Below are 57,671 nucleotides of genomic sequence, written 5' to 3' on the forward strand. Positions count from 1 at the left end.
CGACGCGGTCCTCACGCCGACCCTCGCCCAGCTTCCGCGGCCCATCGGCTGGTACGACGCCGTCGATGCAGAACGCAATTTCTCGCAGCAGGTGGAGTATTCGCCGTTCACGTCGTTCGTGAACGCCTCCGGCCTACCCGCGATCACCCTGCCGGTGGCCATGAGCGAGAGCGGCCTGCCCATCGGCATGCAGCTCATCGGTCGTCCGGGAGGCGAGGGAACGCTGCTCTCGATCGGCCGCCAGTTGGAGCGAAGACTCCGGTGGGAGCGGCGGCATCCGCCGATCTGGACATGACCGTTTTCATCGGAGGTTAGGTATGCCTATACTAAGTTCGATGAGAGTCCTGATGACCGAGGCGGGAGCCATGCCCACGACCGCCGGGCGCGTACTGCTGGCCGGCGATTCGTCGATCATTCCCGTGATCCGCGGCCTCATCGAGACGCTGCCCGACACGGCTCGCGGCCAGATCTTCGTCGAGGTGGCCTCGGCTGAAGACATCACTCCGCTCGAGACGCCGGAGCGCATCACGGTCAGCTGGCTGGCGCGTGACGTGCGCGGCGCGGCGCCCGGCGAGGTGCTCGACCAGGCCGTGCGCGCCTGGGTCAGCGAGATGACCACGGGCGACGTGCTCGTCGACGGAGCCGACCTCTGCGTGTGGCTCGGCGGCGAGGCAGCTCGTATCGACACCCTTCGCTCGGAGCTCGCCGAACGACTCGGCTCGAGCCGCGAGACGTTGGCCCGCTAGAGGCCCGCCCGCTAGCAAAGCCCCCCCCGCCGCTAAAAATACGTGTTGGCGTAGACCGGCGCGGCCGGTGCGAGCAGGCGCTGGAGCGTCATGGCGGCGGAGGGTGTGAATTCCCGCAGCGCGCCGGCCCCTGCAGCGACCCTGGCGTCCGCGCCTCCCAGATAGAGGGCGCCGAGAACCCACGCGTGCATCTCGAGGTCGACGTGCTCGTCGTCGATGCGCTCGAGCGTGCCCGAGCCCGCTCCCGTCGTCAGTCTGAACGAGCCCGAGGCGAATCCGAGCTCGTCGACGACTCGGAACGAGACGCTCCCCGAGTCGGTGTAGCCCCGCGCGGCGAAGGCGGCGATGGGGTCGAGGATGCGCAGCCAGATGCGGTCCTCGATATCGGTGACGCTCAGCACGCGGGGGTCGACGAGCGCCCAGCGCAGAGCGTCGTCGGGGGAGCCGCCCGAATACGTGACCCGACTGCTCAGGTCGATCGACGCCAGATACTGCCAGAGCGCGAGAGAGGCGGACGGCACCGCCGCCACGAGGTCGGTGACCTCGATCGTGTGCGGCTTCGACTCCCAGCCGCTGAAGCGGTACGTCACGAAGCCGTCGACGGTTCCGTTCTCGTCGTAGTGAACGGCGGCCCGCCTGGCCCGGTCCTCGTCGCCCTCCTCGGTGACCCTGCCCGAGATGCGGTCGCCGTACTGGGCGTGCCTGTCGATGGAGCCCGGCTGCCCGGCGTGGAACGCGGCGAACACGGCTGGTGCGAGGGCAGGAATGTCACGGGGATCGACGACCGCGCAGTGGCCGGTCGGCGTCGTCGTCAGCTCGAAGCGGGAGTCGGTCTGCACGGCGATGTCGTGGACCCATGTCGCCGTGCCGAATCCGAAGCGTCGGTAGATCGACGCCTCACTCGCGGTGAGCGCGGCGACGGCGTAGCCCGCCTGGGCGGCACGGTTCAGGTCGTCTGTCATCATGCGGCGCAGGATGCCGCGGCGCCGGTGCGTGGCCCGAACGGTCACCGACGAGATGAGGTGGGCGGGAAGCTGCACCCCGGGGCTGACCGTCAGCGACTTCTCGAAGGAGGCGAACGTGGCGACGGGGATGTCCCGGTGAAGCGAATGGGCGGGGGAGGCGGTGTCGTAGACCCCCGTGAGCGACTGCCCGTCCTCGACGAGATACGACGCCATGGCGGCGGCGTGCGCGCTCGTCGGGCGTCGCGCAAGAAAGCCGAGCATGTCGGCTTCGAGCCAGCCGGCGGTCGCCGCATCCGGTGCATCGCCGTCGAGGGCGGCGGGGAACGTGCGGAATTCGAGGGACTGTGTCGAGGTGCTCACCCGTCCACGCTAGCGGACGGCGCTCGGGTTCTCAGTCGACGGGTTCTCAGTCGATCGGTTCGAGAAGGCCCGCCTCCGACGTGTCGAGCGAGATGGTCGGAAGCGACGAGGTGATGACGCTGCCGTCTGCGCGCAGGTTGCCCTCGACGTCGGCCGCACGGGGAGCGCCGGGCAGCCGCGGCCCGTGGTGGTCGAGTCCGATGAGCACGGGCTCGCCGGCCTGCACGGTGACGTTCTCGCCGCGCACGAAGACGGTGGCCCTGTCGCCCTCCTCGACCGTGAGCTCGATGTCGCCCTGGCGGAGGTCGACGCGGACCCGCGTGTCGCGCAGGGTGATGCGGTAGCTGAGCCCCTCCCACTCCTCGGGCAGGCGGGGATCGATCGTGATGCGGCCTCCGTGGTCGCGGAAACCGCCGAATCCGTAGACCAGGGCGCTCCACACGCCGCCGGTCGACGCGACGTGCACGCCGTCTGCTGTGTTGTTGTGCAGGTCGGCCAGGTCGACGAACAGGCCCGACGTGAAGTACTTCAGAGCCAGGCTCGAGTATCCGACCTCTGCAGCGATGATCGACTGAACGACGGCGGAGAGCGTCGAGTCGCCGGTGGTGATCGGGTCGTAGTAGTCGAAGTCGGCCCGCTTCTCGGCGGCCGTGAACTGGTCTCCCTGCAGCAGCAGGGCCAGCACCACGTCGGCCTGCTTCAGCACCTGGAAGCGGTAGATCACCAAGGGGTGGAAGTGCAGCAGCAGGGGGCGCTTCTCTGGAGGCGTGTGCGAGAGATCCCAACGCTCCTTCTCGAGGAACTGGGCGTCTTGCGGGTGGATGCGCAGGTTGTCGTCGAAGGGGATGTGCATCGCCTCTGCGGCGCGCGACCATTCGTCGATCTCGGCTTCGTCGAACGAGACCCGGGCGACCATGCGGTCGTACGCCTGGGGGTTCTCCTCGCGGATGCGGGTGACCGCGGCCGCGGCCGAACGCAGGTTCGACCTGGCCATGACGTTGGTGTAGAGGTTGTCGTTGACCACGGTGGTGTACTCGTCGGGTCCGGTGACGCCGTGGATGTGGAAGATGTCGCCCCCGTTGGCGCGCCAGAACCCCAGGTCGGCCCACATGCGCGCGGTCTCGACCAGGATGTCGATGGCCTCTCGTGCCAGGAAGTCTTCGTCGCCCGTGGCGGAGACGTACTGGGTGAGGGCATGCGAGATGTCGGCGTCGATGTGGTACTGCGCCGTGCCGGCCGCGTAGTAGGCCGACGATTCGAGGCCGTTGATCGTGCGCCACGGGAAGAGGGCGCCCAGTTGATTGAGCTCTGTTGCCCGCATGCGCGCATGATCGAGCATGGCGTGCCGGAATCGCAGCGCGTTGCGGGCGGCGATGGGCGAGGTGTAGGTGAGGAACGGGAGAACGTAGACCTCGGTGTCCCAGAAGTAGTGTCCGCCGTAGCCCGACCCGCTGACGCCCTTGGCCGATACTCCCTGGCCGTCGGCGCGCATGGATGCCTGGGCGAGCTGGAAGAGGTTCCAGCGGGTGGCCTGCTGCAGCACGGGCTGCCCGGGGAGCACGACGTCGGTGCGGGCCCAGAACGCTGAGAGCCACTCGCGCTGGCGCTCGACGAACGAGTCCATGCCCTCGTCGTGCGCCCGGTCGAGCGTGCGATCGCAGCGGTCCGCGAGCTCGCGGGTGGGCACCCCTGACGACGTGTGATAGCTCACGGTCTTGGTGATGCGGATGCGCTGGCCCCGCTTGGCACGGATGCGATAGACGTGCTTGGCGAGATCGTCACCGATCTGCGACGACTCCTCGAACTCGTTCTCGGTCTCGATCGTGTGGTCAGCGCCGCAGGCGATGGTCATGCCCGAGTTGGTGCACCGGTAGCCCAGCACGTATCGGCCGTCGAGGGCGCGCTTGTAGCGCGGCTGCAGCACGCGATCGGTGAATGCCTCGGCCTTGCGCGGGTCGAAGTCCTTCGAGGCCGCGGTAGGGGCGTGGTATTCGTCTATGCCGTCTTGACGGTTGAGGATCTGGCTCGAGATCACGACCGACGCGTCTGCGTCGAGCAACGTGACCTCATAGTCCATGAAGGCGAGGTGACGATCGGTGAACGACACCATCCTGCGCGAGTCGATGAGCACGCGCTTGCCCGATGGCGTGCGCCACTCGAGAGAGCGGCGCAGGACACCGTCGGCGAAGTCGAGCCTGCGCTCGTACATCGGCAGGTCGGCCTCGGTGAGCACCAGCGGCTCGTCGTCGACGTAGAGCCGGATGATCTTCGCGTCGGGCGCGTTGACGATGGTCTGGCCGACGCGGGCGAAGCCGAATGCCTCTTCGGCGTGCCTGATGGGCCAGGTCTCGTGGAAACCGTTGATGTAGGTGCCGTGCTCGTGGCCGTCGCGCCCCTCATCGACGTTCCCGCGCATGCCGAGGTAGCCGTTGCCGATCGCGAAGAGCGTCTCGGTTCGGCCCATGTCCTTCGAGCTGAAGTCGTTCTCGACGAGAGCCCACTCGTCGAGCGGGAAACGGTTGCGATCGAGCGGATCACGAGAGATGAGGTTCATGCGGGTTCCCCAGGGGTCGGAGTCGAGGATGAGCGGGAGGAGAGGGGAAGCAGCACGTCGAGGTCGTCGACGACGATGTCGGCTCCGCTTTCGAGGAGCTCTGCAACGCCGGCGCCGCGGTCGACCCCGAGGACGAGACCGAATTTACCATCGCGCCCGGCCTGCACACCCGAGTGCGCGTCCTCGACCACGACGCACTGCTCGGGCCGAAGCCCGAGGAGGTGCGCGCCGTAGGCGTAGGTCTCGGGGGAGGGCTTGCCCGCCAGACCCTTTTCGGCTGCGACGAGGCCGTCGACGACCACGTCGAAGCGGTCTCGGATGCCTGCTGCGCGCAGCACAGGATCGGCATTGCGCGAACTCGATACGACGGCCACGAGGAGTCCTGCGTCGACCACGGCGTCGAGGAAGCGGAGTGAGCCGGGGTACGGCGCGACCCCGTCAGCCTCGAGGGACTCCGTGAAAGCGGAGTTCTTGCGGTTTCCGAGCCCGCAGACGGTCTCGAGCTGCGGAGAGTCGTCGGGCGTGCCCTCTGGCAACGCGATCGATCGCGATGCGAGGAACGATCGCACGCCGTCGTAGCGCGGCTTGCCGTCGATGTAGGCGAAGTAATCGGCGTCGGTGTAGGGCCGGGCGATGCCCTTCGAGGCGAGATACGGCGAGAAGAGTCGCGCCCACGCCGACATGTGCACGTCGGCGGTGGGGGTGAGCACACCGTCGAGGTCGAAGAGCACGGCCTTGAGCGACAGCAGTCGCTCGCGGGCGTCAGACGGAGAAAGCACCGGAATCGGGGTAGAAGTCACAGGAGTCCTTGTGGGTACCGAGGGGGGATCGGGTGGAGAAAGTCATGGGGCGGAGCGATGTATTTCCGCAATCGTAGCGGCTGCATGGAAACGTTTCCGCAACCGCGTGTCAGGGTGTGGAAAGCCACGGACGGACGAGGGATTCCGAGACCTCCCAGAGGCGGGCTGCGAGCGCGTCATCCCGGGCGGCCCGGCTCGCTCTTCCGTCTGGACGCAGCCCGTCGAAGTAGGTGCCGCTGGGCGCGCCTGATCCGACATTCGACACCAGTTCGACCAGCGGCACGGCACCGGCCTGTGGGGTGACGCCGAGTCCGCCGTTGCCGAGCGCGTTGCCGACCCGGAGCATCCACGACGATGCACCGAACGAGGTCGCGACGTACCCGGGATGGAACGCATAGGCCGTGATCGGGCTGTCACGCGTTCTGCGTGCCAGCTCCCTCGTCGTGAGCAGCACTGCGGTCTTGGCCGACCCGTAGGCCTGCCATCCGCCGAGCCAGGGCCACGTGCGGCTGTCGAGGTCGTCGAGTCTAAGCCGTCCCCAGCGGTTGGCCACGCTGCCGGTCGAGACGACCGTGACCGGATGCCCCGCGGAGGCGGTCTGCCGCAGCCTGGGCAGCAGAAGTTCGGTCAGCAGGAAGGGCGCGAGGTGATTCACCTGGAACGTCGACTCGTGTCCGTCGACCGTGACGGTTCGACGAGAGAACAGGCCGCCGGCGTTGTTGGCGAGCGCGTCGATGCGGCCGTAGCGGCCGAGCAGGTCGTCTGCCAGGCGGCGCACCTCCGAGAGCGACGCGAAGTCGGCCACGAACGCCTCCGCGTCGTCGATCGATGCGGCGACGTCGTGCGTGCGGCCCGGATCGCGCCCGACGACCGCCACGCGGGCGCCGCGTCTGCCGAGCTCGAGGGCGGCGGATCGGCCGATTCCCGAGCTGGCACCGGTGATGACGACGGTCGTGCCGGCCAGGGAGCGACCGGGGTCGGTCACCGGTAGTTGCCCTTCTCGAGCCCGGCCTCGATCTCGAAGCGGTTCGTCAGGGCGTTGCGGCCGGCGAGCATGTAGAGCACGGGGAAGACCATGCCGTACTTCTTCCATTGCTCGCGATGCACGGCCTCGTGCTCGAGCACGGCAGGTTTGGCGTTGTCGTCGGTGAGGTAGACGCCGCCCACGCACGAACCGCCGCGCGAGAAGGCCCACGTGGGCAGACCGCGGAAGACGAAGAGGCCGTCGACCCGGCGAACCTTTCCGGTGCTCAGCGCGAACCCCCAGACCAGAGCGACCGTGGTGGCGTACAGATAGCCGGCGCGGGCCAGCGGGGGAGCGAGCAGCACCGATTTCGCCGCCCTGGTGAGCGCCGTATCGGGAATGGTGATCGGCTTCACGCGCCGACGGGCCGACCGTAGGTCTCGAGCAGGCGCAGCCAGACCTCGTTGATGGTGGGATACGCGGGAACCGCGTGCCAGAGCCGATCGAGAGGAACCTGGCCCGTCACGGCGATCGTGGCCGCGTGCAGCAGCTCGCCGACGTCGGGGCCCACGAAGGTGACCCCGAGCACGACCTTGCGATCCTCGTCGACGACCATGCGTGCGGTGCCCTTGTACCCGTCGGCGTGAACGCTCGCGCCGGCGACGTTGCCGATCTCGTAATCGACGACTCGTGTGCGGTAGCCGGCCTTTTCTGCGGCAGCGGCCGTCAGGCCGACCGACGCGACCTCGGGGTCGCTGAACGTGACCTGGGGCACGGCCTGGTGATCGGCCGTGGCGACGTGAGCGCCCCACGGCTGGTCGAAGACCTCGCGACCGGCCGCGCGGGCGGCGATGACGTCTCCGGCGGCACGCGCCTGGTACTTGCCCTGGTGCGTGAGCAGCGCCCGGTGGTTCACGTCTCCCGTGGCGTAGAGCCAGCCCCCATCGAACGGCTCGCCGTCGGCATCGACGACGCGCAGGGTGTCGTCGACCGTGAGCCAGTCGCCGGGTGTGAGCCCGATGGTCTCGAGCCCGAGGTCGTCGGTGCGCGGCGTGCGACCTGTGGCGACGAGCAGTTCGTCTGCGATGACGGTCGAGCCGTCGTCGAGGTGCACGACCACGTCGCCTCCGCCCAGCCTCTCGACGCCGGTCGGGGAGGTGTCGAGGTGCAGCGACACCCCGAGGTCTTTCAGGGAGGCGCCGACGATCTCGCCCGCGAAGGGCTCCATCGTCGAGAGGATGCCACCGCGCGAGACGAGTGTCACCACGGAGCCGAGGCTGGCATAGGCCGTGGCCATCTCGACGGCGACGACGCCGCCGCCGATGATCGCGAGTCGAGGCGGTATCGACTGTGCGCTCGTCGCCTCACGGCTCGTCCACGGGCGCGCCTCCTTCAGCCCGGGAACGTCGGGAAGCAGGGCAGCCGACCCCGTCGACACGGTGATCGCGTGTGTCGCCGAGTACCGGGTGGTCTGCCCGTCGGTGCCGGTCACCTCGATCTCTCTCGGGCCGACGAACCGGGCGTATCCGCGGATCAGGTCGATGCCCGCGCCCTCGACCCACTCCGCCTGGCTGGCGTCCTTCCAGTCGTTCGTGAACGAGTTGCGGCGCTCGAGCACGGCGGCCACGTCGATCTCGCCGGTCACGGCCTGCTTGGCGCCACCGACCGCGCGGGCGGCGCGCAGCACGGTTCCGCTGCGGAGAAGGGCCTTCGACGGCATGCACGCCCAGTAGCTGCATTCGCCCCCCACGAGTTCGCTCTCGACGAGGGCCGTTCGCAGGCCGCCTCGCACGGCCCGGTCGGCGACGTTCTCGCCGATGGCACCTGCTCCGATGACGATGAGGTCGTATTCGGTCGTTGTCATGTTGGTGTCCTGGGGTCAGTGGCCGGTGAACCGGGCCGTGGTGCGGGAGGCGAATGCCTCGAGGCCGATGCGGGCATCGTCGCTCGAGGCGAGTCGTACGAGGGCGGGCTGCAGCTCCGCCTCGGCAGCCTCGTCGCCGGAGCGCACCGCGAGCCGTGCGTTGGCGAGGGCCGCCTGAACGGCCAGCGGGGCCTGGGCGGCGATGCGTTCCGCGAGTTCGAGGGCACGGTCGAACTGGATGCCGTCGGGCACGACCTCCTGCACGAGGCCGATTCGCAGGGCCTCGGCCGCGTCGAACATGTCGCCGGTCAGAATCCAGCGCATGGCGTTGCCCCAGCCGACTGCGCGAGGGAAGCGCAGCGTGGCGCCGCCGAACGGAAGGATTCCCCGGCTGACCTCGAGCTGCCCGAATCGGGTCGACTCGGCCGCGACGACCACGTCGCTGGCCAGCATCAGCTCGATGCCGAGGGTCAGGCAGATTCCCTGCACGGCCATAACGACCGGCTTCGACAGGGCCCGCCCCGAGACCTGCCACGGGTTGATGCCGTCGGCGTCGACGTAGTCGATTCCGTCGGCCGTGATGCGCGGGCCGATGTCGGCGAGGTCGAGCCCGGCGGTGAAGTGGTCGCCCGCGGCGTGCACGAGGCCCACGCGCAGCTCGGGATCGGAGTCGAGCTCGCCGTAGGCGGCCGAGAGCTGTTGCAGCATGGAGAAGTCGGCCGCGTTGCGCTTCTCGGGCCTGTCGAGCCGGATGAGGAGCACATGCCCCCGGCGCTCGGTCGTGACGCGCATGGGTTCTGCTGGTGTTCCGGTGTCTGTCACAGGGTGGCCTCCTCTGGTCGCTGGACCGGCCGGGTGAGGGCCGAGATGATGCGGAGGATGCTGGGCAGGTCGTCGGAGGAGGCCTCCGGCGTCGACGGGGCGAACTCCGTGATTCCGGCACCCACGAGCGGATACGACGCACGGATCTGCGAGATCGCCTGCACCAACTGCTGCACGGAGAGGCCGAAGGGCTCGGGGTAGCCCACGCCGTCGATCTCGGCGGGATCGAGCACATCGAGGTCGACGTGGATGTAGACCCGGCTCGCGCCCGTCTGTGCGATCGCCTCGACCACGGAGCCGGGATGCTCCATCTCGGACGAGGTGACCATGCGAATACCCGCGGCATCGATGAAGGCGGCCTCGTCGTCGTCGAGCGAACGCGTTCCGGCGAGCACGACCTGCGCCGGCGACAACGGGGAGCCGGGCACGAGCGCCTCCGGGCCGTCTCCGAGCAGGGTGCGCAGCACCATGCCGTGAAAGGCGTGAGAGGGCGACGTCTCGGGCGAGTTGAGGTCTCCGTGCGCGTCGAACCACACGACCGCGATGGTCGACTCTGCGGAGCCCGCAAGCGCGTGCGGGATGGCGCCCAGCTCGACGGCGCAGTCTCCGCCGATTGTGATCACCGGTCCTGTCGTGCTCGCGAGCACGCGCTGCTGGTTCGCGAGCACCGACTGCAGAGCCGTGAGACGAAGAACGCCGGTTCCCTGCGACTCGCCCGCGCCCACGGGCACGTCGACGACGCGGGTCGCGGCGGCCGGAAGGTCGCCCTGGATCGCGGCGGCCCCGTCGACGAGACGCATGGCGCGCGACGAACCGGACCCCTGCCACTGCGGCACGATCACGAAGGTTGCTGGCACGTACTCAGTCTTCCACGGACTTCGAAAGCGGGGGAGCGGATGCTATTCGACCGGGGCGTCGATGGGGCGGGGAGGCTGGCTCTTCGCCTTCAACTGCGCGAGGCGCGCGTCGACCTCCGTGAGCTCGCCGATGTCGTCGAGGCTCTCGAACTGGGCGTCGAGGCTCGACGCCGCCAGCTCCTCCTGGCCGCGAACCTTGGCCTCCTCGCGGCGGATCTTGTCTTCGAACCTGCCGAGGTCGCTCGTGGGGTCGAGAACATCGATGCTCTTCAACGCGTCGTGAACGGCACTCTGCGCCTCGACGGTCTTGGCGCGGGCGGCCAATTCGTCGCGCTTGCGGGTGAGCTGCCCGAGCTTCTCTTTCATCGAGTTGAGACCGGCCTTGAGCTTCTCGACGATCTCGGTCTGCGACGCGATCGACGGCTCGGCGTCGCGGGCCTCGTTCTCGCTCTGCAGCTGGCGAGTCAGGGCCACCTTGGCGAGCGCGTCGAACTTGTCCGCGTCGACGGTGTTGCCCTGCACGCGCAGCTCATCACCCTTCCGGCTCGCGGCGAGCGCCTTGCGGCCCCAGTCCTCCGCCGTCTGCACGTCCTCCCGGTGGTCTTCCTCGAGCAGCCGCAGGTTGCCGATGGTCTGCGCGATCGCGTTCTCGGCGTCGGCGATGTTGTCGCTGTAGTCGCGCACGAGCTGGTCGAGCATCAACTGGGGATCTTCGGCCTGGTCGATGAGCGCGTTGATGTTCGCCTTGGCGAGCTGGGTGATGCGGCCGATGATGGACTGCTTTGCCATTTCCTTCTCCTTGGGTTGTAGCCGTGGATTGTGCGTCTTCTAGAAGCGTCCGCCGCCGCCGCGACGCCCGCCTGAGCGTCCTGACGAGGAGCTCCTGCGTGAACCCGACGACCGCGACGAGCCTGAGGAGCGAGAGGATCCGGACGAGCGTCCGCCCCCGCCCCAGCTCGACGAGCCGCCGAACATGCCGCCGGAGTAGGAGCGGCGAGACGAGCCGCCGCCGCCGGAGAACAGCCCGCCGAGGAGTCCGCCCAGCATCGCGGAGCCGTCCACCCCCTGCTCGCCCTGCCCGTAGTACCCCTGTCCGGCGCCGCCCTGCCCGGAGTAGCCGCTGTAGGCATCCACGTCGATGCGCGCGGCCTGATCGGCGGCCTGCGCGAACTGGTACGCCTGGGTGGCCGACGACAGCGCGCGTTCCGGATCGGTGGACTGCAGTCCGTAGGCCTCGTTCAGCAGCCGCTCGGCCTCGGCGATGCGAGTGCGGGCGTCGACGCTCACCGCTCCCCGTCGGGTGACCACGTACTCCTTGACGGCGGTGATGGTGCTGGATGCCGCGGTGAGGGTCCTCGACAGCTGCTCCTGGGTGCGGGCCACACGTTGGGCCTCGTCGCGCACGCCCGCGAGAGCGGCGTCGAGCGGAGCGTTCGCGCCCTGGAGGGCCTGAAGGGCGGCGACGGGATCGGACGCCCCCGACTTTCGTGCCTGAGCGATCGCGGACTCGAGAGCAATGACCAGGGGAGAGAGCTCGGCGGCTCGGGGAGCCCCCTGCGGAGTGGCGGTGAGGGCCCTGGCTTCGGCGATGTCGTTCGTCGCCTCCGTGACGGCGCTCGCCAGCGCGGCGGCGGCGTTCTGGAGAGCCGCCCCGAGCGTTCCGACGGCAGTGATCAGCGTCTCGGACTGGGCCACGGCTGCCTGGGCTCGTTGGATGCTCACGGCGGCCTCGCTGGCGCGCCCGCCCGCGATCAGGCCGGGAACGGCCGTCGCCGTCGTGTCGGCGTAGGCGAGGAGCTTCTCGGCCTGGGCCGGGTTCTCGAGGACGGTGGCGAGGGCATCCGCCGAGTATGTCGCTCTCAGCGACTGCACCGTCTGCGTGGCAGCCGGGATGCGCTGCCGGACGGATGCGACGCCGGACGCGATGGCGTCGAGCGACGGCTGGGGGTTCTTCTCGAGTTCGCGCAGCGCGGCGAAGGCGTCGGCCTGGGCATCGAGCTCGGCGTCGGCGCTGGTGCAGAGTTCGATGATCTTGAGCGACCAGGCGCGCCTGTCTTCGGCGCTGTCCGGCGTGCTGTCGTCGAGGTTCTGCTTGAGGGCGAAGCTCTGGCGTACCTTCTCTTTCGCGCTGTCGAGGGCCTGCACGAACGAAGCTGTGGCGTCGTCGCCGAACTGCGCGATCGCGAAGCCCAGCTCCTGCTCGCTGCTCTTCACGGCGTCGTCGAGCTGAACCAGGAGCCTTCCGACCTCCCTGTCGAGTTCGAGCTGGCTCGGGCCGTCTGCGCCCTGGCGTGCCTCGGCCGCCTTCGCCTTCGATCGCTTGCGCAGGTAGACGGCGCCGACGGCCCCGGCCACCACGACGACCGTGCCGCCCAGCGCCCACGTCAGAATGGATGATCCGCTGCCGGCCGCCTCTGCCGCTTCACCCGGAGTGACCACGGGCGGAGACAGGCTCTCACCGCCGAGCAGTTCGGACAGCCCCGATGCGGTGTTGATGGCGGCTCCGGCCCAGTCGTTCTGGCGAAGAGACGGCTGGATGGATGTGGTCTCCAGCTCGCTGAGCTGCGCATCGGTGAGCGCGAAGTCGGGATCGACGGAGAGCTGGTAGAGCCTGTCGTCGGTCGCGACCGCCAGCAGAACGTCGTTCACGCCGAGATCGTTCTTCATCGCGGTGTCGTCGGCCCACGCCTCCCGGTCTGCCACGCCCGTGAAGCTGTCGACGTAGACGACGAACAGGTTCGTGCCCTCGGTCTGCGACAGCTCGTCGAGCGCATCCTGCACCTCGGCCGCGCGAGTGCCGAGCACCCCCACTCGATCGACCACATAGGAACCGCCGAGGTTCACCGGGTCGGTCGCCTGGGCGGCCTGCGGCGCCTGCAGCGCAAGCAGGGCGAGAACGAGTCCGACACCGGCGACGAGGCCGGATCGGAGGGTGGAATATCGTCGTCGATCGGTTCTGGACATCGCAGGCAGTCTAGAACAAGGGCCTGCGCCGGGCCTATGACCGAGTATGTGTCGTCTCGTTACGACAGGGCTGGGGAGGAGCGCGTGAACTCAGCATGATGGGTTCATGGCCACCCGTGCAGAGAAACGACTCAGCGTCGTCGAAGTGACCCGGTATCGCCCTCGCGACGTCGAGTACCACGCCTACGTCGAGGTGCTCAACTCCCGCGCTGTTCGCGCCGCCGAGGACGCCGGGTGGACCGTGAACCGGGTCGCCGCCGCCGATGTCGGCACAGCCTCGCTGCTCGCCCTCACCGACGCGAGCGAGGCCATCATGCTGATGGGCGGGGAGGACATCTCCCCGCGTTTCTACGGCGGCGACGAGGACTACCCCTTCGAGAGCCAGCATTTCGAGACGGCCGACGAGGGGCAGATCGCCCTCGTGCACCGGGCTCTGCGCCGGGGAACCCCGCTGCTGGGCGTGTGTCGTGGACTGCAGATCATCACCGTCGCCCTCGGGGGCGACATCGTTCAGGATCTGGGTACCGACACGATCCACAAGAACCTCGGCGCCCCGATTCGCGACATCATGGCGGCGCACCCGGTGGCCCTCGAGCACTCGTCGAGGCTCGCCGCAGACCTCGGCACACGTGAACTCGTCGTGCAGAGCGCGCATCACCAGGCCGTCGGTCGTCTCGGCGATGGACTCGTGGCTGTGGGCACGGCGCCCGACGGCGTCGTGGAGGCAGTCGAGCATGTCGATTCTCCGATCACCGGAGTGCAGTTCCACCCCGAGGACCCGGGTGCGCCGGCCGGCCAGCTGGCCTCCCTCGTCGCCAGGCTGAGCGCGCGCGAGGCAGCCCTCGTCTGAGCCGAACGCCGGCCGTCGACAGATCAGTCGGTCGAGCGGGTCGCGGCCGCGATGATCGCTGTGAGCGACGCCTGCATGGCCTGAAGCTCGGAGACGGGCATGCCCAGCTGCTCGATCATCGTCTGCGGGATGGACTCGGCGCGCGAGCGCAGCTCCCGTCCCTTCGGCGTGAGCGTGACGTCGAGACGCCTCTCGTCGGTGGCGCTGCGTCGACGATCGATGAGGCCGGATGCTTCGAGCCGCTTGAGCAGGGGAGACAGGGTCGCGGGTTCGAGTTGCAGGGCTGCGCCGAGGTCCTTCACCGATCTCGGATCCTGCTGCCACAGAGCGAGCATCACCAGGTACTGCGGATGGGTCAGCCCGAGCGGCTCGAGAACGGGCCGGTAGAGAGCGATGACACTCCGAGATGCGACAGCGAGCGCGAAGCACACCTGATTCTCGAGTGCGAGCACATCGACATCGTCGGTCACGCCCGCCCCTCCTGTTCGTGCCGTTCGCACGAATCAATAGGGCACTAAGTATATGGCGCCTACAGCCCCGGAACGTGTCGGATGTTCGACCGCGCGAGCTTGACGGCCTCTCCGACGCCGCCGTTCAACACGAGCTTCGACATGGCCAGACCGAAACCGCTGACCTGCTTCGCCGTGATCGTGGGCGGCAGCGACAGCGCCAGCGGGTCGGTGCTGATGTCGACCAGCGCGGGGCCGTCATGGGCGAAAGCCTCGCTGAGCGCGTCCTTCAACAGCCGCGGGTCGTCGACCCGTCGCGCGAAGAAGCCGAGCGCCGTCGCGACCGCGGCGTAGTCCACACCGGGCACATCCACGCCGAAGTCGGGATAGCCGTCGACGAACATCTCGAGCTTCACGAGGCCGAGGGTCGAGTTGTTGAAGACGACGACCTTGATCGGCAGCCTGTAGGCGGCGATGGTGACGAGTTCTCCGAGCAGCATCGACAGGCCGCCGTCTCCCGAGATCGTGACGACCTGCCTGCCGGGATACGCCGACTGCGCTCCGATCGCCTGGGGAACGGCGTTCGCCATCGAACCGTGCAGATACGAGCCGATCAGCCTCCGCCTGCCGTTGGGTGTGATGTACCGGGCCTGCCAGACGTTGCCCATGCCGGTGTCGGCCGTCACGATCGCGTCGTCGGAGATGAGCTCGTCGAGCACGGTCGCGGCGAACTCCGGGTGGATCGGCACCGTCTGGTCGACGTCGGTGTACTTTCCGACCACGGAGTCGAGGAGCTTGTGGTGCCGCTTGAGGGTCTTGTCGAGGAACGACCGGCTTCGCTCGCCCCGGATCAGAGGTGTCAGGGCGGTGAGGGTGGATGCGACGTCGCCGTGGATCGCGTGCGTCACGCTCGCCCTCCTGCCGAGGTGCGAGGCGTCGGCGTCGATCTGCGCGATCACGACCTTGCGCCCGTCGGGCAGGAACTGCTCGTAGGGGAAGTCGGTGCCGAGCAGGATGAGCAGCTCTGCGTCGTGGATCCCGGCGTGGGCGGCGCCGTAGCCGAGAAGGCCCGTCATGCCCACATCGAAGGGGTTGTCGTACTGGATCCACTGCTTGCCGCGCACGGTGTGGCCCACGGGCGCGGCGAGGAGGTCGGCGAACGCCACCACCTCATCGTGCGATCCTTCAACGCCGGCCCCGGCGAAGATCGCCACGGTCTTCGCCTCGTTGATCGCGGCGGCGAGGGCCTCGATGTCGGCGGTGTCGGGCACGATCGCGGGCGTGCGGGGCAGAACGAATGCGGGGGCCGAGCCCTCGGCATCCAGTTCGGCGACGTCGCCGGGCAGCGACACCACGGCCACGCCGCCGAGGCCCGTGGCGTGACGGATGGCCGAGTTCACGACGCGGGGCGCCTGCTCGGCCGTCGAGACGAGCTCGCAGTAGTTCGAGCACTCGACGAAGAGCCTGTCGGGGTGCGTCTCTTGAAAGTAGGAGCTGCCGATCTCGATGCTGGGGATGTGGCTCGCGATCGCGAGCACGGGAGCACCGGATCGATGGGCGTCGAAGAGGCCGTTGATGAGGTGCAGGTTGCCAGGGCCGCAGCTGCCGGCGCAGACGGCGAGGCGGCCGGTGAGCTGTGCCTCGGCTCCGGCGGCGAAGGCCGCAGCCTCCTCGTTCCGCACATGGATCCAGTCGATGCCGCCATGGGCCGAGCCCCCGGTGCGGCGAACGGCGTCGACCACGGGGTTGAGGCTGTCGCCCACGATTCCGTAGATGCGGTGCACGCCCGCGTCGATGAGCTGGGCGATGAGCTGGTCTGCAACGGTTCTGGCCATAGGCCCAGTAAACCGTGCGCGGCTGGACGGGGCCTAGGACGCCTGTCGAGTCTCTGACGCTGCGCGCGGCCACCGCCGGGAGATCCAGAGCACCCCGGCCGCGGTCAGGCCGATCACCGCGGCGATCAGCACCACGTAGAAGGCGACCGATACGTAGCCCTGGGGCGAGGTGTTGGGGTTGAGGAACGGGTAGGGGTACCAGTAGTCGGTCGCGGCGACCTGATCGACCACGAACGGCGCACGCACCAGCGTGTAGACGACCCACGCGATCGGGTAGATCAGGATGACGCCGATGCGGCGCGCCCCGAGCGGTCGACGACCGGGCGCGAGGATCCAGTCGATCAGCAGATATGCGGGAGCGACGGCGTGCAGGATCTCGTTGGACCACCCGAGGGTCGCGCCCTGGGGAAGCTCGATGCCGCGCAGCAGCAGGTTGTACACGATGCCGGTCACGACCATGTAGGTGACCACCGCGGCACGCGTCACCTGGAACCACTCGGGATCGGGGCCACGACGAGACACCAGCAGGTATGCGCCGATGGCGAGAACCACGATCGCGGCGATGTTCGACTCGATGGTGAAGAAGCTGAAGAAGTTCACGATGTTGCTGCCGACGTTGGTGACGCCCCTCGACGACCAGAAGCCGAGGCTCGTGATCAGCTGGCCGACGATGGCGGCGACGATCGCGATGGCGACGGCCGCTCGGAGGGCCGCGAAGAGGATTCTCATGCCGGTGTCATCCCCTTCGACGCGACCGCTGTACCTGTAAGACGCTGTGCCTGAAAGACGCTGTGCCTGAAAGACGCTGTATTCAAGAGAACCGTATTCGCTCCAGGGGAGCCGTGTGCCCTCGACTGGATTTGAACCAGCGACCTATTCCTTCGGAGGGAAGCGCTCTTCCGCTGAGCTACGAGGGCGTACTCCAGAAAACCTATCAGAAGCGGCGCACAGTAGCGCGCTCCGCCGCGTGCACGCAACGGCCGCACGGGCAACATCATTCGGAAACATTCGGATGACATGATGCTGCTCATGAAGCGCTCCGTCTCCGCCCACATCGCCGTTCGAATCGACAGCCCGGTGACCATGGTCTTCGCCGCATCCGTGGCGGAGGGCATCACCCGGGAGGTCGAGACCCTCGACTTCCGCTACGGGGGGAGCAGCATCACTCCCGTGGAGATCAGCGACCTGCACGGCACCCGGCTCCATCAGTTCACCGTGGGCGCAGGGACCCTCACCATGGACTACTGGGCGACGGTGACGGGGGAGGCCGTGCCCGCCGCGATCACGGCCATCGACCGCATCACCTACCTCAAGCCCAGCAGGTACTGCGAGTCCGACATCCTGCTGCCGACCGCCGTATCGGAGTTCGCCGGGCTGAAGGGCAGGGCACTGCTCGACGGGGTCAGCTCCTGGGTCGGCGACAAGCTGAGCTATGTACCGGGCTCGAGCCTGCCCACCGATGGAGCCGTGCGCACGCTGCTCGCGCGGCAGGGGGTGTGCCGCGACTACGCCCATCTCGTGGTCGCACTGCTCCGGGCCCTCGACGTTCCGGCGCGACTCGTCGCGGTCTACGCGCCCGGGCTCGATCCCATGGACTTCCACGCCGTGGCCGAGGCGTTCATCGATGGCGCCTGGCACATCGTGGATGCGACGGCCCTGGCGCCCAGACAGAGTCTCGTGCGCATCTCCACGGGCCGCGACGCCGCCGACACCGCCTTCCTCACCAACCACGACGGACTCCTCACCTTGACCGAGCTCGAGGTGACCGCGACGGTGGACGAGCTGCCCACCGACGACGTCACCCAGCTGGTGCAGCTGCGCTGACCGGGGCGGCGGCCCGCGCAGACGTCCGGCACGGCCCGAACGGTAAGATCGACGCTCGTGACTCCCGAACAGCTCTCCCTCGCCCTCTTCGACATCGTGACCGCCCGCATCGAGCGGCGCCGTGCCGCCGGGGAGACCGTTCCCGACGGCGCCGTCACGATCGCCGATCTCGCGCTCGAGCGGCCGCGCAACCGCGACCACGGAGACTGGGCGTCGAACGTGGCCATGAAGTTCGCGGGCCGTCTCGGCACGAACCCCCGCGCCTTCGCCGCCGAGATCACCCCCGAGATCGAGGCGATCCCCGGTGTGGCGTCGGTGGATGTCGCGGGTCCGGGATTCATCAACATCACGCTCGACGTCGCGGCGGCCGCCGAGATCGCCCGACAGATCGTCGACGCCGGCGACGCGTACGGGCGCAACGACTCCCTGGCGGGCCTCTCGGTGAACATGGAGTTCGTCTCGGCGAACCCGACCGGGCCCCTGCACCTCGGACACACCCGGTGGGCCGCACTCGGCGACGCGATCGCCCGCGTGCTGCGCGCATCCGGTGCCGTGGTCGCGACCGAGTACTACATCAACGACGCCGGCAACCAGATGGACAACTTCGGCCTGTCGATCCTGGCGGCGGCCAAGGGCGAGCCGACGCCCGAGAAGGGATACCCGGGCGCCTACATCGGCGAGCTCGCGAAGCACGTGCTCGAGAGCGTGCCGAACCTCCTCGACCTGCCGCTCGACGAGGCCGTGCCCCTCGCCAGGGACCTCGGCTACCTGAAGCAGCTCGAGGAGATCAAGGACTCCCTCGAACGCTTCCATGTGCACTTCGACGTGTTCTTCTCCGAGCGCACGCTGCACGCGGCCGACCCCGAGACCGGTCGAAGCCTCATCGACGACGCGGCCGACCGCCTGCGCGCCCAGGGCCACGTCTTCGAGGCCGACGACGCGGTGTGGGTGCGCACCACCGACTTCGGCGACGACAAAGACAGGGTGCTCACCCGCGGCAACGGCGTCGTCACCTACTTCGCCGCCGATGCTGCGTACTACCTCAGCAAGAAGGACCGCGGCTTCACCGAGAAGATCTACCTCCTGGGTGCAGACCACCACGGCTACGTCGGTCGACTCAAGGCCCTGGCGGCCGCGGCGGGCGACGACCCGAACGTGAACATCTCGGTGCTGATCGGCCAGCTGGTGAATCTCAACGGAGCCAAGCTCTCGAAGCGCGCGGGCAACATCATCGAGCTCGACGACCTGCTCGAGTGGGTCGGCGCCGACGCGCTGCGGTACTCGCTCGCCCGGTATCCCGCGGATTCGCCGCTGTCGCTCGACGGCGACGTGCTGCGGTCGAAGACCAACGACAACCCGGTCTTCTATGTGCAGTACGCCCATTCGCGCACCCGTTCGGTTGCACGGAACGCGGCCGCGGCCGGCGTCGAGCGCTCCGCCTTCGATCCGTCGCTGCTGTCGCACGAGTCGGAGACCGAGCTGCTCGGATCGCTGCAGGAGTTTCCGCGGATCGTGCAGAAGTCGGCCGAGCTGCGCGAGCCGCATCGCATCGCCCGCTACCTCGAAGAGGTCGCCGGCCACTACCACCGCTGGTACTCGCAGGCCCGTGTGCTGCCGCTCGGCGACGAGCCGATCAGCGACCTGCACCGCACCCGCCTGTGGCTCAACGACGCCGCCGGCCAGGTCATCCGCAACGGGCTCGACCTCCTCGGAGTGTCGGCCCCGGAACGGATGTAGCGGAGCATCGTGGGGGAGTCGACGTACCCGACAGAGCCTGTTCCGCGCCGCCGTCGGCGTGGCGTCGGGGTGGTGATCGCCCTGGTCGTGGTGGTGGTGGTTCTCGCCGTCGGCGTGGTCGTGGCCGACGTGTCGCTGCGGGCTTACGCCCAGAACCGCGCGGCCTCCGAGATCGCCGCGAGCCTTCCCGACACGGTCGACGGCGACATTGATGTAACGATCGACGGCTTCTCGTTTCTGCAGCAGTACCTCTCGGGCACATTCGATCGGGTGGAGCTCGACGCTCCCGCCCTCACGGTCTCCGGGGTTCCGGTCGACGCGCACGTCGTCGCCACGGGGGTCCCCACCGATCTGTCGAAGACGGTCGGCACGGCGTCGGCCACCCTCACCCTCAGCCAGGACGCGGTGAACAGCGTCGTCGAGGTTCCGGGATCAGCGACCCTGACGCTCGACGATCAGGCCGTCGGCTACGACGGCACGATCTCCTTCCTCGGACTGAGCATCGACTACCTGGTCACCGCCTCCGTCTCGGTGACGCCCGATTCGGTCGTGCTCACGCCGCAGAAGGCCACGCTGACCGCCGGCTCGGCCGTGGTCGACGCCTCCGACGCGCTCGACGCGGTGCTCGACGAGAAGATTCCCCTCTGTGTCGCTAGCTACCTGCCGCAGGGCGTCGAACTCGCCGACCTCACGATCGAGCCCGGCCAGGCGACCGTCGTGCTCCGGGCATCCGATTTGTCGATCGACGAGACCAGCCTGAGCACCCTGGGCGTCTGCCCATGACCGACCCCCGGTTCTCGTTCCACGACGTGGGCGCGTCGACCGGCGGAGTGCGCGCCCTCGCGATCACCGACGATTCCGCGGTGTGGTGCGTCGACTGCTCCGCGGCCGTCGTGATGAGACGGTCGTCCGACGGCGAACTGAGTCGGTTTGCTCTCGGGGAGGCGACCGCAGAACCGCGCTCGGTGTCCGCGGCGACCCGCGACTCGGTCTGGGTGACCGATCGCGGCACCGACAGGATCCTCCGACTCGACCCCTCCGGGGTCGTCTGGTCGACGCGGGCTCCGACACCGGATGCCGGGCTCGGTGACATCGTCGGCCTCGACGACGGCAGCGCCTGGTTCATCGAAGAGCGGGCGGATGCGATCGGTCGCGTCGACATTCTGGGCCGCGTCACCGAGTTCGCCCCGGGAGCTGTCGGGGGAGAACCGTACTCCATCGCGTCCGACGGCACGTCGGTGTGGTTCGGCCTGCCCGGAGCACATGCCATCGCCTACGCCAGGGGCGGCGACTCGCAGCCCGGTCTGGTGCGCTTCCACGACCCGATCGCCGCCCCGACCGACGTGAGCGTCGGCGACGACGGATGCCTGTGGTTCGCCGATCCCGGTCGTCGCGTCATCGGCCGCCTGGCTCGCGGCGGCGCGGTCGACGAGTTCGTTCCGGCCGAGGGCCTCCGCCCGACCCGCGTCGGCGCAGATTCCCGGGGCGGCTGCTGGTTCACGATTCAGCAGCGCGCATCGATCGGACGTGTCGACGGCGACGGGCGCATCACGACGATCGACATCCCCGGCGATCGTGGCATTCCTGTTGCGATAGCCGCTGCGCCGTCGGGCGACGTGTGGCTCGCCCTCGACAGCGGCGACCTCGTGTGCTTTGCCTACCCCGGAGACCCGGCCGACGGCATCCAGTAGTATTTCTGCTGTCGCCCTTCTGCGGGCGTGCACAGGCTTCAGGAACCAATCCGGGTTCGCTCGCCCCCACCCGACCACTGGTCCCGTGCCGGGACGATCGATCTCATCCGAGGATCCTCAATGACCTCCGTCGCAAGTCCCCTCGCGCCTGACTGGCTGGCCCTGCCCGCCGACGCGAACGATCTCGCCGCCTCGGTGTGGCCGTCGAGCTCCCTCCGCGATCGGCACGGCGTGCTCTCGATCGGCGGCGTTCCCGCAACCGACCTCGTGCAGCAGTTCGGCACTCCGCTCTACGTGGTCGACGAGGAGCACGTGCGTGCGCGTGCCCGCGAGACCCTTGCGGCGTTCACCGAGCAGTTCGAGCGCATCGGAACGCGGGCGAAGGTCTACTACGCGGGCAAGGCGTTCCTCAGCACCGCCGTCGCGCGCTGGGTCAGCGACGAGGGCCTGGGCGTCGATGTCTGCACGGGTGGAGAGCTCGCCATCGCCCTGGCGGCGGGGGTCGATCCGGGCCGCATCGGCATGCACGGCAACAACAAGTCGCTCGACGAGATCGAGCGGGCCGTCTCCGCCGGCGTCGGAACGATCGTGATCGACAGCGAGATCGAGATCGATCGCGTGGCCGCGGCCGCCGCCCGGCTGGGCCGTGTTCAGGGCGTGAGACTGCGCGTCAACAGCGGGGTGCACGCGCACACGCACGACTTCCTCGCCACCGCCCACGAAGACCAGAAGTTCGGCTTCCCCCTCGATCGCGCCGAGGCGGCCGTCACGGCGATCCGTTCGCACGCCGGCCTCGAGTTCCGGGGCCTGCACTGCCACATCGGCTCGCAGATCTTCGGTGCCGACGGCTTCGCGGAATCAGCGGCACGTCTGCTCTCTCTGCACGCGAGGCTGCTCGAGACCGGCCCGGTGCCCGAGCTCAACCTGGGAGGCGGATTCGGCATCGCGTACACGACGGCCGACGACCCCACTCCCATCGCGGAGCTCGCCGCCCGCATCGCGAGCATCGTCGAGGCGGAGTGCGCTGCCCTCGGCATCGCCCTTCCGGTCGTGGCCTTCGAGCCGGGACGCTCGATCATCGGCGGCGCGGGAGTCACCCTCTACAGCGTCGGCACCATCAAGGACGTCGATGTCACACTGCCTGGCGGTTCGGCCGACGCCACGGCGCCCCGACGCTACGTGAGTGTCGACGGCGGCATGAGCGACAACGCACGGACGGCCCTCTACGGTGCCGACTATTCCGTGCGCATCGCGAGCCGCGCATCCGATGCCGATGCGGCCCTCGTGCGCATCGCGGGCAAGCACTGCGAGTCGGGCGACATCGTCGTGAACGCGGACTACCTGCCCGCCGACGTGACTCCCGGCGACCTGCTCGCCGTTCCCGCGACCGGCGCCTACTGCTGGGCGCTGGCAAGCAACTACAACATCGTCGGTCGCCCGCCGGTCGTGGCCGTCGCCAACGGCGAGGCGCGCCTGCTCATCCGCGGCGAGACCGAGCACGACCTTCTCGCGCGCGACACGGGTTTCGCGCCGACTGCACCTGGAGCATCATGATCGCCTATCGCAACCTCCGAGTCGCCCTCCTCGGGGCCGGCTCCGTCGGCGCCCAGGTGGCGACGCTGCTCACCGAACACCACGACGAGCTCGCCTCCCGGGTCGGCGCCGGTCTCGACCTGGTCGGCATCGCCGTGCGCGACGTCGACGCGCCCCGCTCGGCGCCGCTCGACCCGGCACTGCTCACGACCGACGCGATGAGCCTCATCGAGTCGGCCGACATCGTGATCGAGCTGATGGGCGGCATCGAGCCGGCCCGCAGCTACATCCTGCACGCGCTCAATTCGGGTGCCGACGTCGTCACCGGCAACAAGGCGCTCCTCGCCGCCCACGGGCCCGAGCTGCAGGCCGCCGCCGAGCAGGTCGGTGCACAGGTCTACTACGAGGCCGCCGTCGCGGGAGCGATTCCGATCATCCGCCCCCTGCGGGAGAGCCTGGCCGGGGACCGTGTCAAGCGGATCCTCGGCATCGTCAACGGCACGACGAACTTCATCCTCGACAAGATGGACGTGGAGGGCGACACCTTCGAGAACGCCCTGGCCGTCGCGACCGAACTGGGCTACGCCGAGGCCGACCCCACCGCAGACATCGAGGGCTACGACGCCGCGCAGAAGGCCGCCATCCTCGCCCGGCTCGCCTTCCACACCGACGTTCCCGTCGAGGCCGTGCACCGCGAGGGCATCACGACGATCACGGCGGCGCAGGTGAGCCAGGCGCAGAAGGCCGGCTACGTGGTGAAGCTGCTGGCCATCTGCGAGCGGCTCACCGACCCGGAGACCGGCGTCGAGGGCGTCTCGGCCCGCGTGTATCCTGCCCTGATCTCCCGCCAGCACCCGCTCGCGGCCGTCCATGGCGGAAAGAACGCGGTGTTCGTCGAGGCCGAGGCCGCAGGCGACCTGATGTTCTACGGCGCGGGAGCGGGCGGCATCGAGACGGCCTCGGCCGTTCTCGGCGATGTCGTCTCTGCGGCTCGACGTCACGTCGCCGGCGGTCCGGGCGTCGCGGAGACGACCCACGCCAACCTCACCATCCTGCCGATCGACAGCGTGAGCACGCGCTATCAGATCACCCTCGAGGTTTCGGATGCGCCGGGCGTGCTCGCGCGCATCGCCTCGCTGTTCAGCGAGCACGGCGTCTCCGTCGAGGCCGTGCAGCAGTCGGTCGCGTCGGTGGGCCCGGATGCCGTGGCGGCCGGAACGCCGGACGGCTCCGGCACCGCTACCCTTGTCATTGTCACCCACATAGCCAGCGAGCGCGCACTGTCGCGCACGGTGGCCGCCATCGCCGACCAGACGGTCGTCGTGCGGGTCGAATCCGTCCTGAGAGTTGAAGGAGCATGAATCCCGTGAGCACCACACGAGCATCCCGCCAGTGGCGCGGAGTGCTGCACGAGTACGCGGACCGCCTCGACATCTCGGAGGCGACCCCCATCGTGACGCTCGGCGAGGGTGGAACGCCCCTCATCCCCGCGCCCGCGCTGTCTGCTCGCACCGGCGCGCAGGTCTACGTGAAGTTCGAGGGCATGAACCCCACGGGCTCGTTCAAGGACCGCGGCATGACCATGGCCATCTCGAAGGCCGTCGAGCACGGCGCCAAGGCCGTCATCTGCGCGTCCACCGGCAACACGTCGGCGTCCGCTGCGGCCTACGCGACCCACGCGGGAATCACGGCCGCCGTGCTCGTGCCCGAGGGCAAGATCGCCCTCGGCAAGCTCAGTCAGGCCATCGCGCACAACGCCGAGCTGCTGCAGGTTCGCGGAAACTTCGACGACTGCCTCGACATCGCCCGCGACCTCGCCGAGAACTACCCGGTGCACCTGGTCAACTCGGTGAACCCCGACCGTATCGAAGGCCAGAAGACCGCCGCCTTCGAGGTCGTCGAGGTCCTCGGCGACGCTCCCGACTTCCACATCGTTCCCGTCGGAAACGCGGGCAACTACACGGCCTACTCGCGTGGCTACTCCGAAGAGCTCGTGCGCGGCGAGACCACCAAGCTTCCCCGCATGTTCGGGTTCCAGGCCTCGGGCAGCGCACCCATCGTGCGCGGCGAGATCGTGCGCAACCCCGAGACGATCGCCTCGGCCATCCGCATCGGAAACCCCGCATCGTGGGAGCTCGCACTCGCCGCACGCGAGGCGAACGACGGATACTTCGGCGCCATCGACGACGACAAGATCCTCGAGGCCTACCGCATCCTCTCGGCGGAGGTCGGCATCTTCGTCGAGCCGGCGTCGGCGATCAGCGTCGCCGGCCTGCTCGAGCGTGCCGACGCCGGCGTGATCGGCAAGGGAGCCGTCGTCGTGCTCACCGTCACCGGCCACGGACTGAAAGACCCGCAGTGGGCTCTCAAGACGGCCGACGGCTCCGACGTGACGCCCACCTCGGTCGCCGTCGACACCGACGAGATCGCCGGCGTGCTCGGACTCTCGAAAGCCGACTCGTGAGCCTTGCCGGCCGTTCGGTCACGGTCAAGGTTCCGGCCACGACCGCCAACCTCGGCCCGGGTTTCGACACCCTGGGCCTCGCGCTCGCGCTCTACGACGAGCTGACCGTCACAGTGCGGGATGAGCCCGGAGCGACGGTTCAGGTCACCGGTGTGGGGGAGGGCGACGTGCCCACCGACGAGTCCAACCTCGTCGTTCGCGCCATCGCGCACGCCTTCGCCGCCTACGACCAGCCCCTGCCCGGGCTCGACCTCGTCGCCCGCAACGTCATTCCCCACGGACGCGGCCTCGGATCGTCGGGAGCTGCGATCGTCTCGGGCATCATGGCCGCCAAGGGCCTGCTCGAGGGCATCGTCGAGATCGACGCGCTCGGTCTGCTCGCCCTCGCCACCGAGATGGAGGGGCACCCCGACAACGTGGCGCCCTGCCTGTTCGGCGGGCTCACGATCGCCTGGGTCACCGCCGAGGGCCCTCAGTTCAAGAAGCTCATCGTGCACAGGGGAGTCTCGCCGCTCGTGCTCGTTCCCCAGGCGACGATGTCGACCGCCCTCGCCCGCAGCCTCCAGCCGGAGTCCGTTCCGCACGCCGACGCCATCTTCAACGTGTCGCGGTCGACGCTTCTGATCGCGGCGCTCATCCAGAGCCCCGAGCTGCTGCTCGCCGCGACCGAGGATCGTCTGCACCAGAACTACCGCGCAGAGGCCATGCCCGACACATCCCGACTGATCGGGCTCCTGCGCGAGCAGGGGTTCCCCGCCGTCGTTTCCGGCGCGGGTCCCAGCATCCTGGTGCTGTGCAGCGATCCCGCCCAGCGCCTCGCCGCCGTCGAACTGGTCGAGTCGCAATCCGCAACGCCGTGGACATCGCTCGTACTGGCTGTCGACTTCAAAGGTGCTACAGTGGTCACGCATCCGGTTGAAGCGGCTTGATCCAAGCTCGTACCCGGTAGCAATCTCACACTCATCGCTGCCCCGCGACTTACGCGTACTGGCTCAGCACCTCTCGCCCATACGCCTCGTACACGGACAGCTCTCTGTATAGAACCGCCTGCGTAGTACCGACCCGGCCCCAGGCCCGGAGCGGACAGCAGTGGAAGGAACCCCACACACGTGACTGACGTCAACCTCCGCGCCCCGGGCGCGGAAACCCGCTCAGACCTCGCCGGCCTCAAGGTCGCCGAGCTCCAGGCGCTCGCCAATGCCCTCGGCATCACCGGCGCCGCTCGCCTTCGCAAGGGCGAACTCGTCCAGGCGATCACCGATCACCAGGCCGGCGACTCCGCATCGCCCGCATTCTCCGCCGACGAGAGCGTCGTCGCCTCCCCGGTAGAGGAGACGACCGCGCAGTCCGCCCTGGTCGACCTCCCCACGAATGGAGCCGCGGAGTCGGCGTCCGACACCGAGGCCGTCGCCGACGACGCCCCCGCTGCCGCACCGCACGAAGCCGCAGCGCAGGTCGAGCTCCCGCAGATCGAACTGCCTTCTGTTGACACGTCGGCGCCGCGCAAGCGCGCTCCGCGTCGCGCGAAGTCGGTCGACGGCGCAGGAGCCGTCGAGTCCGAAACGAGACTGCCCGCCGTCTCCCACGTCAACGCCAAGAGCGACGAGCTCTCGGCCTTGCTTCCTCCCGTCACGCGCGGTCGCGCCGCCGACAAAGACGCCCGTTCGTCCGAGTCCCGTTCGACCGAGGCTCGCTCATCGGAGAGCGGCCAGTCTGACGAGAACGAGGAGCAGCGCTCCGAGCAGCCCCGCGAGCAGGGCGGTCGTCAGGGCCGCAACCGCAATCGCAACCGCGACCGCGGCGGCAACCAGCAGGAGAGGCAGAACGCCCCCGAGCAGGCCGTCGAGGCGACGCAGCAGAACGAGCGCACGCCGGATCGCTCCGGCGGGGCACGCGCCCAGAACGAGCGTGGCCAAAATGACCGCGCGCAGAATGACCGCACTCAGAACGAGCGCGGCCAGAACGAGCGTGGCCAGAACGAGAACGGCCAGAACGGTCGTGCTCAGAACGGTCGCAACCAGGGCGAGCGCGTGCAGAACGAACGCCTGCAGGGCGACCGTCCGCAGAACGAACGCTCCGACTCCAATGGACCTTCCCTCGACGACGACGGTCGCAACGACCGCAGCGCGCGCAACCGCTACCGCGACCGCAAGCGTCGGGGACAGACCGGCAACGACGAGCTCGAGCCCGAGATCAGCGAAGACGACGTCCTGATCCCGGTCGCCGGAATCCTCGACATCCTCGACAACTACGCGTTCGTGCGCACGAGCGGTTACCTGCCCGGCAACAACGACGTCTACGTCTCGCTCGGCCAGGTCAAGAAGTACAACCTGCGCAAGGGTGACGCCGTCGTCGGCTCGATCCGCCAGCCCCGCGAAGGCGACGGCAACGGTCGCCAGAAGTACAACGCGATCGTCAAGATCGAGTCCATCAACGGGCTCCCCATCGACGAGGCGGCGAACCGCGTCGAGTTCAACAAGCTGACGCCGCTCTACCCCCAGGAGCGACTGCGCCTCGAGACCGAGCCGGGCAAGCTGACGCAGCGCATCATCGACCTCGTCGCACCGATCGGCAAGGGCCAGCGCGGCCTCATCGTCGCACCGCCGAAGGCCGGCAAGACGATCGTCCTGCAGCAGATCGCCAACGCCATCTCGACGAACAACCCCGAGGTGCACCTCATGGTCGTCCTCGTCGATGAGCGTCCCGAAGAGGTCACCGACATGCAGCGCACGGTCAAGGGCGAGGTCATCGCCTCGACCTTCGACCGTCCGGCGGAAGACCACACCACTGTCGCCGAGCTCGCCATCGAGCGTGCCAAGCGCCTGGTCGAGCTGGGCCACGACGTCGTCGTGCTGCTCGACTCGATCACCCGCCTCGGACGTGCGTACAACCTGGCTTCGCCGGCATCCGGCCGTATCCTCTCGGGCGGTGTCGACGCATCCGCTCTCTACCCGCCGAAGCGCTTCTTCGGCGCTGCGCGCAACATCGAGAACGGTGGATCGCTGACCATTCTCGCGACCGCGCTGGTCGAGACCGGATCGAAGATGGACGAGGTGATCTTCGAGGAGTTCAAGGGCACCGGCAACAGCGAACTGCGCCTGTCGCGCCAGCTCGCCGACAAGCGCATCTTCCCGGCCGTCGATGTGAACGCATCCTCCACCCGCCGCGAAGAACTGCTGATGGGCGTCGACGAGACGAAGATCACCTGGAAGCTGCGTCGCGCCCTCGCCGGTGTCGACCAGCAGCAGGCGCTCGAGATCGTTCTCGGCCGTCTCAAGGAGACCACGTCGAACGTCGAGTTCCTCATGCAGGTGCAGAAGACGATGCCGGCTCCCGCGGGTCACAACGGACGCGACCTGGAGAAGTAGGCCATGTTCGAGTCAGTTGAAACACTGCTGACCGAGCATGACGAGTTGCAGGAGCAGCTCGCCGATCCGGCCTTGCACTCGGATCCCGCCCGGTCGAAGAAGGTCAATCGTCGCTACGCGGAGCTGAGCCGGATCATCGCGGCCTATCGGCAGTGGCAGCAGCTCGAAAGCGACCTCGCGGCCGCCCAGGAGATGGCCGCCGAGGACGCGTCGTTCGCCGAAGAGGTACCGGGAATCACCGACGACCTCGCGGTCGCCGAGGAGCGGCTCCGCCGTCTCCTGATTCCTCGCGACCCCAACGACGGACGCGACGTGATCATGGAGATCAAGATGGGCGAGGGCGGCGCCGAGTCGGCGCTGTTCGCGGCCGACCTCCTGCGCATGTACCTGCACTACGCCGAGAGCAAGAAGTGGAAGACCGAGATCATCGAGCAGACCTCGAGCGACCTCGGCGGAATCAAGGACGTTCAGCTCGCCATCAAGGGATCCTCGTCCGACCCCGCGCAGGGTGTCTGGGCCCACCTGAAGTACGAGGGTGGAGTCCACCGCGTGCAGCGGGTTCCCGCGACGGAGTCGCAGGGGCGCATCCACACGTCGGCCGCCGGCGTGCTCGTCTTTCCCGAGGTCGACGAGCCCGAAGAGGTCGAGATCAGCCCCAACGATCTCAAGATCGACGTCTACCGTTCCTCCGGACCGGGTGGTCAGTCGGTCAACACGACCGACTCGGCCGTGCGCATCACCCACCTTCCCACCGGCATCGTCGTGGCGATGCAGAACGAGAAGAGCCAGCTGCAGAACCGCGAGGCCGGCATGCGCGTTCTCCGCGCCCGCGTGCTTGCGCGCCAGCAGGAGGAGATCGACGCGGCGGCATCCGTCGTGCGCAAGAGCCAGATCCGCACGATGGACCGCTCCGAACGCATCCGCACCTACAACTTCCCGGAGAACCGGATCGCGGATCACCGCACCGGCTACAAGGCGTACAACCTCGACGGCGTTATGAACGGCGCCCTCGAGCCCGTGATCGAGTCGTGCATCGCCGCCGATGAAGAGGCTCGACTCTTGGAGCTCGGGGGAGCGGCGGAGTAATGAGCACCACGCTCCTCGAACCCACCGGAACTCTGAGGCCTCCCACGGTCAGGAGTCTCCTCGAGCACGGCGTCTCCGTGCTCGCGCGCAGCGGCATCGCCGACCCACAGGTCGACGCCGAGCTGCTCGTGGGCTTCGTGCTCGGAGCGAGCCGCGGCCAGGTGCAGGCCATGACGGTCACTGACAAGGCGCTCGGCGTAGAGGACGCGGTGGCGATCAGCGAAGCGATCGAACGCCGCGCCGCGAGGGAGCCCCTTCAGCACATCACCGGCGTCGCTTGGTTCCGCAACCTCGAGCTCGAGGTCGGGCCCGGCGTGTTCGTGCCGAGGCCGGAGACCGAGTTCGTGGCCGGCCTCGCCATCGATTCGCTGCGCTCGATCGTCATCGACCCGCGTCGCGAAGACGGCCCCATCGCCGTCGACCTCGGAACGGGCAGTGGCGCCATCGCGCTCTCGCTGGCCACGGAGGTGCCGCACGCCCAGGTGGTCGCCGTCGAGAACAGCTCGGCGGCATTCGTCTGGACGAAGCAGAACTTCCGCCGCATCGGGGCAGACAACGCGCGTCTCGTGTTCATCGACCTGCTCGACGCCGTTCCGGAGCTCGACGGCACCGTCTCGGTCGTCGTCTCGAACCCTCCGTACATTCCCGCGCGCGCGATTCCGCGCGACCCCGAGGTGCGACTCTTCGACCCGGAGCACGCGCTCTACGGCGGGGAAGACGGTCTCGATGTCGTCAGGAACGTGTCTCGCACCGGCCTCCGCCTGCTGCATCAGGGAGGCGTGCTCGTAATCGAGCACGGCGAGCTGCAGGGCGACGAGATCAGACGACTGCTGGATGCCGACGGCTGGCACGCCACCGCGACGCACCGCGACCTCACGGGTCGCGATCGCGCCACGACAGCGCTGCGCTGACGCCGCCGCTAAGCTGAGGCGGCGGAGAACCGAACCGGCTCTGCACCACCTCGAGAATCTGGAGTGATCATGGAACCGATCAGTGCAAGCATCGGTGGCATCGTGCTGTTCGTCATCTTCGTGGTGACGGTGATCTCGATCGTGCGCAACCCGAACCACGGCTTCGTCGGCAAGCTCGTCTGGTTCATCGTCGTGCTCCTGCTGAACTTCGTCGGTTCGATCCTCTGGCTGCTCTTCGGTCGCGGCAAGGTCACGCGGTAGGGCTCCGCCCTTACCCGAAGCGATGTCGAGGCTCGAGGCCGAGAGCGAATCGACCTCTCGTCGGGCGCCGCTGATAGGCGCGTTGACCGGAATTCGCGCGTTGGCCGCCTTCTGGGTGTTCCTGCGCCACTTCAGAACCGAGATCGTCGACGCGCTGGGCCCCGGCCCCTTTACGCAGCTCGTCATCCACATCTCGTCGGCCGGCTATCTGGGCGTCGACCTCTTCTTCATCCTCAGCGGTTTCATCCTGACGTACACCCACCTCTCGACGATGACGACGGGCTACGGCTGGCGTAAGGCCGTCGGCTTCCTCTGGCTGCGCCTCGCCCGGGTCTGGCCGCTGACGGCCTTCGTGCTCATGCTGTTCGGGGCATATTTTATCGCGCAGGCCCTGACGTCCGGCGATCCGTCGTACCTCGCCCAGGCCGACCCGGGTCGTCTGGTCATGCACCTGACGCTCCTGAACGGATGGTTCCCGTCGACCCTCGACTGGAACGGGGTGGACTGGTCTGTGAGCGCCGAATGGATGGCGTATCTGACGTTCGCCGTGGGCGTCGTCGGCCTGTCCCGATTCGCGGCCGTGGCATCCCGTCGCGTGATGATCACGGTGATCGTGCTGCTGATGCTGCCCGTCCTCATCGTGGGAGCCAGCATGCAGGACGACACGATCTTCCTATTCTCGAACGACAGCTACGTGACGGCTGCGGGCGTGCTGCCGATCCGGGTGCTGGGGGAGTTCTGGATCGGCGCCGTGCTGTCGCTTCTGCTGCGTCGCCACCTCGGTGCGGCGGCACAGTCCGGCGTTGCCGGGCGATGGCGACGGGTGCCCCTGGCCAGCCTCTCCGCTGCCGCGGCGATCGTGGTGCTGCTCGTCGTGGCCTACAACGATCCGCTGCACTTCATGCGCGCCGGTCAGCAGGAGTTCCACGACGGCGTCGACATGATCGCTCCGGCCGAATCGATCGTCGTGCTGCCGCTGTTCGTGCTTCTCATCGCGACGCTGGCGGTCTGTCCCCGGGACCCCCTGTCCCGACTCCTGAGCACGCGGCCATTCCTCCTCGCGGGTCGCGCATCGTTCGCGTTCTACCTCGTGCACCCGCTCGTGATCGGCGCTGGTCTCCTCGCCGCGTCCGTTCTCCATGCCGAGTCGGGCCCGCCACTGTTGGTCGTCGGACTCGGCACGGCCGCCGCGGCCTGGTTCAGCGCCTGGATTCTCTGGCGATTCATCGAAGAGCCGGCCAGAAAGCTGCTGCGTCGAATGCTGCCAGCGCACATCCGGGTCTGACCCGCCAGAGGAGCCTGTCGGGCCCCGGCAGACTCTGCGGCTATCATTGGGGTCGATATGGCTGCCCTCTATGACTGCTCGGTTCCGTCCGAGCTCCTGACGGGAATGCGACTCGCCCGCTCTGCTATCGGCCGTGGTGCCCTCGTCGTCATTCCGACCGACACCGTGTACGGCATCGCCGCCGACGCATTCAACCCCGTCGCCATCCAGGCCCTTCTCGACGCCAAGGGCCGCACCCGCAGTTCGCCTCCGCCCGTTCTGGTGCCCGGCGTCGCCACCCTCGACGCTCTCGCCGAGACGGTGAGTCAGCCCGTGCGCGACCTCGTCGACGCATTCTGGCCCGGCGGGCTCACCATCATCGTTCCCGCCCGGTCCTCTCTCGCATGGGACCTCGGCGACACACGGGGCACGGTCGCCCTGCGACAGCCCTCCGACCCGATCGCCCTCGAGCTGCTGACCGAGGTCGGCCCGCTCGCCGTGTCGTCTGCGAATCTCACCGGGCAGCCTGCGGCGACCACGGCATCCCTCGCCCTCGAGAGCCTCGGCGACAGTGTCGACGTCTACCTCGATGGGGGAGAGACCGAGACGGTGACCTCCACCATCGTCGATGCCAGTTCGTTCGCCGCCGACGGTTCGATCCGCATCGTGCGCCACGGCGCCGTGTCCGAGGCCGAGCTGCGCGCCGTTCTGGGCGATGTGCTGCTCGGCTCCGATCGGCCCGCGGATCGACTGGACGGCTGATCCGTGCGGATCTACCTGCTCGTCGCCGCCATCTCGGCCGTGGTCACCTTCGGCCTCGCCCTTGTCGTGTACAAGCTGAGCCACCGCTTCAGGCTCTATCCGAAGATCCGCGAACGCGATGTGCACACGCGTCCCACTCCGCGACTCGGCGGCATCGCCATGTTCATCGGCATGGTCGTCGCGTTCGCCGTCGCCTCGCAAGTCGACGGATTCCGGCTGGTCTTCGTCAATCCCGGGCCCGTCTTCGCCATCCTCGGTGCAGCGCTGATCATCGTGGTCATCGGTGTGATCGACGACCTCATCGACCTCGACTGGACGATCAAGCTGGCCGCCCAGATCATCGCGTCGTGGCTGCTGGTCTGGCAGGGCGTAGCGATCGTGTCCCTGCCGATCGCGGGAACCCTCGCCGTGGGTTCCGGTGTCATGTCGCTCGTCATCAGCCTCTTCGCCGTGGTGCTCGTGATGAACGCCATCAACTTCATCGACGGTCTCGACGGCCTGGTGGCCGGCGTCTGCCTCATCGCCAACGGCGTGTTCTTCCTCTACACCTTCCTGTTGATCCAGGAGGGGTCGGCGACCGACTACTTCAACCTCGCCGCCCTGATCTCCGCCATCCTGATCGGAGCCTGCGCGGGATTCCTGCCCCTCAACTGGCACCCGGCGAAGCTCTTCATGGGCGACGCGGGAGCGATGCTGGTCGGGCTGCTCATGGCGACGAGCGCGATCGCGGTGACCGGTGTCATCGACCCGGCCACGCTGGGACGCCGTGAGCTGCTGCCGGCCTTCATCCCCATCCTTCTGCCGTTCGCCATTCTCGTGCTGCCGCTCCTCGACTTCGGCCTCGCGGTGTTCCGGCGCCTCCGCGCGGGCAAGAGCCCCTTCAGCGCCGATCGCAAGCATCTGCACCACCGCCTGCTCGACATGGGACACTCGCACTTCCACGCGGTACTGATCTTCTATGCCTGGACCGCGGTCGTGTCGGTCGGATGCCTGCTCTTCTTCCTCGTGCCCACGGGCTACGCAGTCGTGTTCCTCCTCGTCGGACTGATCGTGTGCACGGTTCTGACCCTGGCTCCGCTCAGTCGCAGGAAGGTCGTCGAGGCGACCGCCCAGTCGACCGAGGCCGAGAGTCCCGGGGCGCCACTGGCGGCATCCCTCGACCCCCTCGACGCCGCGTCGGACACACTCTCACCCCCGGCCGAAACGAAAGGCGCCTAGCGTGTCGACTTCCTCCTCCCGTTCCACGCCCGCCGTCACAGGCTCGTCGGCGCGCCCCGTGTTCGTGCGCATTCTCAAGCTGGGGGCGATCCTCGCCGTCGCGATCGCCGTGATCGGGGGAGTCGTCGGCTTCCTCGTCGACGGCGAACGCGGCCTGCTGAGCGCCCTGGTCGGTACAGCCATGGCCATCCTGTTCACGGGACTGACGGCCGCATCCATCCTCGTGGCGAACCGCTTCTCCGGCACGGAATTCTTCACCGCCATCTTCTTCGCCGTCGTGATGGGGGCGTGGATCGTCAAATTCGCGATCTTCCTGGTGCTCGTATTCCTCCTGCGTGATGCCGAATGGATCAACCCGACGGTGATGTTCATCTGCATCATCGCCGGCGTGCTCGGCTCACTCATCGTCGACGTCGTGGTCGTCGCTACATCCCGAATGGGCTATGTGAGCGACGTGACTCTGCCCGGAGAGTGATAATCGGCCCCCGAGAGCCCCACTGCGGCGTGAATCCGGCCCTCGATTGGTCAGGCACCCCTAACTCTTGATAGGGTTATGACGATCGTTCCGCTGCCTCCTTCGGGTTCTCACCCGCTGGCAGCACCCCCCATCATTCGTCGTCGCGAGAGCTTCGCTCCACGCCCCGAACCAGGAGATAGCGCTGTTAGCTAACGCTCTGAACTTGCTTGTGCCGTTGGCTGCCGATGATGGTGAATTCCACGGTCCGTCCATCGAGGAATTCTTCCCCGAAGTCATCTTCTTCCCCGGTACCCCCTTCGAGATCAACAGGGTCATCCTGATCCGCTTCATCGCTGTCGCGGCCATCCTGATCCTCTTCTGGCTCGGTACGCGAAAGATGAAACTGGTTCCCACCCGGGGCCAGAGCATCGCCGAGATGGCACTCGACTTCGTGCGCGTCAACATCGCCGAAGACCTGCTGGGTAAGAAAGACGGCAAGCGCTTCCTGCCGATTCTGACCACGATCTTCTTCATGGTGCTGGCCATGAACCTCACCGGCATCGTGCCCTTCCTCAACCTGGCAGGAACATCGGTCATCGGTGTGCCGCTCGTTTTGGCGATCGTCGCCTACGTGACGTTCATCTACGCCGGCATCAAGAAGCACCCCGGGGCGTTCTTCAAGAACGCGCTCTTCCCGCCCGGAGTCCCCAAGGGCCTCTACATCATCGTGACGCCGATCGAGTTCCTCTCGACGTTCATCCTGCGTCCGGTCACGCTGACCCTCCGACTCCTCATGAACATGGTCGTCGGCCACCTGCTGCTGGTGCTGTTCTTCGGCGCCACCTGGTTCTTCTTCTTCACGGCGAGCGGATGGTTCACACTGTTCGGCGTCGGAACGCTCGCCTTCGGCTTCGTCTTCACTCTCTTCGAGATCCTCGTCGCCGTACTCCAGGCCTACGTCTTCACCCTGCTCACCGCTGTCTACACCCAGCTCGCGCTGGCTGAGGAACACTAAACGAATTAGGCGCCCGCCTCATTCGCCATCACGGAAGGAAACACACGTGGACGCAACAACCGTTCTCGCCGAGATCAACGGAAACATCGCGACGGTCGGTTATGGTCTCGCAGCCATCGGCCCGGCCATCGGCGTCGGTATCGTCGTTGGAAAGACCATCGAGGGTGTCGCCCGCCAGCCCGAGCTTGCAGGCCGCCTGCAGGTTCTGATGTACATCGGTATCGCCTTCACCGAGGCCCTGGCCTTCATCGGCATCGCGACCTACTTCATCTTCGTCTAATCGCGCTTCGCTCAAGAGATAGGAGGCTGGAATGCTTCACGCAGTTCTAGCTGCCGCAGAGGAAACGGCCGAGTCGACGAACCCGCTCATCCCGGAGATCTACGACATCGTCTGGTCGTTGCTCTGCTTCATCATCATCCTGTTCTTCTTCTGGCGCATGGTCCTTCCGAGGGTCAAGACGATGCTCGACGAGCGGTCCGCCGCGATCGAGGGCAACATCGCCAAGGCCGACGCCGCGCAGGCGCAGGCTGAGGCAGCACTCGAGGAGTACACGGCGCAGCTTGCCGAGGGTCGTGCCGAAGCCGGCAAGATCCGCGAGCAGGCGCGTGCCGATGCTCTGAAGATCGCTGCAGAGATCAAGGAGCAGGCCCAGGTCGACGCAGGTCGCATCCAGGCGCAGGCCACCAGCCAGATCGAGGCCGAGCGCCAGGCGGCCGTCGTGTCGCTGCGTGCCGAGGTCGGCAGTCTTGCACTCGACCTCGCGTCGGGAGTCATCGGGGAGTCCGTGAAGGACGACGCGAAGGCGGCAGGCATCGTCGATCGTTTCCTCGCTGACCTCGAGGCGTCCGAGGCATCAGCCCCGAGCGCCGGAAATAAGTAAGCACATGGGATCAGCGACCAGAGAAGCGATCGCCGGAGTCCGGGCCAGACTGGCCGGGCAGGGCGGTTCCGCCACCCTCGCCACGGGCGAGCAGCTGCTTTCCGCGGGTCGTGCCATCGGAGGTTCGTCGGCGCTGCTGTCGCTTCTGGCAGATCCGTCGGCCGACCAGGCATCGAAGGCCGGCGTCGTGGCCGAACTCTTCGGCTCCAAGCTCGACGCCGAGGCTGTTCGCATCCTCAGCGACGTCGCGGCAAGCCGCTGGTCCACCCACGACGATCTGCTCGAGGCCATCGAGGAGCTCGGTTTCCGTGTGCTCGCCGACTCGGCCACGAGTGCCGAATCGATCGAGGCGGAGCTCGCCCGCTTCGGCGAGGCGGTCTCCACCAGCGACGAACTCGAGCTCGCGCTCGGGTCGAAGCTCGGCGCTGTCGATGCGAAGCTCTCGCTGGTCGACGCTCTGCTCCAGGGCAAAGCATCGCCCCAGACGGTCGCGATCGTTCGCCAGCTCGTCGCCCAGCCTCGAGGTCGTCGCATCGGCGAGCTGCTCCGGGTGGCGGCCGGCATCGTGGCCGACCAGGCCGGCAAGTCGATCGCCACAGTCACCAGTGCCGCTCCTATCGCTCCCGCACAGCTGGCGCGACTCGAGAAGGGTCTGTCGACGCTGTACGGACGTCCGCTGTCCGTGAACCAGCAGATCGATCCCGCCCTCATCGGCGGTCTTCGCATCCAGGTGGGAGATGATGTCATCGACGGCAGCGTCTCCGCCCGCATCAACGATTTGAGACTTCAGCTCGCTGGCTAGCCCCTTGTGGCTGGCTTGCTACACGCCGGAGCGAATCCTTCGGCAGAAAAAGGAAAAACGATGGCAGAACTATCGATCAGCCCCGACGAGATCCGTGGTGCTCTTCAGGACTTCGTGAAGTCCTACGAGCCCGGCAAGGCGACCAAGACCGAGGTCGGATACGTCACCGACGCCGGCGACGGCATCGCCCACGTCGAGGGTCTCCCGGGCGTAATGGCCAACGAACTGATCCGCTTCGCCGATGGAACTCTGGGCCTCGCCCAGAACCTCGACGAAGACGAGGTCGGTGTCATCATCCTGGGCGAGTTCTCGGGCATCGTCGAGGGCATGGAGGTGCAGCGCACGGGCGAGGTCCTCTCGGTACCCGTCGGTGACGCCTACCTCGGCCGCGTGGTCGACCCCCTGGGCAACCCGATCGACGGTCTCGGTGAGATCGCGTCGGAGGGACGCCGCGCGCTCGAGCTGCAGGCGCCCGGCGTCATGCAGCGCAAGAGCGTGCACGAGCCCATGCAGACCGGCATCAAGGCGATCGACGCCATGATTCCCGTCGGACGCGGCCAGCGACAGCTCATCATCGGCGACCGCCAGACGGGCAAGACGGCGATCGCGATCGACACGATCATCAACCAGAAGGCCAACTGGGAGTCGGGCGACGTCAACAAGCAGGTCCGCTGCATCTACGTCGCCATCGGCCAGAAGGGCTCCACCATTGCTTCGGTGAAGGGCGCCCTCGAAGACGCCGGAGCCCTCGAGTACACGACGATCGTCGCGTCTCCCGCATCCGACCCCGCCGGCTTCAAGTACCTCGCCCCCTACACGGGCTCGGCCATCGGCCAGCACTGGATGTACGGCGGCAAGCACGTGCTCATCATCTTCGACGACCTGTCAAAGCAGGCCGAGGCGTACCGCGCCGTGTCGCTGCTTCTTCGCCGTCCGCCGGGACGTGAGGCATACCCCGGTGACGTGTTCTACCTGCACTCCCGTCTGCTCGAGCGTTGCGCCAAGCTCTCCGACGAGCTGGGTGCGGGATCGATGACGGGTCTGCCGATCATCGAGACCAAGGCGAACGACGTCTCGGCCTACATTCCCACGAACGTGATCTCGATCACCGACGGACAGATCTTCCTTCAGTCCGACCTCTTCAACGCCAACCAGCGACCCGCAGTCGACGTCGGAATCTCCGTGTCGCGTGTCGGTGGCGATGCTCAGGTGAAGTCGATCAAGAAGGTCTCGGGAACGCTCAAGCTCGAGCTGGCCCAGTACCGTTCGCTCGAGGCCTTCGCGATGTTCGCATCCGACCTCGACCCCGCGTCGCGTCGCCAGCTCGCTCGTGGTGCCCGCCTGACGGAACTGCTCAAGCAGCCCCAATACTCCCCGTACCCGGTCGAGGACCAGGTCGTCGCGATCTGGGCCGGCACCAACGGCAAGCTCGACGAGGTCCCGGTCGAAGACATCCTGCGCTTCGAGCGCGAGCTTCTCGACTACCTCGCGCGCAACACCGAGGTGCTCACCACGCTGCGCGAGTCGAATGTGCTGTCAGATGAGACCGCGTCGCTGCTCGATTCCGAGGTCGACAAGTTCAAGCTCGAATTCCAGACGGGTGAGGGCAAGCCCCTCGCATCCGTGGGACGCGAGGAGTTCACTGCGACCAAGGTTGAAGACGTCAACCAGGAAAAGATCGTGAAGGGTCGCCGCTAACTTATGGGAGCGCAACTCCGCGTCTACCGGCAGAAGATCAAGTCTGCCCAGACGACCAAGAAGATCACCAGGGCCATGGAGCTCATCTCCGCGTCGCGCATTCAAAAAGCGCAGGCCCGGGTTGCTGCATCCACCCCTTATTCGCGAGCGATCACCCGTGCGGTGTCGGCCGTGGCGTCGTACTCGAATGTCGAGCACATCCTCACGACCGAACCCGAGAAGGTCGAGCGCGCAGCGATCGTCATCTTCTCGAGTGACCGAGGCCTGGCCGGTGCCTTCAACAGCAACGTCCTGAAGGAGTCGGAGCAGCTTGCGGAGCTGCTCCGCAGCCAGGGCAAGGATGTCGTGTACTTCCTGGTCGGCCGCAAGGCGAACGCGTACTTCGCGTTCCGTCGCCGGGCGTCCGAGAAGACGTGGCAGGGTGGCACCGACAATCCCGAGTTCGAGACGGCGAAGGAAATCGGGGATGCGATCCTCGAGTCCTTCCTGAAGCCGGCCTCCGAGGGCGGCGTCGACGAGATTCACATCGTCTACAACCGTTTCGTGTCGATGCTGGTGCAGGTGCCCGAGGTCGTTCGACTTCTTCCGCTCGAAGTGGTCGAAGGTGTCGAAGAGCCCGATTCGAAGGCGGTTCTGCCCCTCTACGAATTCGAGCCCGACGCCGGCTTCGTTCTCGACTCACTGCTTCCCGTCTACATCGAGTCGCGTCTGTTCAACGCCATGCTCCAGTCGGCTGCCGCCAAGCACGCTGCGACGCAGAAGGCCATGAAGGCTGCGAGCGACAACGCGGATGGTCTCATCCGCGACTACACACGGTTGGCGAACAATGCTCGCCAATCCGAGATCACCCAACAGATTTCCGAGATCGTCGGCGGCGCCGACGCGCTGAGCTCGGCAAAGTAGCGCGAAAGAAGAGAGAAGCAATGACACTGACCGCACCTGAAGTTGCGACGACGACTGCGCCCGGCGCTGTCGGCCGCATCGCCCGCGTCACCGGCCCTGTCGTGGACATCGAGTTCCCCCACGACTCGATCCCGGGCATCTACAACGCCCTCAAGACCACGATCGCCATCCCGGGCGCTCCCGAGACCGTGCTGACCCTCGAGGTCGCACAGCACCTCGGCGACGACCTGGTTCGCGCCATCGCCCTGAAGCCGACCGACGGCCTCGTCCGCGGCCAGGAGGTCACCGACACCGGAGAGCCGATCACGGTTCCCGTCGGCGACGTCACCAAGGGCAAGGTCTTCAACGTCATCGGCGAGGTGCTCAACGCTGAGCCGGGCGAGAAGATCGAGATCACGGAGCGCTGGCCCATCCACCGCAAGCCCCCGGCGTTCGACCAGCTGGAGTCGAAGACGGAGCTCTTCGAGACCGGTATCAAGGTCATCGACCTCCTGACGCCCTACGTGCAGGGTGGAAAGATCGGCCTGTTCGGAGGCGCCGGCGTCGGCAAGACCGTTCTGATCCAGGAGATGATCCAGCGCGTTGCGCAGGACCACGGTGGCGTGTCCGTGTTCGCCGGTGTCGGCGAGCGCACCCGTGAGGGCAACGACCTCATCGCCGAGATGGAAGAGGCGGGTGTCTTCGACAAGACGGCCCTCGTGTTCGGCCAGATGGACGAGCCGCCGGGAACGCGTCTGCGCGTCGCCCTGTCGGCGCTGACCATGGCGGAGTACTTCCGCGATGTGCAGAAACAAGACGTGCTGCTCTTCATCGACAACATCTTCCGCTTCACGCAGGCCGGCTCAGAGGTCTCCACGCTGCTCGGCCGTATGCCGTCCGCCGTGGGCTACCAGCCGAACCTGGCCGACGAGATGGGTATCCTCCAGGAGCGCATCACGTCGACCCGCGGTCACTCGATCACCTCGCTGCAGGCGATCTACGTTCCCGCCGACGACTACACCGACCCGGCCCCGGCCACGACGTTCGCGCACCTCGACGCGACGACCGAGTTGTCGCGTGAGATCGCGTCGAAGGGTCTGTACCCGGCCGTCGACCCGCTGACGTCCACGAGCCGCATCCTCGACCCCCGTTACTTGGGCGAGGATCACTACAACACTGCCGTGCGCATCAAGGCGATCCTCCAGAAGAACAAGGAACTCCAGGAGATCATCGCGATCCTTGGTGTCGACGAGCTGTCCGAAGAGGACAAGATCACCGTGTCGCGCGCCCGTCGCATCCAGCAGTTCCTGTCGCAGAACACCTACATGGCCAAGAAGTTCACGGGCGTGGAGGGTTCGACGGTTCCGCTCAAGGACACGATCGAGTCGTTCTCCGCAATTGCCAACGGTGACTTCGACCACGTGGCCGAACAGGCCTTCTTCAACGTCGGTGGCATCAACGACGTCGAAGAGAAGTGGGCTCAGATCCAGAAAGAGAACGGCTAGTCATGGCTTCGCCGCTCAGCGTGAGTGTCGTCTCGGCCGACCAGGAAGTCTGGTCGGGCGAGGCGACCATGGTCATCGCCAAGACCGTCGAAGGCGAGATCGGCATCCTGGCCGGGCACGAACCTCTTCTGGCCATCCTGGCCGAGGGCGAGGTCCGCGTGACCCAGGCGTCGGGAGCTCGCATCACGGCCCAGGCCGACGACGGATTCCTGTCGGTCGAGAACAACACCATCACCATCGTCGCGCGCAACGCGGCACTGGTTTAACCTAAGCAGGCAGCCCACCTCGTGCTCATCCTCCTTCCGCCGTCCGAGACGAAGCGGGAGGGGGGTGAGGAGGGGCCGCTCGATGTATCGCGGTTGCGGTTTCCCTCGTTGACAGCCACGAGGCGACGCATCCTGCGGGAGGTGCGCACTCTGTCTCGCGATGAGGCCGCGAGCGTGAAGGCCTTGAAGCTCAGCATCCGCCAGCTGCCGGAGGTGGCGCGCAATCGAAGCGTGACGACCTCTCCGACCATGCCGGCCATCGACCGCTACACGGGGGTCGTCTTCGACGCCCTGGATGCGCAGAGTCTGACTGCGGAGGCGCGGTCTTTCGCGGCGTCCCACCTCGTGATCCAATCGGCCCTGCTCGGGCCCATCGGCGGCCTGGACCAGATTCCGGCGTACCGCCTCTCCCATGATTCGAAGCTGCCCGGCGTGCACCTGGCCAAGACGTGGGCTCCCCTCATTCCGGCAGAGATCGGCGCCGGAGCGGAGCTCGTGCTCGATTGTCGCTCGGAGGCCTACGTCGCGCTGTCGCCTCTGACGGGCCGGTCGAATTCCTGGTTCCTGCGCGTCGTGACGGAGTCCGACGACGGCAGCGTGCGTGCTCTCAACCACTTCAATAAGAAGTCGAAAGGGCTTCTCACTCGGGCTCTGCTGTTGCACGCTCGAGATCTGGAGTCGATCGATGAGGTGATCGCCGTGGCGCGTGCGGCCGGCATGCGCATGGAACGCGGCGAACCGGGTGAGGTCCTCCTCTACGCCCCCGCTCCCTGAGGATCATCGCCGCGCACTCTTCGTTGGCGGATTCGCGGTGACGCTAGTCTTGCTGCATGATCTCGACCTATGACTCCGACGGTTCCGCGTCAGGCGCTGCCGCAGCTCTGCTCATCACCATTCTGTTCTCCGCGTTCTACGTGCTGATCTTCGCGGCCGTCTATGTGGTCACGTCGTGGTTTCTGAGCAAGATCTTCGTGAAGGCGGGTGAGCCTGCGTGGAAGGGCTGGGTGCCTGTCTACAACTCGTGGACCTTCCTTGAGCTCGGCGGCCAGGCGGGGTGGTGGGCTCTGGTCGCATTCGTGCCGTTCGTCGGCCTCGCATCGACGGTGTTCCTCTGCATCGCCGCGTACAACATCGGTCTGCGGTTCGCCAAGTCCGGGGCATGGGTGGTCATGTACATCCTCGTTCCGTACGTGTGGTGGGGCATCCTCGCGTTCGACCGGTCGGTCTGGAACCCGCAGCCGCTTGCGGGCATCTTCGTGGCTCCGGATTGGGCCAGGCCCACGAGCGCAATCCTGCGCTACGTACCGCAGGCTCGGCCTGTCTACGCGCCTCAGCCGCCTCAGGGCCCGCAGAACCCGCAGGGCCCGCAGAACCCCCAGGGCCCGACGTACTGACTCAGCGCCGCCCCGCCGCCAGCTCGTCTCCCCGGGCGCAACCGACGGCATGGTCGTTGATGAGACCGGCAGCCTGCATGAGTGCGTGCATCGTCGTCGGTCCGACGAACTTGAGGCCGAGGCGCCGGAGCGACGCGCTGAGGGCGGTCGATTCGTCGGTGACCGAGAGAACCTGATCGATGGTCTGGGGGCGGGCGTGCGAGGCCGGTGCGTGGCCCCAGACGAGGCTGTCGAGGGCACCCGGATCGTCTGAGATGAGGTTGTCTACTATTCTCGCGTTGGCGATGGTGGCCAGGATCTTCTGACGATTGCGGATGATCGTGGGGTCGCCAGAGAGTTCGTCGGCCTTCAGCTCGTCGTACTGGGCCACTCGCGCGATCGAGAAGTCGTCGAAGGCGGATCGAAAGGCCGATCGTCGCCGAAGAATGGTGATCCACGAGAGTCCCGCTTGGAAGCCCTCGAGCGCGATCGTCTCGAACAGGGCCTGATCGCCGTGGAGCGGCACCCCCCATTCCCCGTCGTGGTACCGCCGATACTCGGGATCGTCGGAGACCCAGCCGCATCGTGCAATGCCATCGGCGGCGGTCGTGATCAGTTCTCGTGTCATGGTTCCGACAGTATCGCCGGACATCGCGATCGAGGTGGGCCATCCGAGCAGCGGTGCAGAGGGCAGCCCGGGGCCGGCACGTGTGGAACTCTGTGCACGTGCTCCTCCACCTCGGTGGAAGTCGGTGATCTCTCCCCAGCGAGTCGGCTCGGAGCACTGCGCATGCGGCGAGCGGTCCATCGTTGCCCCATGACTTCAGTGGTTAAAGCAAAGAATCCGGCAGACCTCCTGATCGCGCTCCCGCGAATCCTGGGCTACACGCCCACGAACAGCATCGTCGTGCAGACGTTCCAGAGCAGACGCACCGCCGCCTCATTGCGGGTGGACCTTCCTCCTGACGAGAGATCCGCCCATCCGACCGCCGTCGCCGACGCCATCATCCGATTGATCAGCCGCGTGCCGGGCATCGACGCCGTGCTCGTGCTGATCTACACCGATGAGGAGTGGGATCAGCCTGATCGGCTTCCGCACGCGGCGGTCGTGGAGTCGATCGTCACGCGGATGGCATCGGCCGGCCTCGGCATCGTCGACGCGATGTGCTGTTCCGCGGGTGCGTGGGCGTCGTACCTCGATGCCGAACACGGCGTGATCGACGAGCAGCAGACATCCCGGATCTCGACCGAGCTCGACGCCGCCGGCGCGCCGCACGATGTCGTCGGCATCACGCAGGGAGCTCAGCCGATAGCTCCCATGCCGCCGGAGCAGCGCACGGAGGTGGCCGAGGCGGCCACGGCGATCACGCACGACGTGCACGAGCGGGAGCGACTGTGGGAGTGGCCCGAGGCATCCACGCTCTGGTCCGACGCGATCGAATCCGCCCCGTGCGACCTCCCGCCTGCGGCGATGGCGGCCCTGCTGTGGAGCATCCGAGACAAAGCGGTGCGCGATTGCGTCCTGATGTTCCTGGCATGGGGTGCAGACGCGGGCGACCGGGCATCGGTCGACACGCAGCTGCTGCGGCGAGGCGTTCCCGTGCCGTCCGGCTCCATTCTCGAGACGTTCGTCGGCGATGGCCGCACCGCACCCGATGGGCTGCGCCTCGAAGGAGCCGTGCGGCTTCTCAGGTATCTGGTGTCCTTGGCTCCGCGCCCCTGGCAGCTTGCACCCCTCACCATGCTCGCCTGGTTCGAGTGGGCCCGGGGTCAGGGCTCGGCCGCGGGGGACTACCTCGACGAGGCCCTCTCGATCGGACCGGGGTACGAACTGGCCCGACTCTTCGAACAGCTGATGAGAACGGGCCGGGTACCCGACTGGATCGGCAGGTCGCCGAACTAGACCGCGATCAGAGCCGGCTCCACGCCTCGGTGAGCACGCCCCGCAGGATCTGTTCGATCTCGTCGAATTCGGGGGGACCGATCGTCAGGGGAGGGGCGAGTTGAATGACCGGATCGCCCCTGTCATCGGCACGGCAGTAGAGGCCGGCCTCGAAGAGGGCCTTCGACAGGAAGCCCCTGAGCAGCCTCTCGGACTCCTCGTCGTCGAACGTCTCCTTGGTCGACTTGTCCTTCACCAGTTCGATTCCGAAGAAGTATCCATCGCCGCGCACGTCGCCGACGATGGGCAGGTCGGTCAGCTTCTCCAGCGTCGACCGGAACAGCGGCGAGTTGGCACGCACGTTCTCGTTGAGCTTCTCGTCTTCGAAGATGTCCAGGTTCGCCAGTGCGACGGCGGCCGACACGGGGTGTCCACCGAAGGTGTAGCCATGCGCGAACGAGGTCGAACCGTGGCGGAACGGGTCGTAGACGCGATCGCTCACGATTGTCGCGCCGATGGGGGAGTACCCGCTCGTCATCCCCTTCGCGCAGGTGATCATGTCGGGCACGTAGCCGTACTCGTCGCACGCGAACATGTGCCCGATGCGCCCGAACGCGCAGATGACCTCGTCGCTGACCAGCAGCACGTCGTAGCGGTCGCAGATCTCGCGCACCCGCTGGAAGTAGCCGGGCGGCGGGGGAAAGCAGCCGCCGGAGTTCTGAACGGGTTCGAGGAAGACGGCCGCAACCGTGTCCGGTCCCTCGAACTGGATCATCTCCTCGATCCTGTCCGCGGCCCAGATGCCGAAGGCGACGGGATCGTCGCCATGCTCGGGCGCTCGGTAGAAGTTCGTGTTCGGCACGCGGAAACCGCCCGGCGTGACCGGCTCGAACATCGACTTCATCGCCGGGATCCCGGTCACGGCCAGAGCGCCCTGGGTGGTGCCGTGGTACGCCACGGCCCGAGAGATGACCTTGTGCTTGTTCGGCTTTCCCTGCAGCTTCCAGAACTGCTTAGCCAGCTTGAACGCCGTCTCGACGGCCTCGCCGCCGCCGGTCGAGAAGAACACCCGGTTGAGGTCTCCCGGTGCGTAGTGGGCCAGTCGTTCAGCGAGCTCGATGGCGTTCGGGTGCGCGTACGACCAGATCGGGAAGAAGGCCAGCTCCTCGGCCTGGCGCGCGGCCGTCTCCGCCAGTCTCTTTCGACCATGACCGGCGTTCACCACGAACAGACCCGACAGGCCGTCGATGTACTTTCGGCCACGACTGTCCCAGATGTGATGACCCTCACCACGCGTGATGATGGGAACTCCGGCACCGGACTCCATGACCGACTGCCGACTGAAATGCATCCAGAGATGCTCCGCGGCCTTGCGCTGCAGTTCGGCCTCGTCGGCGTCGGAAAAGGCTTCGTTGTTCATCGGGTACCCCAGTTGTAGAGCTGCTTGTGCAGCTTCAGATAGACGAACGTCTCGGTCGAGATGACGCCCTCCAGATGCCTGATCTGCGAATTGAGCAGGCTGATGAGATCGTCGTCGCTCTCGCACACGACCTCGGCCATGATGTCGAAGGTGCCGGCGGTGAGAACCACGTAGTCGACGGCCGGAATCGCCGCGAGGGCATCGGCCACGATGCGCGTGTCGCCCGAGACCTTGAGCCCGATCATCGCCTGCCGATAGAACCCGAGCTGCAAGGGATCTGTGACGGCGACGATCTGCATCACCCCCGAGTCGGTGAGCTTCTGCACACGTTGACGCACCGCAGCCTCACTGAGACCGACGGCCTTGCCGATCTCGGCATACGAGCGTCTGCCGTCCACCTGCAGCTGCTCGATGATCGCCTTGGACGTGTCATCTAGATGGATCTGTCGCGACTTCGGGGCCATGGCTCGATTCTGTCAGTCGTTCGCCCTGTCGGCAAATGAATCCGTCGTTCTTTGCTGCTGCGACCGCGAAATCGGTTGAATCGTGCAGGGGCGCGTGGCACAGTTGTCCGATGGACACGTACGAGCTGAAGAACTTCGTCAATGGCCGTGAGACGGAGCCGTCGGGCGACGAGCGCCTCGAACTGGTAGACCCTTCCACCGAGCGCGTCTACGGAACGACGCCCATCTCGTCGGAGCGAGAGATCGAGGCCGCCTATCGCGCGGCATCCGACGCATTCGATGGATGGCGCGACAGCACGCCGTCGACACGTCAGCTCGCGCTGTTGCGGATAGCCGACGCGATGGAAGCGCGCGCCGACGAGTTCGCCGATCGTGAATCGCTCGACACGGGCAAGCCCCGTGGAAGTCTCGTCGCCGACGAGATCCTGCTCTCGGTCGACCAGATCCGGTTCTTCGCCGGCGCAGCTCGACACCTCGAGGGCCGCAGCGCAGGCGAGTACATGACCGACCACACGTCATTCGTGCGTCGCGAGCCGATCGGGGTCGTGGGGCAGGTCACGCCCTGGAACTACCCCCTGAACATGGCCGTCTGGAAGTTCGCGCCCGCCATCGCCGCAGGAAACACGACCGTTCTCAAGCCGTCGGACACGACGCCGCTCTCGACCCTGCTTCTGGCGGAGGTCGCCGCGGAGTTCCTTCCGCCGGGAGTGCTGAACGTCGTTTTGGGAGACAGATCGACCGGTGCCGCGATGGTAGCGAGTCGGGTTCCGCAACTGGTCTCGATCACGGGCTCGGTGCGAGCGGGAATGGAGGTGGCGAAGGCCGCCGCCGTCGACCTGAAGCGGGTGCACCTCGAGCTCGGGGGCAAGGCGCCCGTCGTGGTGTTCGACGACGCCGACATCGCCAAGACCGTCGCGGGCATCGTCGCGGCGGGGTACTTCAACGCGGGGCAGGATTGCACGGCGGCGACCCGGCTGCTCGTGCAGGAGGGGATCCACGACGAGTTCGTCGCCGCGCTCAGCGAGCACGCCCGCGCGAACGCGCTCACGGGTGCTCCCGATCGCGACGACATTCTGTTCGGCCCCGTCAACAATGCCTCGCAGCTCGCGCAGGTCGAGGGATTCCTCGATCGGCTGCCCGACCACGCGATCGTCGAGCTCGGCGGCCGCAGACAGGGCGACACGGGCTTCTTCCACGAGGCGACGATCGTGTCCGGGCTCCACCAGAGCGACGAGATCATTCAGAACGAGGTGTTCGGCCCCGTGATCACCGTGCAGTCCTTCGTCGACGAGGCCGAGGCGATCAGGAACGCGAACGGCGTCGACTACGCCCTCGCGTCGAGCGTCTGGACCACCGACCACTCTCGCGCGATGCGCATGGCTCGACGACTCGACTTCGGATGCGTGTGGATCAACACCCACATTCCGATCGTCGCCGAGATGCCCCACGGCGGGTTCAAACACTCCGGCTACGGCAAGGACCTGTCTGTCTACGGCTTCGAGGACTACACCAGGATCAAGCACGTGATGTCGTTCATCGGCGATTAGGCTCAACGGGTGACAGCGGTTCCAGAGCGGGTGGGCAGGGTCGTGTACGAGCCGGCCTCGTCGCGACGGGAAGTGCTCCTCGCGACCCCGGGTCTTGTCGCTGTGCTCGGCGGCGACTGCACGCCGGCTGTGCTGTCCCGCGTGTGGGCGGAGATGTCGAGCTCGTCTCCGTCGCTCGAGAAGGTCGTGGAGTCGATTCCCCTGCTCGGGCACGATGGGGTCGCGTCGTTCGCCGTCGCCGCGCTCGAGGGCGGCGACGCGCATCCTCTGCTCGTCTCGGTCGTCGCCCGAGGCGACTCGGTCGTCGACCTGTATTCGGAGGACCGGCCGCCCCGCAGATTCTCCTCGCAGGGACTCCAGCCGTGGCACCTCGCATCGTTCTCGCGAGTCGTCGGCATCCGATTCGCATCGGGAGCGTCGATCGATCCGGTCGCCGATGCGCCGACGGTCTCGGGAGCCGAGCTTCCTCTCGTGTTCGGCGCGGCATCCGCCTCATCGGTGCTCTGGATGCTCGACGACCGTCACGCGGTCGTCGATCCCGGGGCGCGGGGCGGGTCTTCTGGGCCACCGCCGGGCGAGACAGCGCGGGACGATATCGAGATCACCCTCGAACGGGCTCCCGGGCGGCGTCGCGCTCGGCACGGCGGACCGTCGGAGGAGGCGAATCCGCCAGCGCCGAAGCCGACCCGGGCGCGGCCCTGCCGGGTGCGGATCGGATCGCAGGCTCCGTTCGAACTGCACGTCCCGGTGTACATCGGCCGACGACCCCGGGGGCCTCGGCAGACCGGCGGAGACCAGGTGATGCTGATCGAGGTGCCATCGCCCACCCGCGAGGTCTCGGCATCCCACCTTCTCATCGAGCAGCGCGGCAGGGAGGTCGTCGTCACCGATCTGAAGTCCACGAACGGCACGGCCGTCACTCTGCCCGGTTCCCCTCGGATAAAGTTGTCGCAGGGGGACTCGATCGTTCTTCCCCCGTACAGTCGGATCGAGATCGGTGACGGCACTGTCATCGAGATCCTTCCGGGAGCGGATTGACCGTGGATGACGGCCCGCACCAGCGCAGGTGCCCGTGCCTGTGCGAGAACAGCATGTCGAGGAGAAGAGTCCCGTGACCCAGATCGGTGACAGCAACGCTCACGTGAGCGTTGTCCTTCCCGGCACCGCCGATACGACGCTGACCCTGACCTGGTCCTTCCAGTCCGACCGGGGCAACAAGCGCGCCGTCAATGAGGACAGCGTCGTCGCCAATCCGCCTCTGTTCGCGGTCGCCGACGGTATGGGCGGCCATTCCGCGGGCGACATCGCCAGTGCCGCGGTGGTGACCCGTCTCGGAGACATCACCGGCAGGGCCTACATCGACGCCGACACGATCGACCAGGCGCTGGAGTCCGCGCTCGCCGACATCGACCGCGTGGGCGACGAGAGCCTGCTCGGCACGGGAACGACGGTCACCGGGGTCGCCCTGACGATCGTCGACCACACGGCGCAATGGGCCGTCTTCAACATCGGCGACTCCAGGGTCTACCTGTACGCCGACGACGTGCTGGAGCAGGTCACCACCGACCACTCCGTCGTGCAGGAGATGGTCGCCGCGGGCCTCATCACTCGGGAGCAGGCAGACGTCCATCCCGACAGCAACGTGATCACCCGGGCCGTCGGTTTCCACGAGAAGCCGGTGCCCGACTACTCGCTCATCCCCGTCGAGCCGGGCCAGCGCATCCTCGTCTGTTCCGACGGACTGACGAAGGAGCTCACCGACCACGGCATCCGGCACTACCTGGCGACAACGGAGTCGGCGGAGCGCGCGGCCAGCGAACTCGTCGCCGCGTCTCTCGCCAACGGCGGCAGGGACAACGTGACGGTGCTCGTGCTGGATGTGGCGCTTGCTGTCGACGAGGTCGAGTCGACGCGGCCCAGCGAGCGCACACGATGAACACCGTGAGATGCAAGACCTGCGGCACGACGCTTCCCGAGGGGGCGATGTTCTGCGGCGAGTGCGGCAGTTCCGTTCTCGCGGCGTCCGCGCTCAGCGACACCCAGCACGTGGAGCCTCTTCCCGTCGCAGGTCGTCGTGAGGCCCTGACCGCGCCCGCCCGTGGGTCGACGAGGGCGAGCGCGGCCAAGGCGCTGTTCCGTCTCGTCTTCAGCACAGGGGAGAACGTCGTCGTCTCAGGCTCCGGTCTGATCGGACGCAATCCGGTACCGGGTTCGGCGGACGGGTCGCCTGAGATCGTGCGCATCGTCGATCCCCAGCTGAGCGTGTCGAAGACGCACGTGGAGTTCGGGATCGAGGACGGCCTGTTCTGGGTCAGTGACAGGCACTCGGGAAATGGCACGTCCATCTCGGTGCCGGGCGAAGAGTCGCTGGACACCGTGCCGGGCGAACGGTACGGCGTCGCGCGCGGGACCCGCATCCGCATCGGCGAGCAGTTCTTCGACGTCCTCTGACGCCGCTCCGGCCAACGCCTCCTCACAGCGGCGATTCATCGCGCGTTCTCCACGGTCGGTGGTGCCGCTGGCCGACGGCCGGCCCGCACGAGGTGTACTCGGTGCATGATCCGGCGTTCCCGTCTCCCGTCCGGCGACGAGCCCACGCCTCGTGACGAGGTGGTCGACGTCGACGAGGTGTTCGTCATTCCGCGGCGAGCCGACCCGCCTCCGACAGCACCGTTTCCCCTCGTGGGTTCGCTCGCACCCCTGGCGGTGGCCCTCCTCGTGTGGCTCGTTCTTCAGTCGCCGCTCGCATTCCTCTTCGCGCTCCTGTCGCCCATCATGGCCGTAGCGGGACTCCTCGATCGACGTGTGGGCGCACGGCGGGCGAGACGACGAGACCACGCTGAGGTCGCTCGAAGGCGGCAGGTGTTCAGAGGCAGGGTGGCCGCGTTCCACGCGCGAGAGATCGATTCCCTGAATCGACGAGCACCGTCTGCCCGCACCATTCTGGAGCGCCCGGCGAACCCGTTCACCGCCACCGCGCCGGGCCAGGCTGCCGTCGCCCTCGGTTCAGGGCCCGTCAGGAGTGGGATCCGTGTGGAGGGAGGTCTCGACGAGGATGATCCCGACGGGCGACGACTGCGCAGCGATGCACTGGTGCTGTCTCGAGCACCCGTGCTCGCATCGCCGCCCGTGCGCATCGCCGTGGTCGGTGCGAGACCCCTCGCGCATGCCGTGGCTCGCGGCTACGCCGTGCAGCTCGCCGCTGCACTGTCGCCGCCCGCGGCCACCTTCGTGACGACATCGGCACGTCGCGACCAGAATTCGGAACACTGGGGTTGGGCTCGTTCTCTGCCGCATTTCGGCCATGACGAGGTGCGACTCGGGGCTGTCGGCGAAGCGCGGGCCCCGCTTGCTTCGACCTTCGTGGTGGTGGTCACCGCGCTCGACGAGGTTCCGCCCGAGGCGACCGTCGTCGTGGCCGCGGATTCGATTGCCCAGGTGACGGTTCTGCGCCACCCGACGCTCGCATCGCCACTCGCCATCAAGGGCGAGTTCGTGTCTGTCGTTCAGGCCGAGGCGTTCTCCAGGCGGCTACGGCGGCAGGCGAGCGCGGCCCTTCCCGCCGCCGGATTGCCTGCTCGTATCTCGTCCATCGAGCTCGAGAGTCTGCCGGATGCGCGCGGGGCCCGCACGGGGCCGCCGTCATCGGCGGGCCTCAGCGCCGCGCTCGGAGTGGGGGAGGACGGCGAGGTCTTCAGGCTCGACCTCGTCGAACAGGGACCCCACGCCGTGGTCGCGGGAACAACGGGGAGCGGCAAGAGCGAGCTCCTCGTCACCTGGGTCGCTTCGCTCGCGCGCGAATACGACGCGTCGCAGTTCACGGTTCTGCTCGTGGACTTCAAGGGCGGCTCCGCCTTCGACGCATTGACCGGGCTCGAGCAGTGCGTGGGTCTCATCACCGATCTCGACCCGGAGGGCGCCGGACGCGCGCTCTCCAGCCTCAGGGCCGAGATCCGGCGGCGGGAGACGACGCTCAGGCATGCCGGAGCCCGGGACATCTCCGACACCCGCCTCGTCGGTCGATTGCCGCGCCTCGTGATCGTCGTCGACGAGTTCGCCGCCATGCTGTCCGAGTTTCCGCAACTGCACGACGTGTTCGCCGACATCGCGGCACGCGGGCGCTCGCTCGGTCTGCACCTCGTGCTGTGCACCCAGAGGCCATCGGGCGTCGTGCGGGATTCGCTGCTCGCAAACTGCGAACTCCGGCTGTCGCTGCGGGTGAACAACGCCGCCGACTCCGTGGCGATCATCGGCAGTGATGCAGCCTCCACCCTGTCGGCCGAGTTTCGCGGCCGGTGCTTCGTCTCCGCAGCTGGTCGTGCGCCGATTCAGATGCAGGTCGCGCACACCGATCCGTTCAGCATCGCCGCTCGCCCCGGTGCGATGGGTGAGACCGTGCGGGCGCCCTGGCTGCCGGCTCTGCCTCGCCTGCTCAGGCTCGCCGACGTGCCGACACCCTCGTCGGGCATCGCGATCGGTCGCTACGATCTTCCCGAGGAGCAGACCCAGCCGGTCGCGCTGTACGACCCCGTCGAACACGGGCACCTCCTGGTGCTCGGATCGTCGAAGTCGGGCAAATCGACCCTCCTCGAGACGATCAGCCATCAGTCGGCCTCGACGATGGAGATCGGGGCGGGGATCGAGGAGACGTGGGACGCGCTGAACCAGGTCGTCGAGCTGTGCCACACGAGGCGGGCGCGGGGCGGGGAGCACGCATCGCTCGTCGTGGTCGTCGACGACATCGATTCAGTGTTGCGTCGCTTCGATGCGGAGTACCAGACCGAACTGACCGCAGCGCTCACGATGCTCCTGCGCGACGGACCGTCGTGCGGCATCACGTTCGTGGCCGCGGCACAGCGCCTGGCAGCGCCACTGAGTGCGCTCGCGCCGCTGTTTCCCGAGCGCATCCACCTTCGCTTCGCCTCTCGGCAGGAGTACATCGTCGCCGAGGGCGTCGCCCACGATCACGACGCGCGACTCGCGGCCGGCGGCGGGCACTGGAGGAGTGCGCGGCTGCAGGTCGCCGTCGCCGACTCCCTGCCCCAGCCGCGAACCGAACCGGCGCACGATCACCGCTCGGTCGCGGGCTCTCCGCCGCCTCGTCCTCCATCGTCACTGCGGCAGCTGCTGGTCGTGTCGCCCCGACCCGCGCCCTTCCTCGATCGGAGCAACGGAACCGTCACCGACGCGACTCGGCTGATCGACGCGGGCGATCGCGCGGCTCTCTCCGAGTTCTCGTCGCGTGGTGGCGAGCAGGCCTGGATCGTCGGCACGCCGGATGCGTGGCTCGCTGCCTGGACGACGTTCGCGGCGTTGAAGACGACGATTCCCGTCTACTTCGACGGCTGCACACTGGGTGACTTCCGCTCGCTCACACGCCGCCGCGACCTCCCCCCGCCGGTCGAGCCCGGCCGCTCCGGAGGATGGCTTGTCGACCCCGACGGCTCGATCGTTCGATTCAAGCCCGCGGAGGTTTCCGACCGCCATTACCCGGAATCGAAGCGGATTTCGTGAAGATCATGTTTCGAGATCGACGTTCTGCCCCTCTTTTCCCCCATGAGGCCATCGGCTGTGCCACTATCAGACCACCCTGACGACAGCAGAGTTCGGAGACCCACCCGTCATGAACCCCCCACTGCCGCACGACCCGATGATCCGGCAGGCGATCGCCTACGCACGATCCATGCAGCGCGCGAAACAGATCTCGCTCTCGCGCCGATCCGTGCTCGCGGGGGCGGGAATAGGGCTGGGGGCGCTCGCCCTCGCGGCCTGTTCCACCGGACCGCGACCTGCTCCGCTGGCCGCCGTCGATTCGTCGGACAGCGACAGGAGCCTCGTGTGGGACAACTGGCCGGCCTACCTCGACGAGGACGACGACGGCAAGTATCCGACGCTGATCGGGTTCGAGGAGCAGACCGGAATCCGCGTGACCTACAACGTCGCCGTCGACGACAACAACACCTACTACGGCAAGGTCAAAGACCAGCTGGCCCTCGGACAGGACATCGGCGCCGACACGGTCTGCCTCACGGAATGGATGGTCTCACGCCTCGTGCGCAAGGGCTACGTGCAGGAGCTCGACGCCGCGAACATCCCGAACAAGAAGAACCTGCTGCCGTCGCTCGCCGAGCCGGACTTCGATCCCGGCCGCAGTTTCTCACTTCCCTGGCAAGGCGGTTTCGCGGGAATCTGCTGGAACAAGGAACGTCTGCCGAAGGGTCTCAAGTCGGTCGACGACCTGTGGAACCCCGAGCTCAAGGGTCGGGTCGGAGTGCTCAGCGAGATGCGGGACACGATCGGCGTCATCATGCAGTCGCAGGGCACCGACATCTCAGGCGACTGGGGCGAAGACGACTTCATGGATGCCGTCGATCTGTTCCGCAAACAGGTCGACGACGGGCAGGTGCGCAACATCAAGGGCAACGCCTACCTCAACGATCTGCAGAACGAGGACACCCTGGCGGCCATCTGCTGGTCGGGCGACATCACCCTCATCAACGCGGAGGCGGGCGACAAGTGGGAGTTCATCCTCCCCGACTCCGGCGGCACCCTCTGGAACGACACCTTCGTCGTGCCCATGGGATCGACCCGCAAGGCGAATGCCGAGGCGCTCATGAACTACTACTACGAGCCCGAGGTGGCCGCAGAGGTCGCGGCCTGGGTCAACTACATCACCCCGGTCGTCGGGGCCAAGGAGGCGATGGAGGCCATCGATCCCGAGCTGGCAAACAACCAGCTGATCTTCCCCGACGAGACGACCCTTCGAGACGCGCACGTATTCCGAACATTGACAGCAGAGGAAGAGAAGACCTTGGGCACAGAATTCCAGAAAGTGTTGTTGGGCATCTGATGGCCGCCATGGGCACGTTCGCCGAGGCGGGCGCCGATCTCGAGTTCGTCGACATCAGCAAGAGGTTCCCCGGGTTCACCGCCATAGAGAACCTCAACCTCACGATCCCCGCCGGTTCGTTCTTCGCGTTGCTCGGCCCCTCGGGCTGCGGCAAGACGACCACGCTCCGACTGGTCGCCGGTCTCGAGGAGCCGTCCGCAGGACGCATCCTCATCGGCGGCACCGATGTGACGGAGACGAAGTCGTTCCAGCGTCCGGTCAACACGGTCTTCCAGTCGTACGCCCTCTTCCCGCACATGACTGTGCTCGAGAACGTGGCCTTCGGGCTCCGTCGTAGAAAGATCGACGACCCCCTGGGCAAGGCGCACGAGGCACTGAGACTCGTCGAACTCGACCACGTGGCTGCGCGCCGGCCCGCCCAACTCTCGGGCGGACAGCAGCAGCGCGTGGCCCTGGCGAGGGCGATCGTGAACCGCCCCGCCCTCCTGCTCCTCGATGAGCCGTTGGGAGCACTCGATCTCAAGCTGCGCCGGCAGATGCAGCTCGAGTTGAAGAGCATCCAGACCGAGATCGGACTGACCTTCCTTCATGTGACCCACGACCAGGAGGAGGCCATGACCATGGCCGACATCGTGGCGGTCATGAACAAGGGCGAGATCGAGCAGATGGGAGCTCCCGAGCAGCTCTACGAGCTTCCGCGAACGGCCTTTGTCGCCAACTTCCTCGGCCAGTCGAATCTCTTCACCGGGCCCGTCACGGGTTCCACCGCAGACGCGATCACGGTCGACATCTCGGGCAGGGGCATCGTCGTTCCCCGCACGCGGGCACAGCGGCACGCGGGCGAGGTGACGATCGGAGTGAGGCCGGAGAAGCTCCTCCTCCACATCGAGGCTCCGACCGCCGATGCCGGCATCAACGTGCTCGGCCCGGGCCGGGTCACCGATGTCTCGTTCTCGGGCGTCAGCACGTCGTACATCGTGCAGATCCCCGGCCTCGGAGCCGTGACCGTGTTCGCGCAGAACATGGTCTTCGGTCCCGTGGTCAACGAGGGGGCTGAGGTCTGGGTGAGCTGGACGGTCGATCACGGGTTCGGGCTCGAGGACGAACCTGCGCACGGATCGCGGTTCCCTTCGGACTCCTCGACGAACGCGATCGCGGTTCAGCGCCGTGCCGATCTCGAGACAGAACTGGAAGGGGCCTAGCCCGTGGCCTTCGCCGCCTTCGCCTCGACAGACGCGGTCGTCACGAAACCGGCCAGGCGGGCCTCGACGGTCGCGCTTGTGCTGCTGCTGCCCGGCATCCTCTACATGCTGCTGTTCTTCCTGACGCCGCTGATCTCGCTCGTGATCACCTCGTTCCAGGCGGAACTGCCCGGCGGCGACATCGGCGACTACGTTCCGGGCCTGCAATGGCAGAACTACGTCGACAGCGCCAGCGAGTACCTGCCCCATATCCTCCGCGCCTTCGGATACGCGCTGGTGGCGACCGTGTTCGCTCTCGTCATCAGTTATCCCATCGCGTACTTCATCGGGGTGAAGGCACGCCGGTGGCCGCTGCTCCAGAGCCTCATGCTCACCCTGGTGATCGCGCCATTCTTCATCAGCTTCCTGCTCCGCACCCTCGCATGGAAGCAGATCCTGTCCGACGAGTCGCCCGTCGTGCTCGCACTCAAGGCCGTGGCCATCCTGCCGGCAGATGGTCACCTGACGGGAACGCCTTTCGCGGTCATCTTCGGCCTCACGTACAACTTCATCCCGTTCATGACACTTCCGCTCTACACGACGCTGGAGCGCCTCGACATCCGCTTCCTCGAGGCGGGAAGCGACCTCTATGCGAGCCCTGCCACGACGTTCCTGAAAGTCACTGTTCCCCTGTCGATGCCGGGAATCATCTCGGGAACGCTGCTCACGTTCATTCCCGCCGCGGGCGACTACATCAACGCGAGCCGCGACTTCCTGGGCTCGAGCAAGACCGCGATGCTCGGCAACGCGATCGAGGCCAACTTCCTCACCCTGCAGAACTACCCGGTCGCGGCGGCGCTCTCCATCATCCTGATGGCCGTGATCCTCATACTCGTCGGCGTCTACGTGCGCCGCAGCGGAACGGAGGACCTGCTGTGACGGCCCTGCCCCTCGACACGGCGAATCAGGCCGGGCCCGATCCAGCAGCCGGGCGCCGCCCGCGTCGCAGGCTGTCCGGTCTCGGACTGCCCATCTACGTCGCCCTGGCTCTGGTGTTCCTGCTCATTCCCATCGGCTACACGTTCGTCTTCTCGTTCAACGACTCCGTGAAGTCGAACCTAGCCTGGCGCGGCTTCACTCTCGAGAAGTGGCTGACCGTCTGCAATGAACCCGGACTCTGCGAGGCGTTCGGCAACAGCATCCTCGTCGGGGTCGTGGCCACGGTGCTCGCGACGGCGCTCGGAACGGCGATCGCCATCGCCCTCGTGCGGTACCGGTTCCGGTTCCGGTCGAGCATCA

Annotated in this window: 55 protein-coding genes and 1 tRNA gene (2 of these 56 running past the window's edge); 39 read left to right on the plus strand and 17 right to left on the minus strand. The window is 67.3% G+C overall.

Translation table 11 applies throughout. The annotated features are described in order from the left end of the window. Both ASF06_RS14835 and ASF06_RS14840 read left to right on the plus strand, forming a co-directional pair. Window positions 1–295, plus strand: the 3' end of a protein-coding gene (locus tag ASF06_RS14835; protein WP_055948804.1) for an amidase. 1,184 nt of this gene lie to the left of the window's left edge; 295 of the gene's 1,479 nt are visible here — the last part of the coding sequence; its start codon lies beyond the left edge, outside the window; its stop codon occupies window positions 293–295. Window positions 296–335: 40 nt separating this feature from the next. Continuing rightward, window positions 336–746, plus strand: coding sequence for a siderophore-interacting protein (locus ASF06_RS14840; protein WP_162237713.1), 411 nt, complete (start codon window positions 336–338; stop codon window positions 744–746). Window positions 747–778: 32 nt separating this feature from the next. On the opposite strand, the gene ASF06_RS14845 is transcribed toward ASF06_RS14840, so the two are convergent. The 10 genes from ASF06_RS14845 to ASF06_RS14890 form a co-directional block, all read right to left on the minus strand. Next, the gene (locus ASF06_RS14845) at window positions 779–2,071 is read right to left on the minus strand and encodes a GNAT family N-acetyltransferase (protein WP_055948809.1); all 1,293 of its coding nucleotides are present in this window, start codon (window positions 2,069–2,071) and stop codon (window positions 779–781) included. 46 nt (window positions 2,072–2,117) lie between these two features. Next, the gene (locus ASF06_RS14850; protein ID WP_055948813.1) at window positions 2,118–4,625 is read right to left on the minus strand and encodes a glycoside hydrolase family 65 protein; all 2,508 of its coding nucleotides are present in this window, start codon (window positions 4,623–4,625) and stop codon (window positions 2,118–2,120) included. Then, a complete protein-coding gene (locus ASF06_RS14855) occupies window positions 4,622–5,425 on the minus strand; it encodes an HAD family hydrolase (RefSeq protein ID WP_442853933.1) in 804 nt (267 codons plus the stop codon). Before ASF06_RS14855 ends, ASF06_RS14850 begins: the two co-directional genes overlap by 4 nt. A gap of 109 nt (window positions 5,426–5,534) precedes the next feature. Then, entirely contained in the window at window positions 5,535–6,410 is an 876-nt protein-coding gene (locus ASF06_RS14860; RefSeq protein ID WP_235501036.1) for an SDR family NAD(P)-dependent oxidoreductase, read from the minus strand. Next, window positions 6,407–6,796, minus strand: a complete 390-nt coding sequence (locus ASF06_RS14865; protein ID WP_200920400.1) for a Fe-S oxidoreductase — start codon at window positions 6,794–6,796, stop codon at window positions 6,407–6,409. The genes ASF06_RS14860 and ASF06_RS14865 overlap by 4 nt, the downstream gene beginning before the upstream one ends. Before the next feature lie 5 nt (window positions 6,797–6,801). After that, window positions 6,802–8,253 (minus strand): dihydrolipoyl dehydrogenase family protein, encoded by a 1,452-nt coding sequence (locus tag ASF06_RS14870; protein ID WP_055948819.1) that lies wholly within the window; start codon window positions 8,251–8,253, stop codon window positions 6,802–6,804. A gap of 15 nt (window positions 8,254–8,268) precedes the next feature. Then, window positions 8,269–9,045 carry a crotonase/enoyl-CoA hydratase family protein gene (locus ASF06_RS14875; RefSeq protein ID WP_055948822.1) on the minus strand — a complete coding sequence of 259 codons (777 nt, stop codon included), beginning with the start codon at window positions 9,043–9,045 and terminating at the stop codon, window positions 8,269–8,271. Between the two features lie 26 nt (window positions 9,046–9,071). Further along, window positions 9,072–9,932: an arginase family protein gene (locus ASF06_RS14880; protein ID WP_082500987.1), complete on the minus strand. Its 861-nt coding sequence runs from the start codon at window positions 9,930–9,932 to the stop codon at window positions 9,072–9,074. 42 nt (window positions 9,933–9,974) lie between these two features. Further along, window positions 9,975–10,721 (minus strand): PspA/IM30 family protein, encoded by a 747-nt coding sequence (locus tag ASF06_RS14885; RefSeq protein ID WP_055948824.1) that lies wholly within the window; start codon window positions 10,719–10,721, stop codon window positions 9,975–9,977. Between the two features lie 39 nt (window positions 10,722–10,760). Then, window positions 10,761–12,896, minus strand: coding sequence for a TPM domain-containing protein (locus ASF06_RS14890; protein ID WP_055948828.1), 2,136 nt, complete (start codon window positions 12,894–12,896; stop codon window positions 10,761–10,763). A gap of 106 nt (window positions 12,897–13,002) precedes the next feature. Between ASF06_RS14890 and ASF06_RS14895 the strand changes: the two genes are divergently transcribed. After that, a complete protein-coding gene (locus ASF06_RS14895; RefSeq protein ID WP_055948831.1) occupies window positions 13,003–13,746 on the plus strand; it encodes a gamma-glutamyl-gamma-aminobutyrate hydrolase family protein in 744 nt (247 codons plus the stop codon). Between the two features lie 23 nt (window positions 13,747–13,769). Here ASF06_RS14895 and ASF06_RS14900 read toward each other — a convergent pair whose 3' ends face one another. From ASF06_RS14900 to ASF06_RS14915, 4 genes are all read right to left on the minus strand, one after another. Next, entirely contained in the window at window positions 13,770–14,216 is a 447-nt protein-coding gene (locus ASF06_RS14900) for a MarR family winged helix-turn-helix transcriptional regulator (RefSeq protein WP_055948834.1), read from the minus strand. A 59-nt stretch (window positions 14,217–14,275) separates the two neighbouring features. Next, window positions 14,276–16,030, minus strand: a complete 1,755-nt coding sequence (locus ASF06_RS14905; RefSeq protein ID WP_055948836.1) for a pyruvate dehydrogenase — start codon at window positions 16,028–16,030, stop codon at window positions 14,276–14,278. Window positions 16,031–16,063: 33 nt separating this feature from the next. Continuing rightward, window positions 16,064–16,759, minus strand: coding sequence for a Pr6Pr family membrane protein (locus ASF06_RS14910; protein WP_055948839.1), 696 nt, complete (start codon window positions 16,757–16,759; stop codon window positions 16,064–16,066). A gap of 116 nt (window positions 16,760–16,875) precedes the next feature. Further along, window positions 16,876–16,947: transfer RNA gene (locus tag ASF06_RS14915), tRNA-Arg, on the minus strand. A gap of 112 nt (window positions 16,948–17,059) precedes the next feature. On the opposite strand from ASF06_RS14915, the gene ASF06_RS14920 reads away from it, so the two are divergent. The 26 genes from ASF06_RS14920 to ASF06_RS15045 all read left to right on the plus strand — a co-directional run bounded on the left by ASF06_RS14920 (window position 17,060) and on the right by ASF06_RS15045 (window position 43,049). Then, entirely contained in the window at window positions 17,060–17,854 is a 795-nt protein-coding gene (locus tag ASF06_RS14920; RefSeq protein WP_055949700.1) for a transglutaminase-like domain-containing protein, read from the plus strand. Window positions 17,855–17,911: 57 nt separating this feature from the next. After that, complete coding sequence (gene argS, locus ASF06_RS14925) at window positions 17,912–19,591, plus strand: arginine--tRNA ligase (protein WP_055948842.1); 1,680 nt, start codon at window positions 17,912–17,914, stop codon at window positions 19,589–19,591. A 9-nt stretch (window positions 19,592–19,600) separates the two neighbouring features. Further along, on the plus strand, window positions 19,601–20,374 hold the full coding sequence (locus ASF06_RS14930) for an LmeA family phospholipid-binding protein (protein ID WP_162237714.1): 774 nt from the start codon (window positions 19,601–19,603) through the stop codon (window positions 20,372–20,374). Beyond that, window positions 20,371–21,282 (plus strand): Vgb family protein, encoded by a 912-nt coding sequence (locus tag ASF06_RS14935; protein WP_055948849.1) that lies wholly within the window; start codon window positions 20,371–20,373, stop codon window positions 21,280–21,282. The genes ASF06_RS14930 and ASF06_RS14935 overlap by 4 nt, the downstream gene beginning before the upstream one ends. A 120-nt stretch (window positions 21,283–21,402) precedes the next feature. Beyond that, window positions 21,403–22,836: a diaminopimelate decarboxylase gene (gene lysA / locus ASF06_RS14940; RefSeq protein WP_055948852.1), complete on the plus strand. Its 1,434-nt coding sequence runs from the start codon at window positions 21,403–21,405 to the stop codon at window positions 22,834–22,836. Then, on the plus strand, window positions 22,833–24,176 hold the full coding sequence (locus ASF06_RS14945; protein WP_055948855.1) for a homoserine dehydrogenase: 1,344 nt from the start codon (window positions 22,833–22,835) through the stop codon (window positions 24,174–24,176). The genes lysA and ASF06_RS14945 overlap by 4 nt, the downstream gene beginning before the upstream one ends. A 5-nt stretch (window positions 24,177–24,181) precedes the next feature. After that, on the plus strand, window positions 24,182–25,279 hold the full coding sequence (gene thrC / locus ASF06_RS14950) for a threonine synthase (RefSeq protein WP_235497216.1): 1,098 nt from the start codon (window positions 24,182–24,184) through the stop codon (window positions 25,277–25,279). Then, on the plus strand, window positions 25,276–26,208 hold the full coding sequence (thrB, locus tag ASF06_RS14955; RefSeq protein ID WP_055948857.1) for a homoserine kinase: 933 nt from the start codon (window positions 25,276–25,278) through the stop codon (window positions 26,206–26,208). The genes thrC and thrB overlap by 4 nt, the downstream gene beginning before the upstream one ends. Window positions 26,209–26,388: 180 nt before the next feature. Next, window positions 26,389–28,647: a transcription termination factor Rho gene (rho, locus tag ASF06_RS14960; protein ID WP_055948860.1), complete on the plus strand. Its 2,259-nt coding sequence runs from the start codon at window positions 26,389–26,391 to the stop codon at window positions 28,645–28,647. 3 nt (window positions 28,648–28,650) lie between these two features. Then, window positions 28,651–29,733, plus strand: coding sequence for a peptide chain release factor 1 (prfA, locus tag ASF06_RS14965; RefSeq protein ID WP_055929431.1), 1,083 nt, complete (start codon window positions 28,651–28,653; stop codon window positions 29,731–29,733). Further along, window positions 29,733–30,644, plus strand: a complete 912-nt coding sequence (gene prmC, locus ASF06_RS14970) for a peptide chain release factor N(5)-glutamine methyltransferase (RefSeq protein WP_055929427.1) — start codon at window positions 29,733–29,735, stop codon at window positions 30,642–30,644. Before prfA ends, prmC begins: the two co-directional genes overlap by 1 nt. A gap of 69 nt (window positions 30,645–30,713) precedes the next feature. Continuing rightward, on the plus strand, window positions 30,714–30,905 hold the full coding sequence (locus ASF06_RS14975) for a PLDc N-terminal domain-containing protein (RefSeq protein ID WP_055949704.1): 192 nt from the start codon (window positions 30,714–30,716) through the stop codon (window positions 30,903–30,905). 82 nt (window positions 30,906–30,987) lie between these two features. After that, complete coding sequence (locus ASF06_RS14980) at window positions 30,988–32,190, plus strand: acyltransferase family protein (protein ID WP_162237715.1); 1,203 nt, start codon at window positions 30,988–30,990, stop codon at window positions 32,188–32,190. Between the two features lie 57 nt (window positions 32,191–32,247). Then, the gene (locus tag ASF06_RS14985; RefSeq protein ID WP_055948867.1) at window positions 32,248–32,931 is read left to right on the plus strand and encodes an L-threonylcarbamoyladenylate synthase; all 684 of its coding nucleotides are present in this window, start codon (window positions 32,248–32,250) and stop codon (window positions 32,929–32,931) included. Window positions 32,932–32,934: 3 nt separating this feature from the next. Beyond that, the gene (locus tag ASF06_RS14990; RefSeq protein WP_055948870.1) at window positions 32,935–34,149 is read left to right on the plus strand and encodes an MraY family glycosyltransferase; all 1,215 of its coding nucleotides are present in this window, start codon (window positions 32,935–32,937) and stop codon (window positions 34,147–34,149) included. 1 nt (window position 34,150) lies between these two features. Beyond that, window positions 34,151–34,624, plus strand: coding sequence for a hypothetical protein (locus ASF06_RS14995; protein ID WP_055948873.1), 474 nt, complete (start codon window positions 34,151–34,153; stop codon window positions 34,622–34,624). A 199-nt stretch (window positions 34,625–34,823) separates the two neighbouring features. Continuing rightward, complete coding sequence (gene atpB / locus ASF06_RS15000) at window positions 34,824–35,621, plus strand: F0F1 ATP synthase subunit A (RefSeq protein ID WP_055948877.1); 798 nt, start codon at window positions 34,824–34,826, stop codon at window positions 35,619–35,621. A 46-nt stretch (window positions 35,622–35,667) separates the two neighbouring features. Next, on the plus strand, window positions 35,668–35,901 hold the full coding sequence (atpE, locus tag ASF06_RS15005; protein ID WP_035837596.1) for an ATP synthase F0 subunit C: 234 nt from the start codon (window positions 35,668–35,670) through the stop codon (window positions 35,899–35,901). A gap of 31 nt (window positions 35,902–35,932) precedes the next feature. Continuing rightward, complete coding sequence (locus ASF06_RS15010) at window positions 35,933–36,502, plus strand: F0F1 ATP synthase subunit B (protein WP_055929409.1); 570 nt, start codon at window positions 35,933–35,935, stop codon at window positions 36,500–36,502. 4 nt (window positions 36,503–36,506) lie between these two features. After that, window positions 36,507–37,304 (plus strand): F0F1 ATP synthase subunit delta, encoded by a 798-nt coding sequence (locus ASF06_RS15015; RefSeq protein WP_055929406.1) that lies wholly within the window; start codon window positions 36,507–36,509, stop codon window positions 37,302–37,304. A 60-nt stretch (window positions 37,305–37,364) separates the two neighbouring features. Continuing rightward, window positions 37,365–39,002, plus strand: a complete 1,638-nt coding sequence (gene atpA, locus ASF06_RS15020) for a F0F1 ATP synthase subunit alpha (RefSeq protein ID WP_055929403.1) — start codon at window positions 37,365–37,367, stop codon at window positions 39,000–39,002. Window positions 39,003–39,005: 3 nt separating this feature from the next. After that, window positions 39,006–39,905: a F0F1 ATP synthase subunit gamma gene (locus tag ASF06_RS15025; RefSeq protein ID WP_055929400.1), complete on the plus strand. Its 900-nt coding sequence runs from the start codon at window positions 39,006–39,008 to the stop codon at window positions 39,903–39,905. Between the two features lie 20 nt (window positions 39,906–39,925). Then, complete coding sequence (atpD, locus tag ASF06_RS15030) at window positions 39,926–41,389, plus strand: F0F1 ATP synthase subunit beta (protein ID WP_055948880.1); 1,464 nt, start codon at window positions 39,926–39,928, stop codon at window positions 41,387–41,389. A 2-nt stretch (window positions 41,390–41,391) separates the two neighbouring features. Then, on the plus strand, window positions 41,392–41,655 hold the full coding sequence (locus ASF06_RS15035) for a F0F1 ATP synthase subunit epsilon (RefSeq protein ID WP_055929398.1): 264 nt from the start codon (window positions 41,392–41,394) through the stop codon (window positions 41,653–41,655). Window positions 41,656–41,676: 21 nt separating this feature from the next. Beyond that, window positions 41,677–42,429 carry a YaaA family protein gene (locus tag ASF06_RS15040; RefSeq protein WP_055948885.1) on the plus strand — a complete coding sequence of 251 codons (753 nt, stop codon included), beginning with the start codon at window positions 41,677–41,679 and terminating at the stop codon, window positions 42,427–42,429. Between the two features lie 56 nt (window positions 42,430–42,485). Then, window positions 42,486–43,049, plus strand: a complete 564-nt coding sequence (locus tag ASF06_RS15045) for a DUF5684 domain-containing protein (RefSeq protein WP_055948890.1) — start codon at window positions 42,486–42,488, stop codon at window positions 43,047–43,049. A gap of 1 nt (window position 43,050) precedes the next feature. Here ASF06_RS15045 and ASF06_RS15050 read toward each other — a convergent pair whose 3' ends face one another. Beyond that, window positions 43,051–43,656 carry a DNA-3-methyladenine glycosylase I gene (locus tag ASF06_RS15050; protein ID WP_055949707.1) on the minus strand — a complete coding sequence of 202 codons (606 nt, stop codon included), beginning with the start codon at window positions 43,654–43,656 and terminating at the stop codon, window positions 43,051–43,053. A gap of 189 nt (window positions 43,657–43,845) precedes the next feature. On the opposite strand from ASF06_RS15050, the gene ASF06_RS15055 reads away from it, so the two are divergent. Continuing rightward, a complete protein-coding gene (locus ASF06_RS15055) occupies window positions 43,846–44,931 on the plus strand; it encodes a DUF4192 domain-containing protein (protein WP_162237716.1) in 1,086 nt (361 codons plus the stop codon). A 7-nt stretch (window positions 44,932–44,938) separates the two neighbouring features. Here the strand turns inward: ASF06_RS15055 and ASF06_RS15060 are convergent, their stop codons facing one another. Together ASF06_RS15060 and ASF06_RS15065 are read right to left on the minus strand one after the other, a co-directional pair. Next, complete coding sequence (locus ASF06_RS15060; RefSeq protein ID WP_055948896.1) at window positions 44,939–46,330, minus strand: aspartate aminotransferase family protein; 1,392 nt, start codon at window positions 46,328–46,330, stop codon at window positions 44,939–44,941. Continuing rightward, complete coding sequence (locus ASF06_RS15065) at window positions 46,327–46,794, minus strand: Lrp/AsnC family transcriptional regulator (RefSeq protein ID WP_055929384.1); 468 nt, start codon at window positions 46,792–46,794, stop codon at window positions 46,327–46,329. The genes ASF06_RS15060 and ASF06_RS15065 overlap by 4 nt, the downstream gene beginning before the upstream one ends. A gap of 110 nt (window positions 46,795–46,904) precedes the next feature. Between ASF06_RS15065 and ASF06_RS15070 the strand changes: the two genes are divergently transcribed. The 9 genes from ASF06_RS15070 to ASF06_RS15110 all read left to right on the plus strand — a co-directional run. Next, window positions 46,905–48,341 (plus strand): gamma-aminobutyraldehyde dehydrogenase, encoded by a 1,437-nt coding sequence (locus ASF06_RS15070; protein WP_055948899.1) that lies wholly within the window; start codon window positions 46,905–46,907, stop codon window positions 48,339–48,341. 9 nt (window positions 48,342–48,350) lie between these two features. Further along, window positions 48,351–49,379 carry an FHA domain-containing protein gene (locus ASF06_RS15075; RefSeq protein WP_157439228.1) on the plus strand — a complete coding sequence of 343 codons (1,029 nt, stop codon included), beginning with the start codon at window positions 48,351–48,353 and terminating at the stop codon, window positions 49,377–49,379. Window positions 49,380–49,452: 73 nt separating this feature from the next. After that, window positions 49,453–50,277: a protein phosphatase 2C domain-containing protein gene (locus ASF06_RS15080; protein ID WP_055949710.1), complete on the plus strand. Its 825-nt coding sequence runs from the start codon at window positions 49,453–49,455 to the stop codon at window positions 50,275–50,277. A 5-nt stretch (window positions 50,278–50,282) separates the two neighbouring features. After that, window positions 50,283–50,792: a zinc ribbon domain-containing protein gene (locus tag ASF06_RS19250; protein WP_157439229.1), complete on the plus strand. Its 510-nt coding sequence runs from the start codon at window positions 50,283–50,285 to the stop codon at window positions 50,790–50,792. Window positions 50,793–50,897: 105 nt separating this feature from the next. Next, the gene (locus tag ASF06_RS15090) at window positions 50,898–53,855 is read left to right on the plus strand and encodes an FtsK/SpoIIIE domain-containing protein (protein ID WP_055948905.1); all 2,958 of its coding nucleotides are present in this window, start codon (window positions 50,898–50,900) and stop codon (window positions 53,853–53,855) included. A gap of 109 nt (window positions 53,856–53,964) precedes the next feature. Beyond that, complete coding sequence (locus ASF06_RS15095; protein WP_055948908.1) at window positions 53,965–55,191, plus strand: ABC transporter substrate-binding protein; 1,227 nt, start codon at window positions 53,965–53,967, stop codon at window positions 55,189–55,191. Continuing rightward, on the plus strand, window positions 55,191–56,393 hold the full coding sequence (locus ASF06_RS15100) for an ABC transporter ATP-binding protein (protein WP_055948911.1): 1,203 nt from the start codon (window positions 55,191–55,193) through the stop codon (window positions 56,391–56,393). The genes ASF06_RS15095 and ASF06_RS15100 overlap by 1 nt, the downstream gene beginning before the upstream one ends. A 3-nt stretch (window positions 56,394–56,396) precedes the next feature. Then, window positions 56,397–57,311 (plus strand): ABC transporter permease, encoded by a 915-nt coding sequence (locus ASF06_RS15105; protein WP_055948914.1) that lies wholly within the window; start codon window positions 56,397–56,399, stop codon window positions 57,309–57,311. Window positions 57,312–57,382: 71 nt separating this feature from the next. Next, window positions 57,383–57,671: the 5' end (the start) of an ABC transporter permease gene (locus ASF06_RS15110; protein ID WP_235497249.1), read on the plus strand. Its footprint extends 500 nt past the window's final position; the window shows 289 of its 789 coding nt (coding positions 1–289); the start codon lies at window positions 57,383–57,385; its stop codon lies off the right edge, out of view.

The organism is Agreia sp. Leaf244 (genome assembly GCF_001422695.1).
Lineage (GTDB): Bacteria > Actinomycetota > Actinomycetes > Actinomycetales > Microbacteriaceae > Agreia.

Coding starts and splice junctions, on each gene's coding strand:
- ASF06_RS15070 (WP_055948899.1), top strand. CDS start 46,905: ATGGACACGTACGAGCTGAAGAACTTCGTCAATGGCCGTGAGACGGAG.
- ASF06_RS15095 (WP_055948908.1), top strand. CDS start 53,965: ATGAACCCCCCACTGCCGCACGACCCGATGATCCGGCAGGCGATCGCC.
- ASF06_RS14905 (WP_055948836.1), bottom strand. CDS start 16,030: ATGGCCAGAACCGTTGCAGACCAGCTCATCGCCCAGCTCATCGACGCG.
- ASF06_RS15055 (WP_162237716.1), top strand. CDS start 43,846: ATGACTTCAGTGGTTAAAGCAAAGAATCCGGCAGACCTCCTGATCGCG.
- ASF06_RS15090 (WP_055948905.1), top strand. CDS start 50,898: ATGATCCGGCGTTCCCGTCTCCCGTCCGGCGACGAGCCCACGCCTCGT.
- ASF06_RS14890 (WP_055948828.1), bottom strand. CDS start 12,896: ATGTCCAGAACCGATCGACGACGATATTCCACCCTCCGATCCGGCCTC.
- ASF06_RS15010 (WP_055929409.1), top strand. CDS start 35,933: ATGCTTCACGCAGTTCTAGCTGCCGCAGAGGAAACGGCCGAGTCGACG.
- ASF06_RS15065 (WP_055929384.1), bottom strand. CDS start 46,794: ATGGCCCCGAAGTCGCGACAGATCCATCTAGATGACACGTCCAAGGCG.
- prfA (WP_055929431.1), top strand. CDS start 28,651: ATGTTCGAGTCAGTTGAAACACTGCTGACCGAGCATGACGAGTTGCAG.
- ASF06_RS14885 (WP_055948824.1), bottom strand. CDS start 10,721: ATGGCAAAGCAGTCCATCATCGGCCGCATCACCCAGCTCGCCAAGGCG.
- ASF06_RS14920 (WP_055949700.1), top strand. CDS start 17,060: ATGAAGCGCTCCGTCTCCGCCCACATCGCCGTTCGAATCGACAGCCCG.
- ASF06_RS15015 (WP_055929406.1), top strand. CDS start 36,507: ATGGGATCAGCGACCAGAGAAGCGATCGCCGGAGTCCGGGCCAGACTG.
- ASF06_RS14935 (WP_055948849.1), top strand. CDS start 20,371: ATGACCGACCCCCGGTTCTCGTTCCACGACGTGGGCGCGTCGACCGGC.
- ASF06_RS14985 (WP_055948867.1), top strand. CDS start 32,248: ATGGCTGCCCTCTATGACTGCTCGGTTCCGTCCGAGCTCCTGACGGGA.
- ASF06_RS14975 (WP_055949704.1), top strand. CDS start 30,714: ATGGAACCGATCAGTGCAAGCATCGGTGGCATCGTGCTGTTCGTCATC.
- ASF06_RS15060 (WP_055948896.1), bottom strand. CDS start 46,330: ATGAACAACGAAGCCTTTTCCGACGCCGACGAGGCCGAACTGCAGCGC.
- ASF06_RS14840 (WP_162237713.1), top strand. CDS start 336: ATGAGAGTCCTGATGACCGAGGCGGGAGCCATGCCCACGACCGCCGGG.
- ASF06_RS14850 (WP_055948813.1), bottom strand. CDS start 4,625: ATGAACCTCATCTCTCGTGATCCGCTCGATCGCAACCGTTTCCCGCTC.
- ASF06_RS14875 (WP_055948822.1), bottom strand. CDS start 9,045: ATGCGCGTCACGACCGAGCGCCGGGGGCATGTGCTCCTCATCCGGCTC.
- atpA (WP_055929403.1), top strand. CDS start 37,365: ATGGCAGAACTATCGATCAGCCCCGACGAGATCCGTGGTGCTCTTCAG.
- prmC (WP_055929427.1), top strand. CDS start 29,733: ATGAGCACCACGCTCCTCGAACCCACCGGAACTCTGAGGCCTCCCACG.
- atpD (WP_055948880.1), top strand. CDS start 39,926: ATGACACTGACCGCACCTGAAGTTGCGACGACGACTGCGCCCGGCGCT.
- ASF06_RS14945 (WP_055948855.1), top strand. CDS start 22,833: ATGATCGCCTATCGCAACCTCCGAGTCGCCCTCCTCGGGGCCGGCTCC.
- ASF06_RS15035 (WP_055929398.1), top strand. CDS start 41,392: ATGGCTTCGCCGCTCAGCGTGAGTGTCGTCTCGGCCGACCAGGAAGTC.
- ASF06_RS15045 (WP_055948890.1), top strand. CDS start 42,486: ATGATCTCGACCTATGACTCCGACGGTTCCGCGTCAGGCGCTGCCGCA.
- lysA (WP_055948852.1), top strand. CDS start 21,403: ATGACCTCCGTCGCAAGTCCCCTCGCGCCTGACTGGCTGGCCCTGCCC.
- ASF06_RS15025 (WP_055929400.1), top strand. CDS start 39,006: ATGGGAGCGCAACTCCGCGTCTACCGGCAGAAGATCAAGTCTGCCCAG.
- ASF06_RS14910 (WP_055948839.1), bottom strand. CDS start 16,759: ATGAGAATCCTCTTCGCGGCCCTCCGAGCGGCCGTCGCCATCGCGATC.
- ASF06_RS14895 (WP_055948831.1), top strand. CDS start 13,003: ATGGCCACCCGTGCAGAGAAACGACTCAGCGTCGTCGAAGTGACCCGG.
- ASF06_RS15050 (WP_055949707.1), bottom strand. CDS start 43,656: ATGACACGAGAACTGATCACGACCGCCGCCGATGGCATTGCACGATGC.
- ASF06_RS14870 (WP_055948819.1), bottom strand. CDS start 8,253: ATGACAACGACCGAATACGACCTCATCGTCATCGGAGCAGGTGCCATC.
- ASF06_RS15100 (WP_055948911.1), top strand. CDS start 55,191: ATGGCCGCCATGGGCACGTTCGCCGAGGCGGGCGCCGATCTCGAGTTC.